55 protein-coding genes, 1 tRNA gene and 1 pseudogene (1 of these 57 running past the window's edge) are annotated in these 54,884 nt (G+C 73.2%); 27 read left to right on the top strand and 30 right to left on the bottom strand.

What is annotated here, in order from left to right; translation table 11 throughout:
- Window positions 1–302: 302 nt before the first annotated feature.
- Window positions 303–1,115 (bottom strand): endonuclease I family protein, encoded by an 813-nt coding sequence (locus ACWD3O_RS30295; protein ID WP_451418111.1) that lies wholly within the window; start codon window positions 1,113–1,115, stop codon window positions 303–305.
- Between the two features lie 718 nt (window positions 1,116–1,833).
- On the opposite strand from ACWD3O_RS30295, the gene ACWD3O_RS30300 reads away from it, so the two are divergent.
- Window positions 1,834–4,266, top strand: a complete 2,433-nt coding sequence (locus ACWD3O_RS30300; RefSeq protein WP_451418112.1) for an esterase-like activity of phytase family protein — start codon at window positions 1,834–1,836, stop codon at window positions 4,264–4,266.
- Between the two features lie 167 nt (window positions 4,267–4,433).
- Here ACWD3O_RS30300 and ACWD3O_RS30305 read toward each other — a convergent pair whose 3' ends face one another.
- Complete coding sequence (locus ACWD3O_RS30305; RefSeq protein ID WP_451411187.1) at window positions 4,434–5,630, bottom strand: Cmx/CmrA family chloramphenicol efflux MFS transporter; 1,197 nt, start codon at window positions 5,628–5,630, stop codon at window positions 4,434–4,436.
- Window positions 5,631–6,055: 425 nt separating this feature from the next.
- Here ACWD3O_RS30305 and ACWD3O_RS30310 point away from each other — a divergent pair, with 425 nt between their 5' ends.
- Window positions 6,056–6,967, top strand: a complete 912-nt coding sequence (locus tag ACWD3O_RS30310; protein WP_451411188.1) for a hypothetical protein — start codon at window positions 6,056–6,058, stop codon at window positions 6,965–6,967.
- Between the two features lie 28 nt (window positions 6,968–6,995).
- Here ACWD3O_RS30310 and ACWD3O_RS30315 read toward each other — a convergent pair whose 3' ends face one another.
- Window positions 6,996–7,460 carry a peptidoglycan-binding domain-containing protein gene (locus ACWD3O_RS30315; protein WP_451411189.1) on the bottom strand — a complete coding sequence of 155 codons (465 nt, stop codon included), beginning with the start codon at window positions 7,458–7,460 and terminating at the stop codon, window positions 6,996–6,998.
- A 278-nt stretch (window positions 7,461–7,738) separates the two neighbouring features.
- On the opposite strand from ACWD3O_RS30315, the gene ACWD3O_RS30320 reads away from it, so the two are divergent.
- The 4 genes from ACWD3O_RS30320 to ACWD3O_RS30335 all read left to right on the top strand — a co-directional run bounded on the left by ACWD3O_RS30320 (window position 7,739) and on the right by ACWD3O_RS30335 (window position 10,449).
- Window positions 7,739–8,485 carry a VOC family protein gene (locus ACWD3O_RS30320; RefSeq protein ID WP_451418113.1) on the top strand — a complete coding sequence of 249 codons (747 nt, stop codon included), beginning with the start codon at window positions 7,739–7,741 and terminating at the stop codon, window positions 8,483–8,485.
- 173 nt (window positions 8,486–8,658) lie between these two features.
- Entirely contained in the window at window positions 8,659–9,039 is a 381-nt protein-coding gene (locus tag ACWD3O_RS30325; protein ID WP_451411191.1) for a VOC family protein, read from the top strand.
- A 39-nt stretch (window positions 9,040–9,078) separates the two neighbouring features.
- Entirely contained in the window at window positions 9,079–9,867 is a 789-nt protein-coding gene (locus ACWD3O_RS30330) for a TSUP family transporter (protein WP_451411192.1), read from the top strand.
- Window positions 9,868–10,083: 216 nt separating this feature from the next.
- On the top strand, window positions 10,084–10,449 hold the full coding sequence (locus ACWD3O_RS30335) for a VOC family protein (protein ID WP_451411193.1): 366 nt from the start codon (window positions 10,084–10,086) through the stop codon (window positions 10,447–10,449).
- Window positions 10,450–10,588: 139 nt separating this feature from the next.
- Here the strand turns inward: ACWD3O_RS30335 and ACWD3O_RS30340 are convergent, their stop codons facing one another.
- The 3 genes and pseudogenes from ACWD3O_RS30340 to ACWD3O_RS30350 all read right to left on the bottom strand — a co-directional run.
- Window positions 10,589–11,275 (bottom strand): hypothetical protein, encoded by a 687-nt coding sequence (locus tag ACWD3O_RS30340; protein WP_451418114.1) that lies wholly within the window; start codon window positions 11,273–11,275, stop codon window positions 10,589–10,591.
- Window positions 11,276–11,368: 93 nt separating this feature from the next.
- A complete protein-coding gene (locus ACWD3O_RS30345; protein WP_451418115.1) occupies window positions 11,369–11,974 on the bottom strand; it encodes a hypothetical protein in 606 nt (201 codons plus the stop codon).
- Window positions 11,975–12,170: 196 nt separating this feature from the next.
- A pseudogene (locus ACWD3O_RS30350) lies at window positions 12,171–12,650 on the bottom strand (SigE family RNA polymerase sigma factor); the annotation flags it as partial.
- 193 nt (window positions 12,651–12,843) lie between these two features.
- On the opposite strand from ACWD3O_RS30350, the gene ACWD3O_RS30355 reads away from it, so the two are divergent.
- Window positions 12,844–13,623 (top strand): calcium-binding protein, encoded by a 780-nt coding sequence (locus ACWD3O_RS30355; protein WP_451411196.1) that lies wholly within the window; start codon window positions 12,844–12,846, stop codon window positions 13,621–13,623.
- A gap of 196 nt (window positions 13,624–13,819) precedes the next feature.
- Here ACWD3O_RS30355 and ACWD3O_RS30360 read toward each other — a convergent pair whose 3' ends face one another.
- Window positions 13,820–15,115: a trans-sulfuration enzyme family protein gene (locus ACWD3O_RS30360; protein WP_451418116.1), complete on the bottom strand. Its 1,296-nt coding sequence runs from the start codon at window positions 15,113–15,115 to the stop codon at window positions 13,820–13,822.
- 117 nt (window positions 15,116–15,232) lie between these two features.
- On the opposite strand from ACWD3O_RS30360, the gene ACWD3O_RS30365 reads away from it, so the two are divergent.
- The gene (locus tag ACWD3O_RS30365; protein ID WP_451411198.1) at window positions 15,233–15,727 is read left to right on the top strand and encodes an Lrp/AsnC family transcriptional regulator; all 495 of its coding nucleotides are present in this window, start codon (window positions 15,233–15,235) and stop codon (window positions 15,725–15,727) included.
- Window positions 15,728–15,785: 58 nt separating this feature from the next.
- On the opposite strand, the gene secD is transcribed toward ACWD3O_RS30365, so the two are convergent.
- The 4 genes from secD to ACWD3O_RS30385 form a co-directional block, all read right to left on the bottom strand.
- Window positions 15,786–18,281, bottom strand: coding sequence for a protein translocase subunit SecD (gene secD, locus ACWD3O_RS30370; RefSeq protein ID WP_451418117.1), 2,496 nt, complete (start codon window positions 18,279–18,281; stop codon window positions 15,786–15,788).
- Window positions 18,282–18,362: 81 nt separating this feature from the next.
- Window positions 18,363–18,743, bottom strand: coding sequence for a hypothetical protein (locus ACWD3O_RS30375; protein WP_451418118.1), 381 nt, complete (start codon window positions 18,741–18,743; stop codon window positions 18,363–18,365).
- A gap of 542 nt (window positions 18,744–19,285) precedes the next feature.
- Entirely contained in the window at window positions 19,286–20,002 is a 717-nt protein-coding gene (locus tag ACWD3O_RS30380) for a response regulator (protein WP_451411201.1), read from the bottom strand.
- Window position 20,003: 1 nt separating this feature from the next.
- Window positions 20,004–21,059 (bottom strand): HAMP domain-containing sensor histidine kinase, encoded by a 1,056-nt coding sequence (locus tag ACWD3O_RS30385; RefSeq protein WP_451418146.1) that lies wholly within the window; start codon window positions 21,057–21,059, stop codon window positions 20,004–20,006.
- A gap of 464 nt (window positions 21,060–21,523) precedes the next feature.
- Between ACWD3O_RS30385 and ACWD3O_RS30390 the strand changes: the two genes are divergently transcribed.
- The 7 genes from ACWD3O_RS30390 to ACWD3O_RS30420 all read left to right on the top strand — a co-directional run bounded on the left by ACWD3O_RS30390 (window position 21,524) and on the right by ACWD3O_RS30420 (window position 26,263).
- Window positions 21,524–21,847 carry a TraR/DksA C4-type zinc finger protein gene (locus ACWD3O_RS30390; RefSeq protein ID WP_451411202.1) on the top strand — a complete coding sequence of 108 codons (324 nt, stop codon included), beginning with the start codon at window positions 21,524–21,526 and terminating at the stop codon, window positions 21,845–21,847.
- A gap of 87 nt (window positions 21,848–21,934) precedes the next feature.
- Entirely contained in the window at window positions 21,935–22,330 is a 396-nt protein-coding gene (locus ACWD3O_RS30395) for a TraR/DksA family transcriptional regulator (protein WP_451418119.1), read from the top strand.
- An 83-nt stretch (window positions 22,331–22,413) separates the two neighbouring features.
- Window positions 22,414–23,163, top strand: coding sequence for a rod shape-determining protein (locus ACWD3O_RS30400; RefSeq protein ID WP_451411273.1), 750 nt, complete (start codon window positions 22,414–22,416; stop codon window positions 23,161–23,163).
- A gap of 50 nt (window positions 23,164–23,213) precedes the next feature.
- Complete coding sequence (locus tag ACWD3O_RS30405) at window positions 23,214–23,690, top strand: GNAT family N-acetyltransferase (protein WP_451411204.1); 477 nt, start codon at window positions 23,214–23,216, stop codon at window positions 23,688–23,690.
- Window positions 23,691–23,983: 293 nt separating this feature from the next.
- Window positions 23,984–24,892, top strand: a complete 909-nt coding sequence (gene galU, locus ACWD3O_RS30410) for a UTP--glucose-1-phosphate uridylyltransferase GalU (protein WP_451418120.1) — start codon at window positions 23,984–23,986, stop codon at window positions 24,890–24,892.
- Between the two features lie 92 nt (window positions 24,893–24,984).
- Window positions 24,985–25,476 carry an SRPBCC family protein gene (locus tag ACWD3O_RS30415; RefSeq protein ID WP_451411206.1) on the top strand — a complete coding sequence of 164 codons (492 nt, stop codon included), beginning with the start codon at window positions 24,985–24,987 and terminating at the stop codon, window positions 25,474–25,476.
- 178 nt (window positions 25,477–25,654) lie between these two features.
- Window positions 25,655–26,263 carry a hypothetical protein gene (locus ACWD3O_RS30420; RefSeq protein WP_451418121.1) on the top strand — a complete coding sequence of 203 codons (609 nt, stop codon included), beginning with the start codon at window positions 25,655–25,657 and terminating at the stop codon, window positions 26,261–26,263.
- Here the strand turns inward: ACWD3O_RS30420 and ACWD3O_RS30425 are convergent.
- From ACWD3O_RS30425 to bcp, 3 genes are all read right to left on the bottom strand, one after another.
- A complete protein-coding gene (locus ACWD3O_RS30425; protein ID WP_451418122.1) occupies window positions 26,260–26,790 on the bottom strand; it encodes a DUF2267 domain-containing protein in 531 nt (176 codons plus the stop codon). The two genes, ACWD3O_RS30420 and ACWD3O_RS30425, sit on opposite strands and share 4 nt — an antisense overlap.
- A 286-nt stretch (window positions 26,791–27,076) precedes the next feature.
- The gene (locus ACWD3O_RS30430; protein WP_451411209.1) at window positions 27,077–27,517 is read right to left on the bottom strand and encodes an Hsp20/alpha crystallin family protein; all 441 of its coding nucleotides are present in this window, start codon (window positions 27,515–27,517) and stop codon (window positions 27,077–27,079) included.
- 204 nt (window positions 27,518–27,721) lie between these two features.
- Complete coding sequence (gene bcp / locus ACWD3O_RS30435) at window positions 27,722–28,189, bottom strand: thioredoxin-dependent thiol peroxidase (protein ID WP_451411210.1); 468 nt, start codon at window positions 28,187–28,189, stop codon at window positions 27,722–27,724.
- A gap of 161 nt (window positions 28,190–28,350) precedes the next feature.
- Here bcp and ACWD3O_RS30440 point away from each other — a divergent pair, with 161 nt between their 5' ends.
- Window positions 28,351–28,677, top strand: coding sequence for a DUF3618 domain-containing protein (locus ACWD3O_RS30440; protein WP_451411211.1), 327 nt, complete (start codon window positions 28,351–28,353; stop codon window positions 28,675–28,677).
- A gap of 125 nt (window positions 28,678–28,802) precedes the next feature.
- Complete coding sequence (locus tag ACWD3O_RS30445; RefSeq protein ID WP_356134424.1) at window positions 28,803–29,105, top strand: GroES family chaperonin; 303 nt, start codon at window positions 28,803–28,805, stop codon at window positions 29,103–29,105.
- An 85-nt stretch (window positions 29,106–29,190) separates the two neighbouring features.
- Here the strand turns inward: ACWD3O_RS30445 and ACWD3O_RS30450 are convergent, their stop codons facing one another.
- Window positions 29,191–31,704, bottom strand: a complete 2,514-nt coding sequence (locus tag ACWD3O_RS30450; RefSeq protein WP_451418123.1) for a transglycosylase domain-containing protein — start codon at window positions 31,702–31,704, stop codon at window positions 29,191–29,193.
- Window positions 31,705–31,832: 128 nt separating this feature from the next.
- Between ACWD3O_RS30450 and ACWD3O_RS30455 the strand changes: the two genes are divergently transcribed.
- Entirely contained in the window at window positions 31,833–32,564 is a 732-nt protein-coding gene (locus ACWD3O_RS30455; RefSeq protein ID WP_451418124.1) for a DUF1707 SHOCT-like domain-containing protein, read from the top strand.
- 90 nt (window positions 32,565–32,654) lie between these two features.
- On the opposite strand, the gene ACWD3O_RS30460 is transcribed toward ACWD3O_RS30455, so the two are convergent.
- On the bottom strand, window positions 32,655–34,163 hold the full coding sequence (locus ACWD3O_RS30460) for an MFS transporter (RefSeq protein WP_451418125.1): 1,509 nt from the start codon (window positions 34,161–34,163) through the stop codon (window positions 32,655–32,657).
- 64 nt (window positions 34,164–34,227) lie between these two features.
- Window positions 34,228–35,679, bottom strand: a complete 1,452-nt coding sequence (locus tag ACWD3O_RS30465) for a DUF445 domain-containing protein (protein ID WP_451418126.1) — start codon at window positions 35,677–35,679, stop codon at window positions 34,228–34,230.
- Window positions 35,680–35,873: 194 nt separating this feature from the next.
- On the opposite strand from ACWD3O_RS30465, the gene ACWD3O_RS30470 reads away from it, so the two are divergent.
- From ACWD3O_RS30470 to ACWD3O_RS30485, 4 genes are all read left to right on the top strand, one after another.
- Entirely contained in the window at window positions 35,874–37,190 is a 1,317-nt protein-coding gene (locus tag ACWD3O_RS30470) for an SGNH/GDSL hydrolase family protein (RefSeq protein WP_451418127.1), read from the top strand.
- Between the two features lie 101 nt (window positions 37,191–37,291).
- Entirely contained in the window at window positions 37,292–37,945 is a 654-nt protein-coding gene (locus ACWD3O_RS30475; RefSeq protein ID WP_451418147.1) for an HNH endonuclease signature motif containing protein, read from the top strand.
- Between the two features lie 211 nt (window positions 37,946–38,156).
- The gene (locus tag ACWD3O_RS30480) at window positions 38,157–38,597 is read left to right on the top strand and encodes an HNH endonuclease signature motif containing protein (RefSeq protein WP_451418128.1); all 441 of its coding nucleotides are present in this window, start codon (window positions 38,157–38,159) and stop codon (window positions 38,595–38,597) included.
- Window positions 38,598–38,632: 35 nt separating this feature from the next.
- A tRNA-Leu gene (locus tag ACWD3O_RS30485) sits at window positions 38,633–38,717 on the top strand.
- Between the two features lie 57 nt (window positions 38,718–38,774).
- Here ACWD3O_RS30485 and rdgB read toward each other — a convergent pair.
- Window positions 38,775–39,377, bottom strand: coding sequence for an RdgB/HAM1 family non-canonical purine NTP pyrophosphatase (gene rdgB, locus ACWD3O_RS30490; protein ID WP_451411217.1), 603 nt, complete (start codon window positions 39,375–39,377; stop codon window positions 38,775–38,777).
- Between the two features lie 288 nt (window positions 39,378–39,665).
- Here rdgB and rph point away from each other — a divergent pair, with 288 nt between their 5' ends.
- Window positions 39,666–40,397: a ribonuclease PH gene (gene rph, locus ACWD3O_RS30495; RefSeq protein ID WP_356134268.1), complete on the top strand. Its 732-nt coding sequence runs from the start codon at window positions 39,666–39,668 to the stop codon at window positions 40,395–40,397.
- Window positions 40,398–40,516: 119 nt separating this feature from the next.
- A complete protein-coding gene (locus tag ACWD3O_RS30500; protein ID WP_451411218.1) occupies window positions 40,517–40,915 on the top strand; it encodes a hypothetical protein in 399 nt (132 codons plus the stop codon).
- An 86-nt stretch (window positions 40,916–41,001) separates the two neighbouring features.
- Here the strand turns inward: ACWD3O_RS30500 and ACWD3O_RS30505 are convergent, their stop codons facing one another.
- The 9 genes from ACWD3O_RS30505 to clpS all read right to left on the bottom strand — a co-directional run bounded on the left by ACWD3O_RS30505 (window position 41,002) and on the right by clpS (window position 48,868).
- Complete coding sequence (locus tag ACWD3O_RS30505) at window positions 41,002–41,754, bottom strand: MBL fold metallo-hydrolase (protein WP_451411219.1); 753 nt, start codon at window positions 41,752–41,754, stop codon at window positions 41,002–41,004.
- A gap of 247 nt (window positions 41,755–42,001) precedes the next feature.
- The gene (locus ACWD3O_RS30510) at window positions 42,002–42,952 is read right to left on the bottom strand and encodes a PLP-dependent cysteine synthase family protein (protein WP_451411220.1); all 951 of its coding nucleotides are present in this window, start codon (window positions 42,950–42,952) and stop codon (window positions 42,002–42,004) included.
- A gap of 20 nt (window positions 42,953–42,972) precedes the next feature.
- A complete protein-coding gene (locus ACWD3O_RS30515; protein ID WP_356134261.1) occupies window positions 42,973–43,251 on the bottom strand; it encodes a MoaD/ThiS family protein in 279 nt (92 codons plus the stop codon).
- A gap of 126 nt (window positions 43,252–43,377) precedes the next feature.
- A complete protein-coding gene (locus ACWD3O_RS30520; RefSeq protein ID WP_356134259.1) occupies window positions 43,378–43,479 on the bottom strand; it encodes a putative leader peptide in 102 nt (33 codons plus the stop codon).
- 117 nt (window positions 43,480–43,596) lie between these two features.
- Complete coding sequence (locus ACWD3O_RS30525; RefSeq protein WP_451411221.1) at window positions 43,597–44,028, bottom strand: Mov34/MPN/PAD-1 family protein; 432 nt, start codon at window positions 44,026–44,028, stop codon at window positions 43,597–43,599.
- A gap of 106 nt (window positions 44,029–44,134) precedes the next feature.
- Window positions 44,135–45,586 carry an amino acid permease gene (locus ACWD3O_RS30530; protein ID WP_451418129.1) on the bottom strand — a complete coding sequence of 484 codons (1,452 nt, stop codon included), beginning with the start codon at window positions 45,584–45,586 and terminating at the stop codon, window positions 44,135–44,137.
- A gap of 429 nt (window positions 45,587–46,015) precedes the next feature.
- Window positions 46,016–47,560 carry an alanine/glycine:cation symporter family protein gene (locus ACWD3O_RS30535; protein ID WP_451418130.1) on the bottom strand — a complete coding sequence of 515 codons (1,545 nt, stop codon included), beginning with the start codon at window positions 47,558–47,560 and terminating at the stop codon, window positions 46,016–46,018.
- Between the two features lie 328 nt (window positions 47,561–47,888).
- Window positions 47,889–48,503, bottom strand: a complete 615-nt coding sequence (locus ACWD3O_RS30540; RefSeq protein WP_451418131.1) for a DUF2017 domain-containing protein — start codon at window positions 48,501–48,503, stop codon at window positions 47,889–47,891.
- A gap of 41 nt (window positions 48,504–48,544) precedes the next feature.
- Complete coding sequence (gene clpS, locus ACWD3O_RS30545) at window positions 48,545–48,868, bottom strand: ATP-dependent Clp protease adapter ClpS (protein WP_451411225.1); 324 nt, start codon at window positions 48,866–48,868, stop codon at window positions 48,545–48,547.
- Between the two features lie 107 nt (window positions 48,869–48,975).
- On the opposite strand from clpS, the gene ACWD3O_RS30550 reads away from it, so the two are divergent.
- Both ACWD3O_RS30550 and ACWD3O_RS30555 read left to right on the top strand, forming a co-directional pair.
- Window positions 48,976–50,307: a nicotinate phosphoribosyltransferase gene (locus ACWD3O_RS30550; RefSeq protein WP_451411226.1), complete on the top strand. Its 1,332-nt coding sequence runs from the start codon at window positions 48,976–48,978 to the stop codon at window positions 50,305–50,307.
- Between the two features lie 120 nt (window positions 50,308–50,427).
- Complete coding sequence (locus tag ACWD3O_RS30555) at window positions 50,428–51,027, top strand: isochorismatase family protein (protein ID WP_451418132.1); 600 nt, start codon at window positions 50,428–50,430, stop codon at window positions 51,025–51,027.
- A gap of 120 nt (window positions 51,028–51,147) precedes the next feature.
- Here the strand turns inward: ACWD3O_RS30555 and ACWD3O_RS30560 are convergent, their stop codons facing one another.
- Both ACWD3O_RS30560 and ACWD3O_RS30565 read right to left on the bottom strand, forming a co-directional pair.
- Entirely contained in the window at window positions 51,148–51,471 is a 324-nt protein-coding gene (locus ACWD3O_RS30560; RefSeq protein WP_451411228.1) for a hypothetical protein, read from the bottom strand.
- A 137-nt stretch (window positions 51,472–51,608) separates the two neighbouring features.
- Window positions 51,609–53,933, bottom strand: a complete 2,325-nt coding sequence (locus ACWD3O_RS30565; protein WP_451411229.1) for an immune inhibitor A domain-containing protein — start codon at window positions 53,931–53,933, stop codon at window positions 51,609–51,611.
- A gap of 382 nt (window positions 53,934–54,315) precedes the next feature.
- Between ACWD3O_RS30565 and ACWD3O_RS30570 the strand changes: the two genes are divergently transcribed.
- Entirely contained in the window at window positions 54,316–54,576 is a 261-nt protein-coding gene (locus ACWD3O_RS30570) for a hypothetical protein (protein WP_451418133.1), read from the top strand.
- Window positions 54,577–54,591: 15 nt separating this feature from the next.
- Here ACWD3O_RS30570 and ACWD3O_RS30575 read toward each other — a convergent pair whose 3' ends face one another.
- Window positions 54,592–54,884, bottom strand: partial view of an RDD family protein gene (locus ACWD3O_RS30575; RefSeq protein WP_451418134.1) — the 3' portion only. 532 nt of this gene lie beyond the right edge of the window; the window shows 293 of its 825 coding nt (coding positions 533–825); the start codon falls outside the window, past its right edge; the stop codon is at window positions 54,592–54,594.

Consider the following 54,884-nt stretch of genomic DNA (forward strand, 5'->3'; position numbering starts at 1 on the left):
CCACCCCCCAGGTCATCCGTTCGACAGGGGGCAACAGTCATGCCGGGCCCGGAGGCCAGCGGCCCTCTTGCAGGACCGCGAAGAAGATAACGGGGAAAAAAAACGGACGACCAGAGGCACGCGAGGACCACCTGGGTCTCAGGCAGCACACGTGGCCCCGGAAGACTGAGCTGTTCGTCGACCGACGTGCCCGCCGGCTGCGTGCCCCACGGTCGCCGTGACCCTCCCCTCCGCCCCCGCCGGGACCGGAACCGGGCCCCCGCGGAGAGCTGAGGGTCTTCGCGGAGGGCGCCGGCGTCGGTCTACCAGATCGCCTCGACCCACTCGGGGTGGTCGATGAACGGGTTGCGGTTGTGCTGGTAGGAGTCGTAGATGACCTGGTTGCGGCGCTCCTCGAAGGCGTCCGGCGGGTCCTCCTCGTTCCACGCCTTCAGTACGGCGAGCTTGCCCATGTAGGGAGCGCTGCCGTTGTTCACGCTGCTGTTGACCTCCAGGTCCGCCCAGCCGTCGCCGCCCTCGTAGCGGACCGCCATGTAGAAGATCATGCGGGCGACGTCGCCCTTGACGGCGTCACGCGGCTCGAAGGAGTCGGAGTCGGTGAGGCTGCCGCCGCCGGCCGAGACGGTGCTGCCGCCGTTGTCGAAGTCCTTGTTGCCCCGGATGCTGTTGACCTGCACGTCCTCGGGGCGCAGGTGGTGCAGGTCGGTGCCCGGGCCGGTGGCCGTGCCGAAGTCGCCGTGGGACTTGGCCCAGACGTGTTCCCGGTTCCAGTCGCCGACGTCACCGCCGTTGAGCGACTTGCTGCGGGAGGCACCCGAGTACAGCAGGATGACGTTGGAGCTGTTCGCCGGGTCCTGGTCGGTGACCATCAGCGCGTTCCACACGGCCGAGTAGGAGATCTTCGTCTGACTGCTGGTGATCGTGTGCAGCGACGACTTGAGGCTCGTTCCCGACTTGCCGATCGCGTTCTTGTAGTACGTCGAGTCGTAGTCCGTCGTGGTGGCGGTGGCGGTGGTCGTGGCCGTGGCCGGCGTGGCGGCCACGGCGGGGCCCATGAGCAGGGACACGACGGCGAGGGCCAGCGCTCTGCGGTGGCGGCTGCGTATCGCGAGCATGCGGGGTGTCCGATCTACGCGTGTTGAGCGGGACTCCCAGCAGATTGACATGGGCATGCGGTCGCGCGGGTGTCGGGCAGGTGCCGATTGTGTGACGGAGTGCGAACGGGCCGTGGGGGACCGGGTTGTGGCCGGTCACTGGACCTGCGTGACCGCCGTGACCGCCGTGACCGGTGACGGTGACGGCCTGGTCCGACCGGGTCTCAGGTCTGTCCGGCCAGCCGGCCGGGTAGCCCAGGTAGGGAGGGCTGATGAGCGCTTACTACATCGTGGGCACGGCGGGGATCGCGATCGTCACGGCCGGCATCGGGTACCTCGTGGTGACGGTCCACCGGGAGTTCCGGAAGGAGGGCACGTCGGTTCGGTACGGCGTCGGGCGGCCGGTGAGTGGCTGCGCCTGCGGCCATGACAGGGCGCACCACACGGCGGCGGTCTCCGACCGACGCCGAGCCGCCCCGCCCCACCCGGGGCACGGGCACCCGGGGGCACGGGCAGGCCCCTCCCCCGTGTTCGCCTCCCCGTCACCCACGCGCCCCCTCCCCGCAGCCCGCGGGTGTCAAGATCCGCCCGCGCCCCACGGTCGCGTGACCCGCCCCGTCTCCCCCGCCGAGGCCGGGGCCGGGACCGGAACCGGGCCCAGCGCACCCCCGCGTATGCGCGCGCCGTCGCCGACGGCCCCGTCCGCCGTACCGCCGTTCCGTCCCTGGAGGGACCCGCCATGCCCCGCCCGACCACCCCAGCCTCTGCCGCCGCCCCTGCCCGTCCCCGCAGCGCCGCCTCCCGGCGTCCGGCGGCCTCCCGCCGCCTGACCCAGGCCGCCGTCTCCGTCCTCTCCGCCACCGTGATGGCCGGCGGCCTCGCCGGTATCGGCACCGCCGCCGTCGGCGCAGGTCCGGACCAGGGCCACGGGCACGGCCGGGGCGACGCCGACCGCCACGCCAAGGCCCACGGTGGCGGACTCGCCTTCCACCGGACCGCGACCTACCCCGTCTTCCAGAACCGCCCGGCCGGCGAGGACCCCGCCGCCCCGACCGTCGCCGAGATCTCCGCCGTCAGCGACGACGGCCGCACCCTGGTCCACACCGACGCCCTCGCCCGCCGCATCGGCTTCCTCGACATCAGCAAGCCGGACGCACCGCGCGGCCTCGGCACCCTCTCCCTCTCCGAGCTCGGTGACGCCGAGGACGAGCCGACCTCCGTGACGGTCGTCGGGGACCACGTCCTGGTGGTCGTCAACACCAGCGCCGACCACACCCGGCCCTCCGGCCGACTGGACGTCGTCTCGCTCAAGACCCGCACCCGCGTGGCCAGTTACGACCTCGGCGGGCAGCCCGACTCCATCGCCGTCAGCAAGGACCGGCGTTACGCGGCCATCGCGATCGAGAACGAGCGTGACGAGGAGGCCACCCCGTCCGGCGGCGAGGAGGGCGACCTGCCGCAGGCCCCCGGCGGCTTCGTCCGGATCGTCGACCTCAAGGGCGGCGACCCCGCCCGCTGGGCCCTGCGCACCGTCCCGCTCACCGCCCCCGACGGCAGCGCCCTGCCGCTGCTCGCCAAGGCCGGGATCGCGGCGCCGCAGGACCCGGAGCCCGAGTACGTCACGGTGAACCGGCGCGGGCAGCTCGCCGTCACCCTCCAGGAGAACAACGGCGTCGTCCTGATCGACCTGCCCACCGGCCGCCTCACCCGCGCGTTCACCACGGGCACGGCCACCGTGGACCGCGTGGACACGGTCAAGGACGGGCGGATCTCCCTCACCGGCACGCTCGAGGACGTCCCCCGCGAGCCCGACGCCGTCGCCTGGATCGACGACCGCTACTTCGCCACCGCCAACGAGGGCGACTGGAAGGGCGGCACCCGCGGGTGGTCCGTCTTCGACTCCACCACGGGCGAGGTGGTGTGGGACGCCGGCCACGACTTCGAGTGGCTCGCCGTCCGCCACGGCCTGTTCGACGAGAGCCGCGCCGGCAAGAAGGGCACCGAGCCGGAGGGGGTGGCCGTCGCCGAGTACGACGGCGTCCGGTACGGCTTCGTCGGCTCCGAGCGGAGCAACTTCGTCGCCGTGTACGACCTGACCGACCCCCGCGCGCCGCGCTTCACGCAGCTCCTGCCCACCACCAACGGGCCCGAGGGCATCCTGCCCATCCCCTCCCGCGGTCTGCTCGCCGTCTCCAGCGAGGAGGACTCCGCGGAGGACGGCGTCCGGGCCACCGTCACCCTGTTCCGTCTCGGCAAGGGCGCCCCGGCCACGCCGTCGGTGGTCTCCGGCGACGACGCCACCGGCGCGCCCATCGCCTGGGGCGCCCTCGGCGCGCTCTCCGCCGACCCGGCCGCCCCGCACCGCCTGTGGACGGTGACCGACGCCGCCTACGCCCCCACCCGCCTCCTCACCCTCGACACCCGCCGCGCTCCGGCGGTCGTCACCACCGAGCTCACCGTCAAGGACGTCGGCGGGAATCCCGTGGCCTACGACGCCGAGGGCGTGTACGCCCGTCCCGGCGGCGGGTTCTGGCTGGCGGTGGAGGGTAGGAAGGGCCCGGAGAACAAGCTGGTCCTCCTCGACGAGCGGGGGGTCACCCGCCGGACCGTGCCGCTGCCGGCCGAGGTCGCCGCCGGGCTCGGCGGGCAGGGCTTCGAGGGTGTGACGGCGCAGAAGGACGCCGCCGGGCGGGAGATCGTGTGGGCCGCCCTGCAGCGCGAGGTGGCCGGGGATCCGGCGGGGGTCGTCCGGATCGGCCGTTACGACGTGGCCGCGGACAGCTGGAGCTGGTACGGCTACCGCCTGGGGACCACCACCGTCGCGGGCGACTGGATCGGCCTCTCCGAGATCACCGTCGTCGGCGACCGCCTCGCCGTCGTGGAGCGCGACAAGCTGAACGGGCCGGCCGCCCGGGTCAAGCAGGTCCACACCGTCCCGCTGCCCTCCGGCCCGGCGCCCGCCGGCACGCTCCCGGTCCTCGGGAAGAGGCTCGCCCTCGACGTCCTCCCCGCCCTCCGCGCCGGCAAGGGCTGGACCCAGGAGAAGCTGGAGGGCCTCACGGTCGCCGGCGACGGCACGCTCCACGCCGTCACCGACAACGACGCCCTCGACGCGGCGACCGGCGAAACTGTCCTCCTCGACCTCGGCAAGGCGAAGCGGTACATCCGTTGACCTAGGGATTCCCTCGCCAGGACCGAGGCGCTGGGCCGGGACTACCTCGCCCGCGCGGCGGGTGACCGGTGACCTGCGCGGTCACCGGTCACCGGCCACGGGTCACGGGTCACGGGTCACCTGTCGCGTGTCCCGGCGGGCGCCCCGCCCTCGTGGCCGCGTCCGCGTCACCGCGTCACCGCGCCGTCTCGGCCGTCCCCCGGTCGGGCGGCCGTGACGACGGTGAGGAACGGGAACGCGACGAGCAGCGCGACCGCGACGAGCAGTCCGCTCGCCCAGAGCGGCCCGAGGACACCCGCCTCGGTGCCGAGCGCCGCCGCGGCGACGACGGGGCCGACGGCGGCCCCCACGTTGAGCGCCGCGGTGGCGTACGAACCGGCCATCGTGGGGGCTCCCGAGGCTTCGTGCAGCACCCGCGCGATCAGCGTGCTGCCCAGCGCGAACGACAGCGCGCCGAGGGTGAACACGAGGACGAGCAGGGCGGCGGGCCGGTCGGCCAGCAGCGCCAGGGAGGGCCAGCCGAGGAGCAGCAACGGCCCGGCGAACGCGACCACTTGACCGGGTCGCCGGTCGGAGAGCCGCCCGGCGACGGTGACGCCGACGAAGGAACCGGCCCCGAAGAGCACCAGGGCCACGGAGACCCACAGCTCGCCCAGCCCGGCGGTGTCCGTCACCACGGGGGCGAGGAAGGTGAGGCTGCCGAAGGTCGCCGCGTTCACCAGCGCGCCGAGCAGCATCACGAGGAGCAGCCGGGGCCTGGTGAGCTGGGCGAGTTCCGCGCGCAACGCCGACCGGCCGGTCGCCGCCTCGTGCTCCTCACGTCCGGATGGGACGCCCTTGAGGATGCCGAGGGCCGCCGGCAGGCAGAGGGCGGCGACGGCCCAGAAGGTGGCCTGCCAGCCGAGTGCCGTGCCGAGCACCGCCCCGCCGGGGACACCGGCGATCGTGGCCACCGTCGTGCCGGACAGCAGCACGGCCAGCGCACGCCCCTTCCTGTCGGGCGGGACCAGCGCGGTCGCAGCCGTCAGCGCGACGGCGAGGAACCCGGCATTGGCGATCGCGGCGACGACCCGGGTGGCGAACAGGACGGCGAAGCTGGTGGTGAGGGCGCCGACGGCGTGCGCCGCCGCGAACACGAGGACGAACGCGAGGAGGCTGGGACGCGTGGGCCAGGCGCGGGCCGACGCGGCCACCAGGGGCGCGCCGACGATCATGCCGATCGCGTAGGCCGAGGTGAGCACGCCTGCCGTCCCGACGGTGACGCCGAAGGCCGAGGCGATGTCCGGCAGGAGGCCGGCCAGCATGAACTCCGAGGTGCCCATGGCGAAGACCGCCATGGCCAGCAGGTACAGCGAGAGAGGCATCGAGTGGCTCCGAGGGGAGGTGAGGAGAGGCACGAGAGGGTGGTCTTCTCGTCACCGCGGCCGGCCCCCGGCGCACGCCCGCCCCGGGCTCACGCCACGCGAAGCGGCGTGACGGCGGGGCTGTGGGCGTCATGAGCTATGGCAATGCGCTGTGCGCTGTGCGCTGCGCGCTCTGAACTCAGTGGTGCCGGGGGCTGACGGCGTGACCGAAAGCCCCCACCTTGTCCGACTCAGGACTCGACATGGTCGGCACGCTACCCCACCGCCCCCTGCCGGGGCATCCGCGTTGCCGGCTCCGTCCTGCACCTCGCGCGTTCGCGCGGCCGGGATGGCCGGTACCGGTCCACGCAAGTCCGCACCACTCGTTCAGGTGAGCCACCGGCATATGCCTCTGTCGTAACGGCAGGTGGGCCTAAGTTCCCGGCATGGTCAGTTCTCCCCACGAGGCGATGCACCGGATCTTCCAGGAGGATCCGGGCCTCTTCGCCCGCGCACTGCGGCCACACGGCCTGGACATCGCCGAGCCCGTCTCCTGCACACCCGTGCCGAACGACGCGACGACCGTCGAGCCACTGGAACGGCGCATCGACACCGTCCTGCAGTTGAAGGAACCGGACGGCAGCGAGTACCTGCTGGTCGTGGAGGCGCAGAGCAAGGAGGACCCGGCGAAGCACTCCAGCTGGCCCTACTACCTGGGGTTCCTGCTCGCCAAGTACGGCCTCCCGCCGGTCCTGCTGGTCGTCTGCAACGACACCGCCACGGCGGCGTGGGCCCGGGAACCGGTTCGCATCGGTTTGCCCAAGCGCCCCACCCTCATCCTCGAGCCGCTGGTTCTCGGACCGCACAACACCGCGGTCGTCACCACCCCCGAACAGGCGGCCGAGGACATCCCCGCAGCCGCGCTCTCGGCGATTCTCCACCGTACGGACAAGGCCTGTCCGGCCATACTGGAAGCCCTCTGCAAGGCCCTGCGCGACCTTGAGGAGATCGACGAAGAGCAGGCCCGCTGCTACATCGAACTGGTCGCACAAGGCCTCGGCAAGTGCGACGCCGGCGACATCTGGAGGTACCTCGTGGCCCACGACCTCTCGTTCTTCACCTCACCCCTGTCCGAGGAGATCCGTGACGAGGGCCGAGCCGAAGGCAAGGCGGAAGGCAAGGCGGAAGGCAAGGCGGAGGTGATCATCCGCCTGCTCGAGCGTCGGGGGCTCCAGATCTCCGCCGACGACCGCGACCGCATCACCGGGTGCACGGACCTGGACGTCCTCGACACCTGGTTCGACCGCGCCATCACCGCCGCCACCACCCACGAGGTCTTCGAGGAGAGCGGCGACTGACGCGCCCCGGTGCGCCGACAGGTGCGGCTCAGTAGCCGTACTTGTCGGCGCACCACTTGCCGTACCGGGCGAAGGCCGCCTTCGTTCCCGCGCCGGCGATGCCGTCGATGGCGCCCTTGTAGCCCCAGGTCCGCATCGCGCGCTGCAGTGCCTTGATGGTCTGGTTGCCGGGGATGCCGTCGATGGCGCCCCGGTAGCCGTTGGCCCGCAGTTCGCGCTGGAGGGCCTTCCAGCTCTGCGGGCCGAGGCGGCCGTCGACGGCGATCCGGTGGCCGAACTCCCGGAGCCGGTGCTGGATCCCCTTCGCCTGCCGGGTGTTGAGGCCGAGGTTGTCGACCGCCGCGGCGAGGGAGCCGGCGGTGACCGACGGGGGTGAGGCCGGGGCGGCGGTGGCGGGGGCGGTCGCGCCCATCAGGGTGCCGACGGCGATACCGGCGGCGGCGAGGCCTGTGGCGAGGGTGCGCTTCATGCGGGTCACGGCGGCGGGCTTCATGGTCTCCACCTCTCGGAGGTCGGCTGGTCGACTGGCCGGCTGGTCGCGGCTCGCCGTGGCTGGTCGGCCGGCTGAAGCATGCCTCGCGCCACACCGTTCCATGCCGGATTGCACCAACATGGTCAGGATTGGACGGTTTCGGGCGAGAGAGGGGTGCGGGCGAGCATCGCCGGGCCGATTCGCTCGCGCGTGACGTCCGGCCCCTCCCTCCCACCGGTGCGGGCGTGGTCGCCGACTGGGCACGCCACAAGGGGCGTGCGGGCCATAGGATCGCCGCCATGTCACTGGAACTCGTGCAGGTGAACATGAAGGCGCACGACCCCGAGAGGCTCGGGCGGTTCTGGGCGGAGGCGCTCGGGTGGGGGGTGTCCAGCGAGGCGCCGGGGGTGATCAACCTGGAGCCGCTCGGCTTCGACTGGCCGGACCCGACCGCCGTGTGCATCGACATCGTCGTCAGCCAGGAGCCCAAGACGGTCAAGAACCGGGTGCACCTGGACCTGGCGACCACCTCCGCCGCGCACCAGGAGGAGTTGGTGGCACGCCTGAAGGAGCTCGGGGCGACGCCCGCGGACGTGGGCCAGGGCGACGACGTGCCGTGGACGGTGCTGGCGGACCCGGAGGGCAACGAGTTCTGCGTGCTGGAGCCGCGTGAGGTCTACCGGGACACCGGGCCGATCGCCGCGGTGGTCGTCGACTGCGCCGACCCTGGGGCGCTGGCACGGTTCTGGGGAGAGGCGCTCGAGTGGACGGTGCACGAGGTGGCCGACGACCATGCGTCGCTGCGGTCGGCCAAGGGCGTCGGCCCGTACCTGGAGTTCGTCCGGGCGCCGGAGGCGAAGACCGTGTGGAACCGGGTGCACCTCGACCTGCTGCCGAGGCCCACGGGTGCGCGGACGGCGCAGTTGGAGCGGTTGGCGGGGCTGGGTGCGACCGAGGTCGACCTGGGGGACGCCGGCGTGTCGTGGGTGGTCCGGGCCGACCCGGAGGGCAACGAGTTCTGCGTGCTCGGGCGGGCGACGGACTGACCGCGAGAGGGAAGGCGTGCGGCGTGGCCCCGCCCGTCGGCCCGTCGGCCCGTTGGAGGGAGGGTGGCGGCTTGATCGTCAACTCCGGTACGGTCTGCGGGTTTTGATTGGCGCGAGGCCGGCCGTACCGGCCGTCGTGATCCGGCGGCCCCGGACGGAGAGCGGGTTGTTCCATGGCATGTCGTATCGGTGAGATGGTGCTCGGCTGCCGGGACCCGGAGCTGCTGGCGCGGTTCTGGTGCGAGGTCCTGGACTTCGTGGTGCTCGGGCGGGAGGACGACGGGTCGATCGAGATCGGGCCCCGGGAGGGGTTCGGCGGGCCGCGGCCCACGCTCTTCCTGAGCGCCCGGGAGGAGCCGGAGCCGGGGAAGTCCCGTCTGCACATCGACGTCAACCCCACGGACCGGGACCAGGACGCGGAGTTGGAGCGGCTGCTGGCGCTCGGGGCCCGTCCGGCCGAGATCGGTCAGACCGGGGAGGAGTCGTGGCACGTCCTGATGGACCCGGAGGGCAACGAGTTCTGCCTGCTCAGGAGCCGCATCGACCCGCTCTGACGCGCGCCGCGGCCGAGCGGCACGGGGAAGGGCGTAGCTGTGGAGGCGTGGACGACGGGGCTGGGCGGGTTCGGGGCCGGGTTGCTGATCTCGGTGGTCACCGCGCCGGTGGGGGTGTCGGGGGCGGTGTTCCTGCTGCCGGTGCAGGTGAGCGTGCTGGGGGTGCCGAGCCCCGCGGTGACGCCGACGAACCTGCTGTTCAACGTCGTCGCCGGCCCCGGCGCCCTGCTGCGGCACTGGCGGGCCGGGCGGCTGGGCGGGCCGTTGACGCGGCTGCTGGTGGCGGGGACCGTGCCCGGGGTGGTCGTCGGGGCGGTGGTGCGGGTCTTCGCCGTTCCGGGGCCGCGGGTCTTCCGGCTCCTGATCGCCGCGCTGCTGCTGCCGTTGGGGCTGTGGCTCTCGCTGCGGACGCTGCGCCCGGGCACCGTGGACGCCCACGGTCGCGCGCCCTCGCCCCGCGCCACGACCTCGCTGGCGCTGGCCGTCGGGGTGGCGGGGGGCGTGTACGGGATCGGAGGCGGGTCGCTGCTGGGTCCGGTCCTGGTCGGCCGGGGCGTGCCGGTGGCGGTCGTGGCGCCCGCCGCGCTGGCGTCCACGTTCGTGACGTCCGTCGTCGGCGCGGGCACATACGCGCTGCTGTCCCTGGCCACCACGGGGGCGGTCGCTCCCGACTGGGTGCTGGGCCTTTCCTGCGGGGCCGGTGGCCTGGTCGGCGGGTACCTCGGCGCGCGGCTCCAGCCGCACCTGCCGGAGACCGCGCTCCGGCTGCTGCTGGGAGGTCTCGCCGCGGGGATCGGTGCGCTGTACGCGGTGCAGGTGCTGGCGTGACGTGGAGACGCGGTGACGCGGCCGGCCGGCGGGTCGGCGTGAGCCCGCGAGCCGCCACGTGCGGTCCTGCTGATCCGCCTGCGGGAGGCGCGTCGGCGGCCTAGGGTCGGAGGCGCCGAGGGTGCCGAAGGTGCCGAGGGTGCCCGGAGGGGAACCCGCCGGCAGACCTGGGCGGCGGGTGACCGTCGACCGTCGTCTTCGAGGAAGGACACCTCCATGGCCCCCATCGGAAAGCTCGCAGCGGTCACGCTCGACGCGCCGGACCCCAAGGCGCTCGCCGCGTTCTACGGCGCCCTGACCGGCTGGGATTCCCTCTACGAGAGCGAGGACTTCCTGCTCATCGGTGCCGCCGACGGGTCCGGCCGCATCGGTTTCCAGCGGGTGGAGAGCCTGAAGCGGCCGTCCTGGCCGGGGGACGACAAGCAGATCCACCTGGACTTCAGCGTCAGCGACACCGACGAGGCCGTGGAGCGGCTGACCGCGCTGGGGGCGACCAGGCCGGACCACCAGCCGGGTGAGGGGAAGTGGGTCGTCCTGATCGACCCGGCCGGTCACCCGTTCTGCGTGACCACGATGGCCTGAGGGACGTCGGAACGTTGACCAGGTGCCCGAGTCGCGGCGGGACCGGTGGTCCGACGAGCTGGAGAACCTGGGGATCGACGCCGGGACCGCGGGCGGTGCGGCGGCACGGCTCACCCGCCGCGGCCCGGCGCCGCTCCGGTCAGGGGGTGTACAGCGACTGCAGCTTCACCACCCGGCCGTCGCCGTCGAAGCTCAGGTCGTAGCCGATGCGCTCGCGCTCCTGCGGCTGGAGCCGCCCGAGCCGGGTGACGAACTCGGCTCGGGTGGACGGCACGGCCTCGCCGCGCGGGGCGCCGGAAGGGTCGTCGCCGCGGACCTGGACGGTGAGCAGGACCCGCGCGTCCTCGGCCAGGGTCACGGTGATCCAGGGACCGTCGCCCGGGGTCATCACCCACGCCTCGAAGCGGGTGTCGGCCTTCTTCTCGGCGGTCCGCACCGCCGCGTAGGTCCGCCCGTCGGCGGTCCAGGCGTCCTTGATCTGCACGAACTGCTTGGTGCCGGCCCAGGCGGCACCGCCGACGAACTCCTGGCCCGTGCCGGAGCCCTCGCTCCCGCCCTCCGGGCCGGGGGCCTCGCCGTCGGCCACCGGGGAGGGCGTGGCCGCGTCGGCGGGCGTCCCCTCGCCGCCCGAGGGGCTCGCCGGGGCGGCGGGGGCGGACGCGGTCCTCGTGGGCGTCGCGGACTCCGCGGACCCGGACCCGGAGGCCGAGCCGGTGCCGGAGCCGGTGCCGGAGCCGCTGCCGCTGCAGCCGGTCAGGGCGAGCGCGCCGACGGTGAGGACGGCGGAGAGCAGGTACGCGGTGGTGCGGCGACGTGAGACGGACATGAGCAAGTACCCCCGTGGATCGCAGACTTGGTTGCGTGTCAGCGTCTCTACGCACCGGCCCCCGCCCCGGGTTGCGTCGGTCCCGAACTTTTTTCAGTTCAGCCAGAACGCCTCGCGCAGCGACTGGACGCGGCCCTCGCCGTCGTAGTCGATGACGAACGCCCGCCGCGGCTCGGTCCGCAGGCGCTCCAGCAGGTCGGTCGGCCGTACGTCACCGGGGGCGCCGCCGGAGGCGTCCTCCACCTCGACCGGGGTCTGCGGCGACAGGGTCAGCCGGTGCACCACCCCGGTGGGCTCGGGCGGCGTCCCCCGACCGGCGCGCAGCTGCTCCACGGTGACGCGGACCCGGTCGCCGACCAGCACCGGGTCGTGGAGGTAGGCGAGTTCACCGGCGTACTCCTGCCCCGGCACCGGTGTGGGCGGCACGAACTGCGAGGCGTCCGGCACCGGGGGCCGGGTGGCGACGGGCGCCGGGGCGGAATCCTCGACGAACGGGAGCAGCCGGGGGCCGCCGAGGGTGATCACCGTGGCCGCGGCGGCGGCCAGCACCAGACCGCCCGAGACGGCCGCCGCCCGCCTGCGCCGTCGGCGCCGGTCACCGCGCGCCCGGATGCGCTCCGCGGCCTGCGGCGCGGCGGACCGGCTCCCCTCGGCGGCGAGCTCGGCGAGCCGGCTCTCCCAGTCGGTCGCCTCAGCCACGTCCCACCTCCGACAGTCCTTCCGCCCGCGGCTCCGACCCCGACCCCGGATCCGGCCCCGACCCCGGCTCCGTCTCCGGCCCTGGCTCCGTCTCCGGCTTCGGCTTCGGCCCCAGCTCCGGCGCGGCATCGGTGCCGCCGTGGCCATCACCATGGCCGCCACCGCCACCACCACCGCCACCACCACCGCCACCGCCGTCGCTGTCGCCGTCGGTCAACAGCGCGGCGAGCGCCGCCCGGCCGCGGCTCAGCTGCGCCTTGACCGTGCCGACGGGGGACCGGGTCTCGGCGGCGACCTCCTTCACCGACAGGTCGCACAGATGGTGCAGCACCACGACCCTCCGCTGCGCCGCGGGAATGCGCCGCAGCGCCTCCACCAGCTCGACGTGACGGGTGTCCGGCGGCGGCACCACGGTGGCCGGGCCCTGGCGCCGGGCGGAGGAGAGCGCCGTGCGCACCCGCCGCCACCGGCTGACCGCGAGCCGCCAGGCCACCGTCCGCACCCACGCCTCCGGGGCGCCCTCCTCGTCCAGCGCGGCGCGGCGCTCCCAGGCGCGGACGAAGGCCTCCTGGACCACGTCCTGTGCCTCCGCGAAGTCGCCGGTCATCGCGTAGAGCTGGCCGATGAGCCGGCCGGCGCTCGCGGCGTAGAAGGCGTCGAACGCCTGCTCGTCCATCCTCACCCTGCGGTTCGTGGCGGCCGGGTGGTGCTCTGTCGCGGGAACACTGTCACCCGCCTCGCGTCCGGCGCAAGAAGAACGTCCCGTGGAGATCCATGACGCCGCTGTGACGAATCCGTGGCGAAAAGCCGCTGGCCAACGCTTTACGCTCTGCCTACACAGCTTTCGAGATCCCGTGGGGGGAAACACCTTGCGCACCATCACGCGCCCCGCCGTGCTCGGCGTCGGCATCGCCCTGGCCGCCACCACGCTCGGCGCCACCACCGCGCAGGCGGACAGCGCGGGCGACATCAGGATCGACAAGGTCGTCGTCAACGGCGGCAAGCCGGTCGTGGTCGGGACCACCAAGGTGGTGACCGCGAAGGTCTCCATCACCGCGACGGACGACTCCGGCATCGCGGAGACGACGTACATCAGCGCCTTCGGCCCGAACCCGAACTACGCGCAGATCTGGTACGAGGACGGCGACATCACCTGCACCAAGGTCAGCGCCACCACGTCCACCTGCACGGGCAACCTGACGTTCGACCCGGTCGGGTCGATGGCGCTGTTCGACAACGCCGCGGCGGGCACCTGGGAGCTCTCCACCCTGGTCTCGGCCCACGACTACGACTACATCGCCAAGGACCCGGCGGCCACCTTCAAGGTGCAGCGGTACTCCAAGCTCACGGTCAACGCCTCGCCGGAGCCGGTGAAGAAGGGCCGGACCGTCAAGGTCACCGGCAAGCTGACCCGCGCCAACTGGGAGACCGGCCAGTACCACGGCTACACCAAGCAGCCGGTGAAGCTCCAGTACCGCAAGAAGGGCAGCACCACCTGGACGACGCTGAAGACGGTCACCTCCAGCTCCACGGGCGCCCTGTCGACGTCCGTCACCGCCTCCGCCGACGGCTACTTCCGCTACAGCTTCGCGGGCACGTCGACGACCCCGGCGGTCAGCTCGAGCAGCGACTACGTGGACGTGCAGTAGGACGTCCACGGAGGACGTCCACGGAGGACCTTCAGCAGACCCGGCGGAGCCCCCGCGATCGGACGACGACGATCGCGGGGGCTCCCCCGTTTCCGCGGCGCGGGCGTGCTCCCCGGCGCCGGGGTGCGCCGGCGGCGGCCAGGCATTCCCCTCCAGTGATGCCTCGCCGCCGCCGACGCGGTCGGGGCCGCTCAGCTCACCGGGCCGCGGCGCCCGCGTGGGCGGAGAGCGGCAGGACCGCCGGGGCCGACGGGGTCACGGCCGTCCCGCCTCCCGCGGTGCCCGCGGCGCTGGCTCCGCCCGCGGTGAGCGCGGACTCCAGGTCGGCGATCAGGTCGTCGACGTGCTCCAGGCCGATCGACAGGCGCACCATGTTGGCCGACGGGCGGGCGTGCGGGGCGACGGGGCGGTGGGTGAGCGCGGCCGGGTGCTGGACCAGGGAGTCCACGCCGCCGAGCGAGACGGCGTGGGTGAAGAGCGAGAGCGAGGACGTCAGGTGCCGGGCCGCCTCGTAACCGCCGCGCAGGGCGACGGCGATCATCGCGCCGGGGCCGCGCATCTGGTGGCGCAGGGAGCCGGTGCGGCCGTCGGCCAGGACGGCGGAGTCCAGGTCGGGGTAGAAGACGCGCTCCACGGCGGGGTGCCGGGCGAGCCGTCCGGCCAGTTCGCGGGCGGTCTCCTGCTGGGCGCGGACCCGGGTGGGCAGCGTGGCGAGGCCGCGGTGCAGGAGGTAGGCGGCCAGCGGGTGCAGCAGCGCGCCGGTGATGGCGCGCACCCGGCGCAGCGCCTCGGCGGTGGTCTCGTCGCAGGCGATGACGCCGCCGATGACGTCGCCGTGTCCGCCCAGGTACTTGGTGGCGCTGTGCAGCACCAGGGACGCGCCCAGGGTGACCGGGTTCTGCAGCACCGGCGTGGCGAAGGTGTTGTCCACCATGACCGGGACCGGGCCCGCCTGGCGGACGACACCGGCGATGTCGACCAGGTCGAGGGTGGGGTTGGCGGGGGTCTCCAGGATCACCAGGGCGGTGTCCGGGCGGGCCGCGATCGCGCCGGCCACCTCGTGGGCGCGGCAGAAGGTGGTCTCCACGCCGAGGAGCCCGGAGGCCAGCAGGTGGTCGGTGCCGCCGTACAGGGGGCGGACGGCGACGACGTGACGGTTGCCGCCCGCACCGGTCAGGGCGAGGATCGCGGCGGTGGTGGCGGCCATGCCGGAGGCGAAGGCGACCGCCGCCTCGGCCTGCTCCAGGTCGGCGAGGGCCCCCTCGAAGCGGGCGACGGTGGGGTTCCACAGCCGCTGGTAGACGGCGCCGCCGTCCGGCAGCGGGCGGCCGCCGGTGGCCATCGACTCGTAGGAGTCGCCGCCGCGCTCGATGTCCGGGAGGGGGTTGGTGGAGGACAGGTCGATCGGGGGCGCGTGCACGCCCAGGTCGGCCAGGTCCGCGCGTCCGGCGTGGACGGCCAGCGTCTCGATGCGCTCAGGAGAGATGCCCATGGTGGGAGCGTTGCACCGGGAGCAGGAACACCGCATGATCGCTGCAGAATCGGCAAGGAACGCGGCGACATCCGAGGTCGTCGACGGAATCGGCCGCCCGTCGCCCTGGGGATTTCGTTGAAAAAACGAGAGCAGCGGCCGCTCCTGGACGAGCTGGACCGCCGGATCGTCGGCCTGCTGGCCGACGACCCGCAGCTGACCAACAAGGCCCTGGCCCGCCGCCTGGGCCTCGCCGAGTCGACCTGCGCCTACCGACTGCGGGCGCTGCGGGAGCGCGGGGTCGTCGCGGGGACGACGCTCCGGCTCGACTACTCGGCGCTCGGGCACCCGCTGCAGGCGCTGATCAAGGTGCGGCTGGAGCGGCACAACGCGGAGCACGTCAACCGGCTCTACGCCAGCCTGGTGCGGACGCCCGGCGTGATCCAGGTGTTCCACGTGGCCGGGGCCGACGACTTCTACCTGCACGTCGCGGTGGCGGACGCGGAGGCGCTGCGCGACTTCGTGCTCCAGCACATCACCGTGCACCGGGTGGTGCGGCAGACGGAGACGCACCTGATCTTCGAGCGGCGGGACGGCGTGGGGGTGCTGCCCGCGCCCGAGGCGACCGCCTGAGCGGTCGGGCGGCCCGGCCGGAGGGCGCCGCGGGGGGCCTCCGGCCGGGCCGGCCGCCTCACCGTCCCGCGGGCTGCGCCGCCGTCCGCCCCGGCGCCTGCCGGACCGGACGGTCCGCGGGGGCCGTGGGAGCGGTGCCGCTGCCGAGCTCCAGCGCGAGGGGCGCGGCGACGAACACGGACGAGTAGGTGCCGACCACGACGCCGATCAGCGTGGCGAGGGCGAAGTCCGTGAGGGTGTCGCCGCCGAGGACGGCGAGGGCGGCGAGGATGAGCACGGCGCCGAGCCCCGTGTTGACGGTGCGGGGCAGGGTCTGCAGGACGGCCGTGTTCACCAGGTCCGGCAGCGGACGTGCCCGGGTGCCGGACTTCCCGCCGCGGCCCCCGCCCCGGCCGCGGAGCAGTTCGCGCACCCGGTCGAAGACGACCACGGAGTCGTTGACCGAGTAGCCGATGACGGTGAGCAGCGCGGCCAGGAAGACGCCGTCCACGGTCTTGCCGAGCCAGGCGAAGACGCCGACCAGCACGACCACGTCGTGGGCGAGGGCGCCGACCGCCGCGACGCCGAACCGGCCGCGGAAGCGGACCGCCAGGTAGAGGAGCTGGGCGCCGAGGGCGACGCCCAGGGCGAGCAGCGCGTTGCGGCGCAGTTCCTCGCCGAGGCTCGGCCCGATCAGCTCGTCGCGGACCTTGGTGGCCCCGCTCCCGGCCTCGCTTCCCGCCTCGCTCCCGGCCTCGCCTCCGCCTCCGCTCCCCGGCCCGCTCCCGTCTCCGCTCCCGGCCCCGCTCCCGGCCTCGTCCGTGGCGAGGGCGGCGAGGGTGCGGGTGACCGTGTCCGCCTCGGTGTCGGTCAGCCGCTCGGTGCGCACCGACAGGCCGTTGTCGCCGGAGGACTGCACGACGGCCCGGGGGAAGCCGGCGTCGGCGAGGGCGGCGCGGGCGCGTTCGGGGTCGACGGGCGCGGTGGTGGCGTACTGCAGGAGGCGGCCTCCGGTGAAGTCGATGCCGAGGTCGACCCCGCGCACGGCGATGCCGGAGCCGGCCAGGACCAGCGCGGCGGCGCCGGCGGCGAGCCAGCGGCGCGGGCGGCGCAGCAGGTGGGGGTTGCGGCGGTCCAGGGCGCGGCGGACCCGGCCCACGTCGGCGATGCCGGTGACGCGCGGCCGGCGGCGCACCGAACGGCGGGAGACGGCGAAGTCGGCGAGGACCCGGGTGACCACCAGGGCGCTGACCATGGAGGCGAGCACGCCGATGCCGAGGGTGACGCCGAAGCCGCGCACCGGGCCGGACGCGAGCAGGAACAGCAGCACGGCGGCGATCAGCGTGGTCACGTTCGAGTCGGCGATCGCGCCGAACGCCTTGCGGAAACCGGCGGCCAGGGCCGGGCGGACGCCGGGCCTGGCCCGGGCGGCGTGTTCCTCGCGTGCCCGTTCGAAGACGAGGACGTTGGCGTCGACGGCCATGCCGATGGCGAGCACGAAACCGGCCAGGCCCGGCAGGGTGAGGGTGGCGCCGAGGGCGGCCAGCGCGGCGTAGGAGATCAGGCCGTAGCAGAGCAGCGCGACGACGGCGAGGACGCCCAGGAGCCGGTAGGCCCGGGCGAGGAACAGGGCGGTGAGCGCGGTGCCGATGACGGCGGCCCAGGCGCTCGCCTCGACGGCGCGGGCGCCCAGGGTGGGGCCGACGGTGTGCTGCTCGACGGTCTCCACCGGCACGGGCAGCGCGCCGCCGCTGATCAGCAGGGACAGTTCGCGGGCGTCGGCGTCGGTGAACTGGCCGGTGATGCGGGTGGCGCCGCCGGTGATGCCGTCGCCGCAGGCGACGGAGGGTTCGACCTGCGGGGAGGAGACCACCCGGTCGTCGAGGACGATGGCGACCCGGCGGGCGGGGTCCCCGGGCGCGGCGCAGGCGGCCTCGCCGGTGAGCCGGGCCCAGCGGTCGCTTCCGGCCTTGTCGAAGTCGACGGTGACGTGCCAGCCGGCGCCGGTCTGCGCGTCGTGGCGGGCGTCGGCGCGTTCCACGTCGCCGCCGGTCAGGGCGGCGGGGCCGAGGCGGAGGCGTTCGCCGGACTCGTCGGGCAGGACCCGCCCGGCGGCGGTGTCCTCAGCGGCGCCGGGGTCCTCGCCGGTGGCCGTGTCCCCGTCGGCGGCCGTGTCCTCGCCGGCGGCCGTGTCCTCGCCGGCGGCGGGGTCCTCGGTCCCGAGCACCGGGTGGAAGGTGAGCTGGGCGGTGCGGCCCAGGACCTCGGCGGCCTCCTTGGGGTCCTGGACGCCGGGCAGTTCGACGATGATCCGCCGGTCCCCGGAGCGCTGCAGGGTCGGTTCCGCGACGCCGAGCGCGTCGACGCGTCCGCGCAGCACCTCCAGGGTGCGGTCGGTGGCCTCGCGGTCGGCCTCGACGGCGGGGGTGGAGCGGGTTTCCAGCACGATCTGGGTGCCGCCGCGCAGGTCGAGTCCGAGTCGGACCGGCACGGTGAGGGTGATGAGGACGGACAGGGCGACCACGGCGAGGGCGATCAGCGCCCTCCACCGGGTGGAACGGGACGTTCTGGACACAAGGGCCTCCGGCTGGGCACGCCACGGGGACGGCCGGCTCGGCCGCCGTCGGTGACGCGGGGATGGATGGGGCGGGGTCGGTCAGACGCCGGAGGGGGGTGACCGACCGCGGTGCGGAAGGAGGTCGCCGGGGACGGGCGGGCGCGCGGCGAGGCGGCCGCCGGCGCGGGCCGGGGCGGGCGGGGCGACGGCGGGCGCGGCGGGGCGGACCGCCGGGTGGCCCGGGTGGTCGCCCGGCGGATGGTGCCGGGTGGCCGCGGGGGCGAGGCAGACACCGCCCGCGCACCGGTCGTCGGCGTGCGGGGCCGTCCCCTGTCCTGCGGCCACCACGTGGACACCCGTCGGCGCCGCGGCGGGGGATCCGGTGGGCGGTCCGCCGGGGGCGAAGGCGCCTAGCACGGCCAGGAGGAGGGCCACGACCCAGGGGAGGCCGGTCGGGTGGCGGTGCGGCGCCCAGTGCATCGGTGGTCCTCCCCCTTTCCGTCGGTCGTCCGCCGGCTCCCGCCGGTCCTCGCTTCCTGCCGGCCGGTCCCGGCCCCTTCCTGGTGACCCACGGGCCCTGACGGCCCGGCCCCGTCGCGGAGCCCGCGCTCCAGCCGCCTCCCGGCCCCGCCTGGCCCTCACCGCGGTGCGGCCCCACCCGCGCCTGACGCGAGCTGCCCCGCACCTCGGTGCGACCGGAGCCGCGCCCCGGTGCGAGCCGGTGCGAACCGACCCGCGCCCGTACCGAGCCGGTGCCAACCGGCCCTCACCGCGGTGCGGCCCCACCCGGGCGTGACGCGAGCTGCCCCGCACCTCGGTGCGACCGGAGCCGCGCCGCGACACGAGCCGGTGCCGGCCGACCCGCGCCCCGTGCGGGCCCGCACCGGCCGCTGCCGGCCGACGGGCCCGACGGGCCCCGACGCCGGAAGGACGGTCGGGGCGCGGCCAGGGTTCCCGGCGCGCGGCCGGAGGGATGAACCCGGCGCCCCGGGCCCGGGAGCGACACCGGGGGCGGCGGGCGGTCAGGGCTCGACGAGGCCCGCCCGGATGGCGTACCGGGTGAGTTCGAGACGGTCCCGCAGCCCGAGCTTGCTCAGCAGGTTGGCGCGGTGGCGCTGCACCGTCTTCACGCTGATGAACAGCATCTCGGCGATCTCCTTCGAGGAGTGCCCCTCGGCCACCAGCTTCAGGACCTCCTCCTCCCTCGGGGTGAGGATCTGCCCCGGCACCTCCTCGCCCTGCCGGACCCGGTCGAGGTAGTGGCGGATCAGGGCGGTGACCGCGCCGGGGTAGAGGAACGGCTCGTCACGGATCGCGGCCCGGCACGCGGCGACCAGGTCCCGGTCGGCGACGGACTTCAGCACGTAGCCGGAGGCCCCGGCCTTCAGCGCCTGGAAGAAGTACTGCTCGTTGTCGTGCATGGTCAGCATGAGGATCCGCAGCCCCGGCCGGACGGCGGCCAGTTCGCGGGCCGCCTGGAGCCCGGTCATCCGGGGCATGGCGATGTCCAGCACCGCCAGGTCCACCTCGTGGGCGCGGGCCTGCTCCACGGCCTCGGCGCCGTCGCCCGCCTCGGCGACCACCCGCAGGTCCGGTTCCTGGTCGAGGATCAGCCGCACCCCGCGCCGCACCAGGGCGTGGTCGTCGGCGAGCAGGATGCGGGCGGGCCGGCTCCCCGGCGTCGCGGGGGTCTCGGCGGGCTCGGGGGTGAGCGGGGTGACGGGGTTGTCGTGCTGCATCTCAGAAGTCCTGGACGTCGGCGCGTACGGCGGAGGCGGCCGGTACGGGCGGTACGGGCGGTACGGGCTGCGGAAGGGCGAACGGCCCCGACCCAGGCGGGGCGGGAGCCGCCGGGGGGACGGGCACGGTGAGCCGCACGGTCGTCCCGCCGCCGTTCGGCCCGGGGACGACCTCGAGGGAGGCGCCCACCAGCAGCGCCCGTTCCCGCATGCCGCGGATCCCGGCCCCCTCGCACAGCCGCCGGATGCCGCGCCCGTCGTCGGTGACGGCGAGCTCGACGGCGTCCGGGTCCCGGCGCAGGCGCACGGTGACCGTCTCGGCGTCGGCGTGGCGGGCCGCGTTGGTCAGGCTCTCCTGGGCGACGCGGTAGAGGACCAGTTCGGTGGTCGGATCCAGCGGCTGCAGGTCGCCGGCGAAGTCGCGGCGCACGGTCAGACCGGTGTGGGTGGCGAAGTCACCGGCCAGCGCGGTGAGGGCGCTGACCAGGCCGAGGTCCTCCAGGACGCCGGGGCGCAGCCGCCGCAGCAGGCGCCGGACCTCGTCCAGGCTGCCGCGGGTGGCCTCCTGGATCTGCCGCAGTTCGTCCCGCAGCGGCGGGTCGGCCGTGTCGGCGGCCCGTTTGAGCGCCAGCAGCACGGCCGTCATGCTCTGCCCCACCTCGTCGTGCAGTTCCTGCGCGACGCGGCGGCGCTCCGACTCCTGGGCGCTCAGCACCCGGGCGCTGCTCGCCACGCGTTCCTGCTCCAGGCGTTCCAGCATGGCGTTGAAGGTGCGGATGACGTCGGCGACCTCGCCGGTACCGCTCTCCGGCAGCCGCTGCCCGGGGCGGAGCAGGTCCACGGTGGCCATCCGGCGGGTGAGCCGGACCAGCGGGGCCAGCCCCCAGCGGATGAGGGCGGCGTTGGCGACCAGCATCACCCCGAGGCCGCCGACCAGGATCACCGCCTCGGTCAGCAGCACCGGCACGGACACCGTCACCGGCGCCCACAGCAGCAGCGCCGTGGCCACGCCCAGCACCACGGCGTTGAGCAGGAAGATCCGCCAGAACAGGGACACCGGGGTCACGCCTCCTTCAGCGATGCGTCGCCCACCACTTACGCCCCCCACTCTCGGGCATCGCGGTCCCCCGGCGCGCCGCGGCTCCCCCGGCACGGCCCGGCCGTGCGGGCCGGCCCTCCAGCCTGCCGGGTGGCCGGGCCAGCGTCGATGGGTCGCGGAACCCATTCCGGGCGGGTCGCGGCACCCATGCGGGGGTGGGCGGGACGGGCGGAAATGGGGCGCGCGGCCGATGGCGGCGGGCGGCGCGGGCGGCGAGGGTGGACCCGTCCGCGGCCCGCCCCGGCCGCCGGACCAGGCACCCGGCCCCGTCGCCGGGGGCCCGACGCCCCCTGCCGTCACGACCGACCGGCGGCGGTGGCCGGCGTCACGCACGGGGCGCACGCACCGCGGACGCACCGCGCACGCACCGCCTTCCGGCCCGCCCGCACCCGGCCGGCCCGGAACCGATGGAAAGGACTCCCATGGCCCTCGACGCCGCTCCTCCCGAACCCCGCCCGCAGCGCCACACGTCCAAGGAGGCCCGCCAGCGCCTGGAGCACGAGCGCGACAGCCGGCTCGCCCAGCTGCGCTCCCTCACCGGCGGGCAGGCGGCGGACGACCACCTGATGTCCCCGCAGAAGGAGGCGATCACCAGGGTGCTGCGGGAGATCGACGCGGCGTTCGCCCGGGTCCAGGACGGCACGTACGGCACGTGCGGGCGCTGCGGGGAGGCGATCCCGGAGGAGCGGCTGGAGATCCTGCCGTACACCCACCACTGCGTCGGCTGCCGCCGCAAGGACGCCTGAGGACGCCCCGTGCGCGCGTCCCGACCCGTCCCGTACTCCCGGCCCCCGGCCCTCGCCCCCGGCCCCTCGCCCCTCGGAGGTGACGTGGTGAACTCCCCGACCGCCGGTGACCGCGCCGCGCGGCACCTGACCGCGGAGGACCTCGCCGTCCTCCGCGCCGCCCTGCGGGAGCAGCTCCGGCTGCTGCGCGACCCCGCCGGGCCCGCCGGGCCGGCGTCCGGCGCACCGGCCCGCATGGTCCTCGCGGACGTCGAGGCGGCGCTGCGGCGCCTGGACGAGGGCCGGTACGGCCTCTGCCACCGGTGCCGCCTGCCGGTCGACCGGAAGCAGCTGCTGCTCGTCCCGCAGGCCCGCTACTGCGCGCCCTGCCGGCGGCTGCGGGCCCTGAACCGGGCGTCCGCCGGGGCGGTGACGTCCGCCGCTCCCGGTTCCCCGCCGCCGTCGCGGCGTGCGGCGGGGCCTCGGCGGGCGGCGGGCCGGTGACCGTCCGGCGGCCCGGCGACGCGGACGCCGCCCCGGTCCGCGGCACGTCCGGGCCACCGCGGCCGGTCCCGAGCGGTGTCGCGCTGGACCTGGGCAGCGCCCGCACCCGCGCGTGGACGCCCGGCCGGGGCCCGGTCCTCGACGTGCCCACCGTCGCCGTGGACGGCCCCGGCCACCCGGTGCGGCGGGGCTCCGTCGTCGACGAGGCGGCGTGCGCGGGGCTGCTGCGGCGGCTGCTCGCCCACCGGCTGCGCGGGCCCGCCCGCCCGCTGGTCGTGCTCACCACGCCGGTGCTGGACCCGGTGGTCTCCCGGACGGCCGCCCGGTCCGCCGTGGGGGTGCTCGGGCCGCGGGCGGTGCTGACCGTGCCGGGGGCCCGGGCGATCGCGGTGGCCGCCGGGGCCGCCCTGTCCCGGCCGCTGCTGGTGGTGGACGTCGGCGCGCAGCTCACCGAGGTGGTGCTGCTGGACGAGGGCGCGGTCGCCGACGCCCGCCGGGTCGCGCTGGGCACCGCCGACCTCGGGAGCGGCGCCACGGAGGACGACGTCGTCGACGCGGTGACCACGATGGTGTCCGCGACGCTCCGGCAGGACCGGGCGTCGCTGGTCCCGGTGGCGCTCTCCCGCGGCGTGCTGCTGGCGGGCGGCGGGGCGCTGCGGCACGGGATCGTCCGCCGTCTGGAGGCCCGGCTGCCCGCCCCGCTCGTCGTGGTGCCCGCCCCGCACACCGCCGCCGTCCGGGGGGCCGCCCGGCTGCTCGGCGCGGCCGGCCTGCACCCGAGTGCGCGCGGCCCCGGCCCGAGTGCGCACGGCCCCGGTCCGACCGGGTGGTGAGCCGCGGACCCGCCGCTCCCCGGACCCGGCGGGCCTGCGACCATGGGCGGATGCCGACCTCTGCCGCGCTGCTGATCGCCGCCGACTCGCCGCTGCGCGAGGACGTCACCGCGCTCCTGGACGAGCATCTGCGGGACATGTACGCCACCAGCCCGCCGGAGTCGGTGCACGCCCTCGACCCCGGCGCCCTGACGGGCGACGGCATCGTCTTCGTGACCGCGCGCGCCGCGGACGGAACCCTGCTGGGCTGCGGGGCGCTCAAGGACGTCGCCCCCGGCCACGGCGAGCTGAAGTCGATGCGCACCGCGGCCGCCGCCCGGGGCCGCGGGATCGCCTCGGCGGTGCTGGAGCACCTGACCGGGCTGGCCGCCGGGCGCGGACACCGCCGGCTGAGCCTGGAGACCGGCGCCGAGGACTACTTCGCCGCGGCCCGGCGGCTGTACGCCCGGCACGGGTTCACCGCCTGCCCGCCCTTCGGCGACTACCGGGACGACCCGAACAGCGTGTTCCTCACCAAGGCCCTCTGAACCAGGCGCCGCGGCCCAGGCGCTCCGGGCCAGGCCCTATGAACCAGGCGCCGCGGACCACGCGCTCCGGACCAAGGGCGCTTCGAGCGGGACTCCACCCCGCGAGATGGTGTTCCTCCCGTACCCGTCGGAGGATGGCCCTGTATCCCGTCCCCGCCGACCGGCGACCTCCCGCCGGGACGGCGGACGCCGCGGCCTGCCGGACCGTACCGTCCGGCACGCCGTACACCCCATCCGCCGCGGGCGCCCCGAACCGGGGGGCCGGCCCCACCCATCGAGGACCCACTGCACCCATGACACCCACCATCACCAAGGCGGTCGTCCCGGCGGCCGGACTCGGCACGCGGTTCCTTCCGGCCACCAAGGCGACGCCCAAGGAGATGCTCCCGGTCGTCGACAAGCCGGCCATCCAGTACGTCGTCGAGGAGGCCGTCGCCGCGGGTCTCGACGACGTCCTGATGATCACCGGCCGCAACAAGCGGCCGCTGGAGGACCACTTCGACCGCAACTACGAGCTGGAGTCGGCCCTGCAGCGCAAGGGCGACGCCGACCGGCTCGCCCGCGTGCAGGAGTCCACCGACCTCGCCACCATCCACTACGTCCGCCAGGGCGACCCCCGGGGCCTGGGCCACGCCGTCCTCTGCGCCGCCCCGCACGTCGGCGCGGAACCCTTCGCCGTGCTCCTCGGCGACGACCTCATCGACCCGCGCGACCCGCTGCTCTCCCGCATGATCGACGTGCGGGCGGAGCACGGCGGCAGCGTGGTGGCCCTCATGGAGGTCGACCCCGCCCAGATCCACCTCTACGGCTGCGCCGCCGTCGAGGCCACCGCGGAGGACGACGTCGTCAAGGTCACCGGCCTGGTCGAGAAGCCGGCGGCGGGGAACGCGCCCTCCGCCTACGCCGTCATCGGCCGGTACGTCCTCGACCCGGGCATCTTCGACGTGCTGCGCCGCACCGAGCCCGGCCGCGGCGGCGAGATCCAGCTCACCGACGCCCTGCAGACGCAGGCCCAGGACGAGCAGGTGTGCGGCCCGGTGTACGGCGTCGTCTTCAAGGGCCGCCGCTACGACACCGGCGACCGGGGCGACTACCTGCGGGCCATCGTCCGGATGGCAAGCGAGCGCGAAGACCTCGGGCCGGAGTTCCGCACCTGGCTCCGCGCGTTCGTGCGCGACGAGATGGGCTCCGACGCCGGCTGACGCCGGACCCGTGATCGAGTGGCGGGGGCGCGGGCGCGGCGTTTTGCTGGGAGGAGCAGGACATCCGCGCCCGCGCCGAAGGACTGGACACCATGACCGTCACCAGCGTCAACGAGGACTTCGACCAGCTGGAACTGACCCTGGTCGCCGATTTCGACGCTCCCGTCGAGCGGGTCTGGCAACTGTGGGCCGACCCGCGCAAGCTGGAACGCTGGTGGGGACCGCCGTCCTACCCCGCCACCGTCGACGCCTTCGACCTCACCCCCGGCGGAACCGTCAGCTACCGCATGACCGGCCCCGAGGGGGATCAGCCGCACGGCTGGTGGCGGATCGAATCGGTCGCCCCGCCGACCCACCTGGAGTTCACCGACGGGTTCGCCGACGACCGGGGCGAGCCGCTCGACGACTCCCCCACGATCGGCATCCAGGTCACCCTCACCCGCAGCGGCACCGCCGGAACCGGCACCCACATGGAGCTCTCCTCCACGTTCCGCAACCAGGAGGAGATGCACCAGATGTCGGACATGGGCATGGCCGAGGGCATGCGGGAGGCGGCCCAGCAGATGGACCACCTCCTCGCCTGAGACGGGGCGGAGGTGACGAAGGGGACGGGGCGGGGCGGGGAGCCACCCCGCCGCCGTCCCGCGATCCCCGCGTACGCCCGGCGCCCGCCGGAAGGCATGATGGACTCCACAGGCGAAGCAGTGGTGTCGGCCGCCGGGAAGCGGCCCGCGGCATAGGGCATCGGGCATCGGGGGAGGCATGGACGGACCGGAGCGGCACGCGCCGCGCAAGGCCATCCGGCTGACCCCTGCCCTCTTCAAGAGCGCTGGGACCGCTCCGGTGACGCTCACCGAGCGGACGCCGAGCGCGCCCACCGGGCAACGGGGCGTGCTGCGCATGACGCTGCGCCCCGCCGAGGGGCTGTCCGGCGCGGGCGTCGGCGTCGGCTGCCTGGTGCGCACCCGCGACGGGCGCACCGCCGCGGTGCGCTCCGCCCGCACCGCGGGCGACCCCGCGCAGGCCGGCGCCCTCGACGCGTGGCCGTACGTGGCCGTCGCCGACGACGGCGCGCTGGACGTCGCGCTGGAGCGGGGGGACCGCTTCGAGCGGCTGCTCTTCTACGTCGACGTCGCCCAGGGCGCCGCCGACTTCCGCGATCCCCCCGCCGAGGCCGCCTTCACCGCCGGTCCCGGCCGGAGCTGGCGCGTCCCGCTGGACTCCGCCGCCTCTCCCGCCGGCGCCTGCGCGGTGGCCCTGCTGCTTCCGGGCCCCCAGGGGCTGGAGCTGCGCCGCGAGGTCCGGTGGTACCGGCCCCGGTGGCGCACCTCCTACCGACGCGTACTGGCCCGCGACTACCAGTTCTGCTAGGCCGCGCGGTGCAGTTCGGCCTGGCCGAACAACAGGGCGTAACCGGAGGGGAGTTGGGCGAGGAGCCGCTGGGTCAGGTCGTCCCCGATCAGCCCGGGCAGCACGCCGAGGACCGAGGTGGTGTCCCAACGCGCCGTGGCATGGGTGGCGTTGGGCAGTCGACGGGCCAACTCGTTGACGAACTCGGCCGCCGCGAGGGGTTGGTTGGCGGGCACCTGCGCGGCGACGACACGCGCCGCCTCCTCGGGCAGCGCCCGCGCCAGGTCGACACGCTCGTCGCCGACCACGTGCTCGCCGAGCGCCGCGAGCACCGCGCGGGTCACCCGCTCGGCCTGCTCCTCGGTCGGGTAGAGCCCGGCCTCACGGACCGTGGCGACCAGGTCGGCCCAGGAGGGCCCGGACACCGCGTCGGCCGTCACCCCCTCACGGGGCTCGGGCACGGCGGGGGTGGTGGGTACGGAGGGGGTGGTGACGGCGGTGACGGCGGTGGCGGTGGTGGCGTCACTCGGGATCATGGGAATGGTCAAGGGGACTGCTCCTCTTCAGTTCCCGTCAGGTTGACTGCCGGGCCGGGCGGCGGCCTGTCCCGGCCCGGTAGTGCCGCCCGTATGCCCGCCTTCGCGACATGTACGCCTCCGTGTACGGCACGTGCAGGCCCTGCGGAGACGCCAGGCGGCAGGCACCGGGCGGCAGTTGCCGGACGGGGGGCGCCGGACGACGGGCCTCGAACGGCGGCACGGGGACGGCGGACGGCTGACGGCGGACGGCTGACGGCGGACGGCAGGCGTCGGGCGTCGGGCGTCGGGCGGAAGGTCAGCGACTGAGCGCCTTGCGGCCGCCGTCGCCGCCGCCTCCTGCGATCCGGATCTTCCGCGGCTTGGCGTGGTCGGCCACGGGGATCCGCAGGGTGAGGACCCCGGCCTCGCAGGACGCGTCGATCCGCTCGGTGTCCAGCGTGTCGCCCAGGAACAACTGCCGGCTGAACGCGCCGGCCGGGCGCTCGGCGAGGACCGCCTCGGCGCCTTCCGGCATCGGGGCGCGGCGCTCGGCGCGGATGGTGAGGACGTTGCGCTCGACGTCCAGGTCGATGGTCTCCGGGTCGACGCCGGGCAGGTCCACGTGGACGAGCAGGTCGTCGCCGACGCGGTAGGCGTCCATCGGCAGCGCGGCGGGGCGGGACAGCACGTTCGGGTTCCCGAGGACCTGCTGGGTCAGGCGGTCGATCTCGCGGAACGGGTCGGTACGCATGAGCATCACGAGTCACTCCCTTCGTGGGACAGGGTTCGGGTGCGATGCCCTTACGCGTTCTTATATAGCTCCGGTCCGGAAAATTGACAACCCTCGACTCAACTCTGACGCGGCCCGAGGCCCGCCCGCACCCCCACCCACGCCCCCGGACACGACGAAGCCCGCGGTCGGCGGCCGGTGCCGCCGCCCGCGGGCAGGAGAAGCGCGCGGTCAGACCCCGAGATCGCGGATGATCTTGGCGACGTGCCCGGTGGCCTTGACGTTGTACAGCGCCCGCTCGACCTTGCCCTCGGCGTCGACCACCACGGTGGAGCGGATGACCCCGACCACCGTCTTGCCGTACAGCTTCTTCTCCCCGAACGCCCCGTACGCCTCCAGCACCTTCTTGTCCGGGTCGGCGAGGAGCGTCACCTTCAGCGACTCCTTGTCCCGGAACTTCGCCAGCTTCTCCGGCTTGTCGGGCGAGATGCCGACCACGTCGTAGCCCGCGCCCGCCAGCAGCTCCAGGTTGTCGGTGAAGTCGCACGCCTGCTTGGTGCAGCCGGGGGTCAGCGCCGCCGGGTAGAAGTAGACGATGACCTTGCGGCCCGCGTAGTCGGCCAGCGAGACCTCCTTCCCGTCGGCGTCGGGGAGGGTGAAGGCGGGGGCGGAGTCGCCGGGCTGGAGTCGCTCGGACATCGGGTCGTGCTCCTTGGGTAGCTGGTAAGCGGTGGTGGGCGCGTACGAGCGTAACCGGGGGCTTGACGGTGCGCGTCCGCCCCGAGCTGACAGACTGGTGCCCAGCACCACGGAACGGCTCGTACGGACATCCGACGGCGACAGAGCACGGAGGCGGCACGGTGGCGGACACCTCGGACACCAGGACACCGGCGCAGATCAAGGCGGACATCGAGCGCCGGCGCGCACTGCTGGCCGAGACCCTGGAGGAGATCGGGGTGCGGATGCACCCCCGGACCGTGGTCGACGACGCGAAGGCCAAGGCCCGCGGCCAGGTCGACCAGACCCTCGGGCGGGCCTACGTGGGCGTCAACCGCGCCCTGACCGGCGTGCGGGGACGTTTCGTCGACGAGGAGGGCTCGCCGAGGGTGAACCGGATCGTTCCGGTCGCGCTGGTGGCCGTCGGCGTCGTCGGCCTGCTGGTGCTGAACAGCCGGCGCCGCCGCTGACCCGGCGGCCGGCGGCCGCGACTCCCCACCCGATCGGGCGACCGGGGCGGACGGCCAGGTAGGTTCACCTCGTGAGCGTCAAGAGAACTGTGAGCGACACCCAGCACGACAAGCTCCCCATCCGGATGCTGCACGACCGCGTGCTGGTGCGTCAGGAGAACGCGGAAGGCGAACGCCGCTCCGGCGGCGGCATCCTCATCCCCGCCACGGCGGCCGTCGGCCGGCGCCTGGCATGGGCGGAGGTCGTCGCGGTGGGGCAGAACGTCCGCACCGTCGAGCCGGGTGACCGCGTCCTCTTCGACCCGGAGGACCGGGCCGAGGTCGAGGTCCGCGGCATGACGTACGTGCTGATGCGCGAACGCGACCTCCACGCGGTGGCCGCGGACCGCTTCGAGGGCACGGAGGACACCACGGGCCTGTACCTCTGACCCGGGGAACCTCCGACCGAGCACCGAGAGGGGCCGGTGACCGCACCCGCGGTCACCGGCCCCTCTCGCGTGCCTCACACGCCCGTCACGCCCCCTGCCGGGGCCACGGGTGCTGCTCGTACGGCGGGGCGAGACCGGGCACCACCGGGTGGTGCGGACGGTGTTCGCCCGGTGGCAGGCCCTGCCCCGGGTGCGCCCCGGGGAACGTGTCGCCGGGGGCGTCGTCCGAGCCGGGCCCGGGGTGCGCGCCTGGCGACGGGGTGACCGCCCCGCCGCCCGCGCCGGAGGCCGGTTCGCCGCCCGCACCCCCGGCCGGACCACCCTCGGAGGACCTGCCGTCCTCCGAGGACCCGGAGGAGTCCGAGGAGTCCGACGAGTCGGAGGAGTCCGTGCCGTCCTCGTCCCCCGCGTCCCCCGCGTCCCCGGCGTCCCCGGCGTCCCAGGGGCCCTCCGACGGCGACGCGGACGCCGACGCCCCGTCGCTCGGCACCGCGTACGGCAGCTTCAGGTTGCCGCTGCCCGAACGGACCTCGAGGTCGAAGGCGCTCGCCTTCTTCCCCTTCGACGCGTCCTTGACGAAGGCCGCCCACACCTCGGCGGGCGCGCCGCCGCCGTTGATCCGGCCCAGCCCCATCGCCCCGTACAGCGGCTTGTGCGCGGCCGTCTCCGGGTCCTGGCCCATCACCGAGACCACGGCGACCAGGTCGGGCGTGTACCCCGCGAACCAGGCCGCGGTGTCCTCCTCCGCCGTGCCGGTCTTGCCGGCGGCCGGCCGTCCCGCCCCCAGCGCGGCGGTGGCGGTGCCGCCGGAGACCACGCCCCGCAGCACCGAGGTGGTGGTGTCGGCCGCCACCCGGCTGACGGCCTGCGTGGACTCGCGCTCCGGCAGGGAGACCGTCTCCGACCCGTTGCGGGTGATCTTCTCGATCAGCGTGTACGGCCGGTGCCTGCCGTGGTCCGCGAGCGTCGCGTAGGCCTGCGCCATGTCCAGCACGCTCGCGGTGGCGGTGCCCAGCGCGATCGACGGGGAGGCCACCATGTCGGGCGTGCCCTCCGGGAGTCCGAGCTTCACCGCCGTCCGCTGCACCCGGTCGGGGCCCACGTCGACCGCCATCTGGGCGTACACCGCGTTGACGGACTTGTCGGTGGCCTCGCTGACCGAGATCTCGCCGTAGCTCTTGTCGTCCTCGTTCTCGGGCGTGTACCGCGCCCCCGGCCAGCCCTGCACGGCCCGCTTGCTGGTGCCGTCGTACATGGTCTGCGGGGTGATGGGCCGCCCGTCGTGGGTGCGGGCGCCCTGATCCAGGGCGGTGGCCAGCACGAACGGCTTGAAGGTGGAGCCGACCTGGAAGTCCCGGCGGGTGGCGTTGTTGGTGTACTGCTTCACGTAGTCGGTGCCGCCGTACATGGCGACCACCTTGCCCGTGCGCGGATCGATCGCCGCGGCACCCGCCCGGACGTTCTTGTCCGCGTCCCGGGCGTCGGGCTCCAGGTTGTCCATCACCTCCTCCTCGACCGCGCCCACCAGCGCGTCCTGGGCCGGCTTGCGGAGCGTGGTCCAGATCCGGTAGCCGCCGCCGTCGAGGTCGGCCTCCTCGAGGATGCCGTGGTCCGCCAGGTACGCCTTCACGGCGTTGACGACGTATCCCCGCTGCCCGGAGAGCGCGGTGTTCACCCGGTTGGGCCGGGGCGCCGGAAACGTGAGCGCGGCCCGCTCCTTCGGCGTCAGCCAGCCCTCCTTCACCATGCCGTCCAGCACGTAGTTCCAGCGGACCAGGGCCTTCTTCCGGTTCTCCGGGTAGGCGTCCACGTCGTAGGCGTTCGGGGAGTTGAGCAGCGCGGCCAGGTAGGCGCCCTGGGCGGCGTCCAGCTCGGAGGCGTCGATGCCGTAGTACGCCTGGGCGGCGGCCTGGATGCCGTAGGTGTTCCGGCCGAAGTAGCTGGTGTTCAGGTAGCCCTGGAGGATCTCGTCCTTGCTCTTCTCCCGGTCCAGCTTGATCGCGATGAAGAACTCCTTGGCCTTGCGGGTGAGCGTCTGCTCCTGGCCCAGGTAGTAGTTCTTGACGTACTGCTGGGTGATCGTCGAACCCGACTGGCGTCCCTTGCCGGTGACGGTGTTCCAGGCGCCGCGGACCATCGCCTGCGGGTCGACCCCGGAACCGTCGTAGAAGTCGCGGTCCTCGGCCGCCAGCACGGCGTGCCGCGCGTCCTCGGACACCTGGGACAGCTCGACGCTCTCCCGGTTGACGTCGCCGTCGCGGGCGAGGCGGGAGCCGTCCGCGTAGAGGAAGACGTTGCTCTGCATGGTGGCCAGGGCGTTGGCCCGGGGGATCTTCACCAGGAAGTAGCCGGCCGTCAGCGCGCCCGCGCAGACCAGGATCACGGCGACCAGGCCCAGCAGGGTGAACCGCCAGGTGGGGAGGGCGCGGCGCCAGCCCGTGCGCGGCTCGGCGGGGGCGGTCGCGGGGTGCTCACCACGGCTCCCGCCGCGGTGTTCACCGGGGTGCTCGCCGGGGTGCCGGCCGCCCTCGGGGCCCGGGGCGGAGGCGGCCGGACGCCGCCATCCCTGGAACGGCTCTTTCCTGCGGTGGTTCTTCATCGCGCGCTCCGGCTCCCGTTCTCCGCGTTCCGCCGATACCCCATGTGCCCACTATGTACCGGTATGACTGGATCGCGCCCGCAGGGTTGGTCTGTGTCGGGGCGGCGGGAACTCGTATGCTGCGCGCCATGGCCGACGCGTCGAACGAGCGGGACCAGCGGAACGAGGCAGCGTGGGGGGAACCACGGCGGGAACCACGGGAGGTGCCGCTGCCCGAACTCCGGGCGGGGGACGCGGACCGCGAACGGGTCGCCGACCGCCTGCGGGACGCCCTCGCGGAGGGGCGGCTCGACATGGACGAGTTCCAGGAACGGCTGGACGTCGTGTACCGGGCCAAGACGTACGGCGAACTGGAGCCGGTCACCCGTGACCTGCCCGCGCCGGGGGTCGACCCGGGCGCGACGCCGGTCTCCATGACGAAGCGGAACGCCTCCGGCGCGGAGGTCGACTGGTCCGCGCGGATCGTGCGCGGCGGAGCTTCCTCCGACTGGGGGGTCGCGCTGCTCTCCGGCTTCCAGCGGGTCGGGAACTGGGTCGCGCCACGGCGGTTCAACGCGGTGGCGGTCATGGGCGGCGGGCTGATCGACCTCCGCGACGCGTACTTCGGGGGGCCGGAGATCGTCGTCAACTGCGTCGCGGTGATGGGCGGCATCGAGGTCCTCGTCCCGCCCGGCGTCGAGGTCGTGATGCGGGGCACGGGCCTGATGGGCGGCTTCGACCACGAGAACCGCGGCGACGCGACGCCGCCCGCGCCGGACGCCCCGCGCGTGGTCGTCACCGGCCTCGCCTTCTGGGGCGGCGTAGGCGTCCGCACGAAGCGCCCCAAGCCCCCCAAGAAACGCCGCCGCCCCTCCTCCTGACCCGCACGTACCGGAACGCCCCCGCGGGGGCCGGGCGCCCGGTGCGGCGCCTGGCCCCCGCGGGGGCGCGGAGGGAGGGGAAGGGAGGGGTCAGCGGGCCGTGGCGTCGGCCGTCGGGGGGCGCGGGGGCGTCACGGAGGACAGCGGCGTCGCGATGTCCTCCAGACTCCGCCGCTCCGCCTTGACCGCGAGGAACACCGCGACCAGCCCCGCCGCGCACATCAGCGCCGCGCCGATCCGGAACGCCAGCACCGTCTCCGAGATGACCCCCGACTCGGTCAGGTCGGCGAAGATCAGCGGGCCCGCGATACCGCCGGCCGCCGTACCGACCGCGTAGAAGAACGCGATCGCCATCGCCCGCGTCTCCATCGGGAAGATCTCCGACACCGTCAGGTACGCGCTGCTCGCACCGGCCGACGCGAAGAACAGCACCACGCACCAGCACGCCGTCAGCGTCGTCGCCGTCAGCACCTCCTGCCCGAACAGCCACGCCGTCACGAACAGCAGGATGCCGGAGAGCAGGTACGTCGACGAGATCATGATCCGCCGCCCGACCGTGTCGAACAGCTTGCCCAGCAGCAGCGGGCCGAGGAAGTTGCCGGCCGCGATCACCGCGAAGTAGTACCCGGTGCTGCCGACCGGAACGTCGAAGAACTTGGTGAGGATCGCGCCGAAGCCGAAGGTGATCGCGTTGTAGAGGAACGCCTGCCCGATGAAGAGGGCCAGCCCCAGCACCGTGCGCCGCGGGTACTTGGTGAAGACCGTCTTGGCGATCAGTCCGAAGCCGATGGACTTCCGCTGGTGGATGGTGATCTGTCCGGCCGGGGGCGGAAGTTTCTCCCCCCGTTCCTTCTCGATCTCCCGCTCCACCTCGGAGACGAGTTTCTCCGCCTTGTCCCCCTGCCCGTGGATGAACTGCCACCGTGGGCTCTCCGGAACGTTCCGCCGCACCAGCAGGATGACCAGGCCCAGCACCACGCCGAGCGCGAAGGTGAGCCGCCAGCCGACGTTCGCGGCGAAGATGTCGGTGTCCAGCATCACGATGGACAGCAGCGCGCCGCCGATGGCGCCGAGCCAGTAGCTGCCGTTGATGATGAGATCGACCCGGCCCCGGTACTCCGAGGGGATGAGTTCGTCGATGGCGGAGTTGATGGCCGCGTACTCGCCGCCGATGCCGAACCCGGTGAGGAAGCGGAAGAGGAAGAACCACCAGACGTCGAACGACAGCGCGGTCAGCGCGGTCGCGCCCAGGTAGACCGCCAGGGTGGTGATGAAGAGCTTCTTGCGCCCGAACTTGTCGGTGAGCCACCCGAAGAACAGGGCGCCCGCACACGCGCCCGCCACGTACAGCGCCGCCGCCATACCGGTGACCTGGGCCGAGCTGATGGGCAGTCCACTGCCCTCCTCGGCCAGCCGGCCGGCGATGTTGCCGACCGTGGTGACCTCGAGGCCGTCCAGGATCCACACCGTGCCCAGGCCGATGACGATCATCCAGTGCCAGCGGGACCAGGGCAGTCTGTCCAGCCGGGCCGGCACCGACGTGGTGACGGTGCCTGTCTCCTCCGGGACCGAGGGCTCGGGTTTCGCGGAAACGGCCATCGCTTGGTCTCCCTCTCCAGTGAGCGAGCGGCGGTCCCCCTCCCTGTTGCCCCGCCCCCTACGGCTATGCCCCCAGCATGCGGGAAACGGTGTGGATCAGCAGCCCGGCGAGCGAGCCCACCACCGTGCCGTTGATCCGGATGAACTGGAGATCGCGGCCGATGTGCGCCTCGATCTTGCGGGTCGTGTGCTCGGCGTCCCAGCCCGCCACCGTGTCCGTGATCAGCGCCGTGATCTCGCCCCGGTAGGTGGTGACCACGTACGTCACCGCCCCCTCGACCCAGCGATCGACCTTCTCCTGGAGCCGCCGGTCGGCCTTCAGCCGGGCACCCAGCGACAGCAGCGCCGCCCGCACCCGCAGCCTCAGCCGGCTCTGCTCGTCCTCCGACGCCTCCACCATCATCCGGCGCACCGCCGACCAGGCCGAGGCGATCAGGTCCTGCACCTCGTCCCGGTTCAGCACCTCCGACTTCAGCCGCTCCACCCGCGCCCGCGTCTCGGTGTCCGACTGCAGGTCAAGGGCGAAATCGCCGAGGAAACGGTCGAGCGCGTCCCGCGCCGGATGCGTCGGCATGTCCCGCATCTCGGTGACGAACCGCAGCAGCTCCTTGTAGACCCGCTCCCCCACCTTCCGGTCCACGAACCGGGGGGTCCAGCCCGGCGCGCCGCCCTGCACGGCGTTCATCACGGCGTCGCCGTGCAGCACCAGCCAGTCGTGCGCCCGCACCACCACCAGGTCCACGGTCCGCCGGTGCCCGTGCTCCGCGACGACCCGCTGCAGCGTCCGGCCGAGCACCGGCGCGATCTCCGACGCCTCCGCCCTCCGGGTGATGGCCTCCCCCACCACGTCCTGCACGTCGCGGTCCTTCAGCACCGTCAGCGCGCCCCGCAGCGCTGTCGCCAGTTCGGCGGTCACCCGATCGGCGTGCTCCGGTTCCGCCAGCCAGGTTCCCAGCCGGTTCCCGATGCCCACGGCCCGCAGCCGGGTCCGCACCACGTCCGCCGACAGGAAGTTCTCCCCGACGAACTCCCCCAGCGACGTCCCCAGCTGGTCCTTCTTGGTCGGGATGATCGCGGTGTGCGGGATCGGCAGCCCCAGCGGGTGCCGGAACAGCGCCGTCACCGCGAACCAGTCGGCCAGCGCGCCCACCATGCCCGCCTCCGCGGCCGCCGCCACGTACCCCGCCCAGGCGCCCGCGCCCCGGTGCTCCGCCCAGGTGGCCAGCGCGTAGACCACCGCCACCGCCACCAGCAGGCCGGTGGCCAGTGCCTTCATCCGACGGACCCCCCGCTGACGCTCCTCGTCGGCGAGGGTGAAACCATCTGTTCGACGTGCGGCCGAACGGGGGACGCCGCGATTGCCGCCCCCGGGCGGGCGGGCATGCTCGCCTCGCCCCGCACCGTCACCCCCGACACCGCCGACGCCGCCGGTGTCACCCCTGTCACCGGTGTCACCCGTGGTGCCGGTATCAGCGGTGCCGGCGGGGTACCCGCCGTTGTCGTCCTGTCGTCCCATTCGTCGCCCGTCCACCTGTGTCACATGCCCCGTCAGGAAAGAAACGTCCCTTCTGACCGACTCCGGGAACGGAAGAAACGTTCCCGGCGTCTGTTCACGAGGACGCCCGGGAAGCCGCCGGGGATGTCCAGCACTTCTTGCCGTTCCGAACTTCTTGCCGTTCCGATTTCACGTCCCGAGGAGCCGAGCCCCGCATGACCAGGCGTCACGCTTGCGCCCTGCTGGCGGCCTTCACCGCCCTGATAATCGCCGTCAGCGCCGGCATATACGTCGCGGCACGCCAGGCGAGTGCCCGCGCCGAGGCCCGGGACACCGACCTGTCCGCCGGCCGCGCGCCCCACAACCCGGCCGCCCCGGCCTCCACCGGCACCTGGGTCGGCAGCTGGGCCGCCGCGCCCTCCGGCGCCGAGCCGGGCACCGAACTGACGGGGATCGCCGGACGGTCCGTCCGCAACGTCGTGCACACCAGCGCCGGCGGTACCGCCGCACGGGTGACCCTCTCCAACCACTACGGCCGCCAGCCGCTCCTCGTCACCTCCGCCTCGGTCGCCGTCGCCGCCCGGGACGACAGCGCCGAGGCCGCGGCCGGCACCCTGCGCCCGCTGACCTTCTCCGGCGGCCGCACCGTGACCGTCCCGCCCGGCGGGCAGGTGGTCAGCGACGCGGTGGCCCTGCGGGTGCCCGCCGACAGCGACCTGCTGATCACCACCTACTCCCCCACCCCCTCCGGCCCGGTCACCTACCACCGGCAGGCCCGGCAGACCTCCTACCTCGCCACCGGCGACCACGTCCTCGACCCGCAGGGCGCCGCCTACACCGACCGCTCGACGTACTGGCGCTACGTCACCGCCCTCGACGTCCTCAGCAAGGACGCGCGCGGCACCGTCGTGGTCATCGGCGACTCCCTCACCGACGGCGTCACCTCCACCCCCGACAGCGACCGGCGCTGGACCGACGTCCTCGCCGACCGCCTGAACCACCGCTACGGCGTCGCCAACGCCGGCATCAGCGGCAACCAGCTCCTCACCGACGGCTACGGCCGGCCCGCCGACAGCCCCAGCGGCCTCGGCCGCTTCCAGCGGGACGCGCTGTCACGGCCCAACACCAAGGTGATCGTCGTGGCGCTCGGCATCAACGACATCCTCCGCGACCCCGACGGCACTCCCGACCCGGCCGCCCTCACCGAGGGCATGCGCGCGCTGGTGGCCCGCGCGCACGCGCGGAACATCCCCGTGGTCGGCGCGACCCTCATGCCGTTCCAGGGCCACATCGGCTACGACGGCATCCGGGAGACCGCCCGTCAGGCCGTCAACGCGGAGATCCGCGGCGGCGGCGTCTTCGACGCGGTCCTCGACTTCGACAAGGCCCTGCGCGACCCCTACGCCCCCCAGCGCCTCGCCGAACAGTTCGACTCCGGCGACCACCTCCACCTCAACGACGCCGGCTACCGCCGCATGGCCCAGCACTTCGACCTCTCCACCCTCGACCCGGACCACACGGCACGACTCTGACGGCACCGCGGCCTTCGCCCGTCGGGCGTAACCGTCCGACAACCGGTTCGTTGATCCGTGCGAACGCCGCGCACACGCGCGGCCGGACCGGAGGCGAGCCCATGCCGGTGGCCCGGATCAGCGACGAGGCCCTGCGGGAGGCCGCCCGCGCGTCGCGGACACTGACGGAGGCGTTGGAGCGGCTGGGGGTGGAGCCGCGCGGCGGAAGCCGGAACTACCTGCGCGCCCGCATGCGCCAACGGGGGATCGACACCTCGCACTTCGACCGGGAGGTGAAGTGGTCGAGGGATGTCCTGCAGGAAGCCGTGTCCGCGTCGCGCACCATGGCCGAGGTTCTGCTGCGGCTCGGGCTCGACCGGGTGGGCGGCAACCACACATACATCAGCCGCCGCCTGCGCCTGTACGGCATCGACACCTCCCACCTCGACCGCTCCTCGCACCGCCCGGCGCGAGTACCGGGGCAGCGGCACCCCGACTGGCCGTTGGTGCTGCAGGAGCCGCAGGTGGCGCGCAGGATCGACAGCGGCAAACTGCGCAAGGCGATGAAGGCCGCCGGCACACCGGAGCATTGCGCCGCCTGCGGGAATCCCGGCGCCTGGGAGGGAGAGCCGCTCAAGCTGGAGGTGGACCACGTCAACGGCGACTGGCGCGACAACCGGCTGCGGAACCTCCGCTTCCTCTGCCCCAACTGCCACGCGACCACGGACACCTACCGGGGTCGTGCACGAGGCAGGGGGAGGACGTCCGCAGGATGACGACAGCGACCCTGTACACGCGAGCCAGGCTGGCCGAGGCCGCCAAACGCTGCGCCGGCATGGACGAGGTCATCGCTCTCCTCGCCCCGCGGCCCACTCGAATCTCGGGCGTTACCTCAAGAGACGCTTCGCCCACTTCGGCATCGACATCTCGCACTTCACGGATCGTCGGCACGTCGTGCGGACCGCCCCGGCGGGGTTGGCGACTGCGGTGGACGGGTCGGCCTCCCGTGCGGAACTGCTGCGCCGTCTCGGCCTGCCCGACACCACCACCACGCGCCGACGGCTGCGCACCTGGCTCGAGGAGGCGGGGCTGTCCACCGCCCATTTCCTGGGGGAGGCTCACCGGAGAGGCCGGCCGGGGACGACGAATCCGAAGCTGAGCGCCGAGGAGATCCTCGTCCTCCACGACCGCGGCTACCGGACGAAGACCTATCTGCTGCGTCGCGCGCTTGCGGAGATCGGTGTCCCTGAGAGATGCGCCCGGTGCGGCACGGGGCCCGAGTGGCGGGGCAAGCCCATGACCCTGGAAGTCGACCACGTCAACGGGGACCGGCTCGACGACCGCCGGGAGAACCTGCGGCTCCTGTGCCCGAACTGTCACGCCTTGACCGCCACATGGTGCCGGGGGCCTGTGCGACAACGGTCCTAGTCAAGCCTCTGCCAACAGGTACCATGAGCTGCCACGCGGCCGTGGCGAAATTGGCAATACGCGCGGCGTTTAGGTCGCCGTGGGCGAAAGCCCGTGTGGGTTCGAGTCCCACCGGCCGCACAGGGTGAACGGCCCGCGCACCGGAACGCTTCGGTGCGCGGGCCGTTCCGCGTTTCCTCAGCCCAGCAGTTCCCGTACCACCGGCGCGAGCTCCCGGAAGGCCTTGCCGCGGTGGCTGATGGCGTTCTTCTCGTCGGCGGTCAGCTCCGCGCAGGTGCGGGTCTCGCCAAGGGGCTGGAGGACCGGGTCGTAGCCGAAGCCGCCCGAGCCCGCCGGGGCGAAGCGCAGGGTGCCCTCGAGACGGCCCTCGACGACGCGTTCGGTGCCGTCGGGGAGCGCGAGGGCGGCGGCGCAGGCGAAGTGGGCGGCCCGGTGCTCCTCGGCGATGTCGGAGAGCTGCGCGAGGAGCAGGTCCAGGTTGGCGCGGTCGTCGCCGTGCCGGCCGGCCCAGCGCGCGGAGAAGATGCCGGGGGCGCCGTTCAGGACGTCGACGCACAGGCCCGAGTCGTCGGCGACGGCGGGCAGACCGGTCGCCCGCGCCAGCGCGTGCGCCTTGAGCAGCGCGTTCTCGGCGAAGGTGACGCCGGTCTCCTTGACGTCGGGGACCTCGGGGAACTCCTCGGCGCCGACGAGTTCGTGCGCGAGCCCCGCCTCGGCGAGGATGGCGCGGAGTTCGGTGATCTTCCCGGCGTTGCGGGTGGCGAGAACGATGCGGGTCATGGGGTCCAGTATCGTCGCCGGCCGTCCGGGCCAGGGTCGTGGGGCGGCTAGGGCCTGTCCGGCGGATCTTGCCGTTCTAGCTGCCGGGTTCCTTTGTCACTGCCCTGAGCGGGGGCTGGTGCGTGCGGCTGCAAGGCGGAGGAGGGAGGCGACGCGGAGCGTCGTCGAGTGACGACAACGCCGAAGGGGGCACCGCCCTGCTCGAGCGAAGCCGAGAGCTTGGGGGAGTGCGTGCCAGCCCCCGCGACCCACGTGCAAGGTCCGCCGGACAGGCCCTAGGCTCGGGGCATGTCTCGTATCGACGGCCGTACCCCCGACCAGCTCCGCCCGGTGACCATCGAGCGGGGGTGGAGCAAGCACGCGGAGGGCTCCGTCCTCGTCTCCTTCGGCGACACCAAGGTGTTCTGCACCGCCTCGGTGAACGAGGGCGTGCCGCGCTGGCGCAAGGGCAGCGGCGAGGGCTGGGTCACCGCGGAGTACTCGATGCTGCCGCGCGCCACGAACACCCGTGGCGACCGGGAGGCGGTCAAGGGCCGCATCGGCGGCCGGACGCACGAGATCAGCCGGCTGATCGGCCGTTCGCTGCGCGCGGTGATCGACTACAAGGCGCTGGGCGAGAACACGATCGTGCTGGACTGCGACGTGCTGCAGGCCGACGGCGGCACCCGGACCGCGGCGATCACCGGCGCGTACGTGGCGCTGGCGGACGCGGTGTCCTGGGCGCAGGGGAAGAAGCTGGTGAAGGCCGGGCGGCAGCCGCTGACCGGCACGGTGTCGGCGGTGTCGGTGGGCATCGTGGCCGGGGTCCCGCTGCTGGACCTCTGCTACGAGGAGGACGTGCGCGCCGAGACGGACATGAACGTGGTGTGCACCGGCGACGGCCGTTTCGTCGAGGTGCAGGGCACCGCGGAGGCCGAGCCGTTCGCCCGGGAGGAGCTGAACGCGCTGCTGGACCTGGCGGTGGCGGGTTGCGGCGACTTGGCGGCGGCCCAGCGGGCGGCGCTGGAGGCCACCCTCTGAATCACCCTCCCGGGTGACCCGGGACGGAACTTCGGCGTGCCGTCGTGCGTCCTGACTGGTGGGGACGTACGGCGGCCGTCGTGCGTCGCGGCCCCCACGAAACAGGAGGACCGGTTTCCATGTCTGTTCCGGCGGCTCGTGCCGCGAAGAGGGTTCCCGTGGCGGTGGCCGCGGTGGCGGTGGCGGCTCTGCTGACCACCGGCTGCGACGCGGTGTCCACCGCGCTGGACTGCGCGCGGACGGCCACGGCCATAGCCGACAGCGTCGCCGAGCTCCAGCAGGCGGTGGACGCGGCGGCCAACGACCCGACGCAGCTCGAGGAGTCGCTGGCGTCGATCGACCGGAACCTGGACGAGCTCGGCGACTCCACGGGTGACGCCGACGTCGGCAAGGCGGTCGACGACCTGCGGGCCGGGGTGGACCAGGTGCAGAAGTCGGTCGAGGCCGGGGACGCGACGCCCGACGTCTCACCGATCACCGACGCCTCCGCCGAGCTGACCAAGGTCTGCACGCCCTGACGCGCTGACGCCCTGACCGGCACAGGCACGGGCACGGCGGCGCGGCTGTGACCGCGTGACCGCGTGACCGCTCGCGGCGGCGGGGCTCAGATCTCGTAGACCGCGCCGGCCTTGGCCAGCTCGACCGGCCCGGGGTAGGCGGCCGCGGCGGCGGCAAGGTTGGCCTGCGGGTCGGTCCAGGGCGCGATGTGCGTGAGGACCAGCCGGCGGGCCCCGGCGCGGGCTGCGGCCTCGCCGGCCTGGCTGCCGCTGAGGTGGAGGTCGGGGATCTCGTCCCGGCCGTCGATGAACGCGGCCTCGCAGAGGAAGAGGTCGGTGTCCCGGGCCAGTTCCTCCAGCGCGGGGAACGGCCCGGTGTCGCCGGAGTAGGTGAGCGACCTGCCGTCGTGCTCCACGCGGATGCCGTACGCCTCGACGGGGTGCGCCATCAGCTCGGTGTGCACGGTGAAGGGGCCGATCTCGAAGGTGCCGGGCTTGACCGTGTGGAAGTCGAACACCTCGCTCATCGAGCTGGCCGAGGGCGTGTCGGCGTGCGCGGTGGTCAGGTGGTGCTCGGTGCCCTCGGGGCCGAAGACCGGGAGGGGTTCGCAGCGGCCTCCGTCGGGCCGGTAGTACCGGACCACGAAGTAGGCGCACATGTCGATGCAGTGGTCGGCGTGGAGGTGGCTGAGGAAGATCGCGTCCAGGTCGTACAGGCCGATGTGACGCTGCAGCTCGCCGAGGGCGCCGTTGCCCATGTCGAGGAGCAGCCGGAAGCCGTCGGCCTCGACGAGGTAGCTCGAGCAGGCCGATTCCTTGGAGGGGAACGACCCCGAGCAGCCGACGACGGTGAGCTTCATGGAGCGGGAACCTCCGTTGGCGGGCGGTGGGACGACGGGGCTCGTGCGGTCCGTCGAGACTAAGCCGCCGGGAGGCCCAAGGCTCCTCGCCGAGGCGCCGTTGTGGGGGAACTCACCTGCCTTGTCACCGGTTCGGCTGGTCGTGGGGCGCAAGGGGCGCATGGGGAGCGCACGACAGCGGCCGGCGCCCCCGCGAGGGGTGCGCCGGCCGCCGTGGACGGTGCGTGTGCGGTGGTGGCCCGCCGGGTCAGGCCCAGAGCTGGCCCTGCAGCGTCGCGACCGCCTCCTCGGTGGTGGCGGCGGTGTAGACGCCGGTGGACAGGTACTTCCAGCCGCCGTCCGCGACCACGAAGACGATGTCCGCGTCCTCGCCGGCCTTGACCGCCTTCCTGCCGACGCCGATGGCGGCGTGCAGGGCGGCGCCGGTGGAAATGCCCGCGAAGATGCCCTCGAACTGGAGCAGCTCCCGGGTGCGCACCACGGCGTCCTCGGAGCCCACCGAGAAGCGGGTGGTCAGCACGGAGGCGTCGTACAGCTCGGGGACGAAGCCCTCGTCGAGGTTGCGCAGGCCGTAGACCAGGTCGTCGTAGCGCGGCTCGGCGGCGACGATCCGGACGTCGGGCTTCTGCTCGCGCAGGTACCGGCCGACGCCCATCAGGGTGCCGGTGGTGCCGAGGCCCGCGACGAAGTGGGTGATGGAGGGGAGGTCGGTGAGGATCTCCGGGCCGGTGGTGGCGTAGTGGGCGCCCGCGTTGTCGGCGTTGCCGTACTGGTAGAGCATCACCCAGTCCGGGTGCTGCCCGGCGAGTTCCTTGGCCATCCGCACGGCGGTGTTGGAGCCGCCCGCGGCGGGGCTGGGGATGATCTCGGCGCCCCACATGCCCAGCAGGTCACGGCGCTCCTGCGAGGTGTTCTCCGGCATGACGCACACCATGCGGTAGCCCTTGAGCTTGGCCGCCATGGCGAGCGAGATGCCGGTGTTGCCGGAGGTGGGCTCCAGGATGGTGCAGCCGGGGGTGAGACGGCCGTCCTTCTCGGCCTGCTCGATCATGTGGAGCGCGGGGCGGTCCTTGATCGAGCCGGTCGGGTTGCGGTCCTCCAGCTTCGCCCAGATCCGGACGTTCTCGGACGGGGACAGCCGCGGCAGGCGCACCAGGGGGGTGTTGCCGACCGCGGCGATCGGGGAGTCGTAGCGCATGTCGCCTTCGACCCGGCCGCTCAGACCATTCCGCCGGCCACGGCCGGGAGGATGGTGACGTTGTCGCCGTCGGAGAGCTTGGTGTCGATGCCGTCCAGGAAGCGGACGTCCTCGTCGTTGAGGTAGACGTTCACGAAGCGGCGGAGCTGGTCGCCGTCCACGATGCGCGCCTGGATGCCCGGGTGGCGGGACTCGAGGTCCGTGATGAGGGCGCCGAGGGTGTCACCGGCGCCCTCGACGGCCTTCTGCCCGTCGGTGTACTGGCGGAGGATGGTGGGGATGCGGACCTCGATGGCCATGTCAGGGCTCCTGTCGGTGGTGGTGCGGCGGGGTGGCGGTGCGGTGGGCTCCGGCCGGTGGCGCGGGGCGGAGCGGCGGCCCGGGCAGGCCGGGCCGCCCGGCCGCCCGTGGACGGCCACGCGCGGTCAGCGCGGACAGAGGGCGCTGTTCAGGCGGCACAGGTCGACGTGCAGCCGCGCCACGAGCAGAGTGCCCGGCGTCTTCTCGCTCACGTCGTGGGAAACCATGCGGTCATCGTATCGATTCCCGGGGTCCGTACGGACAGGGCGTCTCGGCCTGTGGATGGCCCGCCCGGCATGCGGACACGGCCCGCATGCCGGGACACTTCCGCACGGTTCCGCAGGTCAGGCGGCCGGGTAGGCGTCGACGACCTGGACGGGCTCCTCGGTGACCTCGCCCTCGACGATGCGGAACGACCGGAACTGGAAGTCCCCGAGGCCGTCGGCGTCGGCCGTGGAGACCAGGACGTAGTGGGCGCCGGGTTCGTTGGCGTAGGAGATGTCGGTGCGCGACGGGTAGGCCTCGGTGGCCGTGTGGGAGTGGTAGATCACGACCGGTTCCTCGTCGCGGTCGTCCATCTCCCGGTAGAGCTTCAGCAGGTCCTGGCTGTCGAACTCGTAGAAGGTGGGCGAGCGGGCCGCGTTCAGCATGGGGATGAAGCGCTCGGGCCGGCCGGAACCCACCGGCCCGGCGACGACGCCGCACGCCTCGTCGGGGTGGTCCCGGCGGGCGTGCTCGACGATCTGGTCCACGAGGGCCTGGGTGATGGTCAGCATGGCGGCAGGATATGTCGTACCGGTACGCCGACGGCCCCGCCCTCTCGCTTGGCGAGACGGCGGGGCCGGGATGCGGGACGGACGGGTCGGTCCGGACGGGGTCGGGTCAGCCGACCTTGTCCGGCGTGACGTCGCGGCGCTGAGTGACCTCGGGCGAGCGGGTCTTCAGGACCAGCCAGCCGATGCCGAGCGCGACGGCCCAGCCGGCCATCACGTAGAGGCAGATCCGGGCGTTGGAGTCCAGCGCGATCATCACGGTCACCATCAGCAGGAAGGCGATGGCGATCCAGCTGCAGACCGAGCCGCCCGGGGCCGGGAAGGACGAGGCGGGGACACGGCCGGCGACGACGGCGCGGCGGTAGAGCACGTGGCTGATGCAGATCATCAGCCAGGTCCAGATGCCGGCCGCGGTGGCGACGGAGGTGACGTAGCCGAAGGCCTTCTCCGGGACGACGTAGTTCAGGACCACGCCGATGCCCATCAGCAGCACCGAGACGCCGATGCCGACGGCCGGCGTCTTGGTGGAGGACAGCCTGGTGAAGACCTTGGGGGCCTCGCCGTTGTCCGCCAGGGTGCGCAGCATGCGGCCGGTGGAGTACATGCCGGAGTTGCAGGAGGACAGGGCGGCGGTGAGCACCACGAAGTTGACGATGGCCGCGCCGGCCGGGATGCCGATCTTGGCGAAGGCGGCGACGAACGGGCTCACGTCGGGCGCGAACTCGGTCCACTTGACCACGCACAGGATGACGGTCAGGGCGCCGACGTAGAAGAGGGCGATGCGCCAGGGCAGGGTGTTGATCGCCTTGGGCAGGGTCTTCTCGGGGTTCTCCGACTCGCCGGCGGTGACGCCGACCAGCTCGACCGCCAGGTAGGCGAACATGACGCCCTGGAGGGTCATCAGCGACGAGCCGATGCCGTTGGGGAAGAAGCCGTCGAAGGCCCAGAGGTTGGACACGTGGGCGGTGTCACCGGCGGCGCTGAAGCCGAAGGTCAGCACGCCGAGGCCGATCACGATCATGCCGATGATGGCGGTGACCTTGACCATGGAGAACCAGAACTCGATCTCGCCGAAGAGCTTGACGGAGATCAGGTTGGCGCCGAAGAGGACGACCAGGAAGACCAGTGCGGAGACCCACTGCGGGATCTCCGGGAACCAGTAGTGGATGTAGATGGCGGCGGCCGTGAGCTCGGCCATGCCGGTGACCACCCACATCAGCCAGTAGGTCCAGCCGGTGAAGTAACCGGCGAACGGGCCGACGAACTCGCGGGAGTACTCCGCGAAGGAGCCCGAGACGGGGCGGTAGAGCAGGAGCTCGCCGAGCGCCCGCATGATGAAGAAGATGATCACGCCGGCGAGGGCGTACATCAGGATCAGGGAGGGGCCGGCCTTGGCGATGTTCGCCCCGGCTCCCAGGAACAGGCCGACGCCGATGGCGCCGCCGATGGCGATCATCTGGACCTGACGGCTGCCGAGCCCTCGCTCGTACCCCTCCTCGGGGGCGTCGCCGCGCACGGCCTCACTGCCGTCGTGGTTGCTCGCGACCTGCGATGAGGTCATGGTGGTGCGCCTTTCTCCAAAGCACCGGCCCGCCGCGCGTCGTCGTCGACGCGATGCCGGGGCCGGGTGGTACCGCGCCCCGTGGGGGCGGATGGGGGGAGGTGTTCTGCCTACCGGCGGTCGGCCGGTGTGGCGGCGCCCCCCGGCGGGCTGGGGTGGCGCCCGCCGGGGGAAGAAGTCGTACCCAAGGTAAAGAGGCCGGGCCGAACAAGCTGTGGCGAACCGCACAGAAATCGACGCGACATGCCCGATTTGCTCCACATTCGACTGTTGTGGCGCCGCGTCCGGTCATCAGATTTGACCGTCCGTTTAACGAACAAGAGCACGTTGACGTGCGCCGACGACGCTTCCGGGAACGCCTCGGCCCCGGCTCCCGCCGACCGCGGTGCGGGTCGGCGGGAGCCGGGGCCGAAGGGGGTGACGCGGAGGTCAGACCGTCTTGGTGAGTTCCGGGCCGTCGGCGGCCACGTGCGGGTCCGGCTCGCCGGCGTCGCGGCGGCGGGCGTACTCCAGGAACCGGGTCAGCTCCTTCTTCACCGTCGGCACCATCAGGTAGAGACCGATGATGTTGAAGACGGCCAGCATGAACAGCACCGCGTCGGCCAGGTCGAACAGGGCCTGCAGGGTCAGCAGCGAGCCCGCGGCCGCGAGGACCGCGTAGATGACCCGGAAGACCGTGCGGCTGGCCCTGGAGTGGCCGAAGAGGTGCACCCACGCCTTCTCGCCGTAGTAGCCGTAGGTCAGCGCGGTGGAGAGCGCGAACAGGACGACGGCCACGGTCAGCACGTAGGGGAACCACGGCATGACGGTCGCGAACGCGTCCGAGGTGATCACCACGCCGCCCTCGCCCTCGCCGGCCTGCGCCGCGGCCCAGGAGGCCGGGTTGGCGACCACGATGGTCAGGGCGGTCATGGCACAGATGATCACGGTGTCGACGAACGGCTCCAGCAGGGCGACCAGGCCCTCGCTGGCGGGGTGCTTGGTCTTGACCGCGGAGTGGGCGATCGGGGCGGTGCCCAGACCGGCCTCGTTGGAGAACGCGGCCCGCTTGAAGCCGGCGATCAGCGCGCCGATCACACCACCGACGACGCCCTCGGCGCTGAACGCGGAGGAGAAGATCTCGACGATCGCGCCCGGCACCGCGCCGGCGTTGACGGCCAGGACCGCGAGGCAGCCGAGGATATAGATGATCGCCATGGCGGGGACCAGCTTGGTGGTGACGTTGGCCAGGGACTTCACGCCGCCCAGCAGCACCAGCGCGATCAGCGCGGCGATGACCACGCCGAAGATCAGGGCGCCGCCCGGGGAGGCCATGAAGCCGTCCTCGCCGCCGGTGACGTTGGCGATCTGGCTGTGCGCCTGGTTGACCTGGAGCAGGTTGCCGCCGAAGAAGCCGAAGAAGAGGACCATGATCGCGGCCAGCACGCCGAGGACCTTGCCCAGCTTGGCCCCGAGGGAGCCCGCGCCGAACCGGTCGGCGAGGCCGCGCGGCAGGTACTGCATCGGACCGCCGGAGACGGTGCCGTCCTCGTGGATCACCCGGTACTTCACACCGAGGGTGACCTCGACGAACTTGGTGGCCATACCGAGCAGGCCGCAGACCATCATCCAGAAGGCGGCGCCCGCGCCGCCGATGGTGACGGCGACCGCGACACCGGCGATGTTGCCGAGACCCACGGTGGCCGAGACGGCGGCGGTCAGGGCCCCGAAGTGGCTGACCTCGCCCTCGGCGTCCGCGTCGTCGTACTTGCCGCGCACCACGCGCAGCGCCAGCTTGAACTTCCTGATCTGGATCAGGCCGAACCAGCCGGTGAAGACCAGCCCCGCGACGACCAGCCAGGCGACGATCAGCGGAAGCTCCGCCCCGGCCACCGGCACGGAGTAGAAGACGACTTCGCCCAGCCAGGTGGCCAGCGGGGAGACGACGCTGTTGACGCCGTCCTCGATGGTGGACGTGAAGGACTCGAATGACATCTGGGTACCTCGGTTGGCGCGGAGCCGCCGCGGACCCGGGGTCGGGAACCGGCGGACGTGCTGGGGAGCGTGCGTGAGCGTCGATTGCCCGTTCGCGATGATGCAAAGGTGGTGCGCTCCTGGCGGGTACGGCCAGGTCTCCGGGCCGGCGAGGGGTGATGCCATGGCCAGGAGTTGGCAGTTTGTAACACAGAAGCCGACCGGAATGTGTGACTCAGGTCACGCGGCGGTACCGCAAAACGCCCCCACCGGGTGAAAGGTGGGGGCGTGTGATGTGATCGTTATGCGGACAGACCCGTCCGGAGACCGGACGCGGCGCGGGCGCCGGTCAGCCGGTGAGGGTCTCGACGAGGCTCTCCTGGAGCCCTCCGATCCAGAGGTAGGCCATCACCAGCGGCTTGCGCTCGTCGGTGTCGGGGAGGCGGTAGAGGATCTCGCCGTCCTCCTCGTCGGTGATGTCCAGCCGGGCGGCGATGGCCAGGCGGATGTCATTGAGCGCCTTCAGCCACCGGACGGCCCGCTCGGGGGTGAGCTTGAGGACCCCCCCGCCCGCGCCGCCGCCGGCCTCGACGGTCAGCTCGTCGAGGCCACGGATCACCGCCAGGGCGTCCTCGCGCTTGCCGGCCCGCAGGTCGTTCTCGGTGTAGCGGCGGAACTCCGAGGAGTGGGCGCGCGCCTCCTCGGCCTGCTCGGCGGTGTCGGGGAACACCGACGGGTCGGTGTAGGCGTCCGGGAAGAGCCTCCGCAGCACCGGGTCGGAGGGCGGCTCGCTGGGGCCGTCGGCGAAGAGCTCGGCGAGCGGGTCGGCGGAGGCGTCCTCGGCGGGGCCGGGGCCGATCAGCTCCAGGAGCTGGGCGGCCAGCGACCGGATGATCGAGATCTCGACGTCGTCGAGCGCGACGGCCGCGCCGCCGCCGGGAAGCGGTTCGAAGGTTCCGGGCATGGGTGGCAGATCTTTTCGGCTCGGCGGGCGGTCGGTCCGGACTACTTCCGGTCCTGCTGGAGGGTGGCCCACAGACCGTAGCCGTGCATGGCCTGCACGTCGCGCTCCATCTCCTCGCGGGAGCCGCTGGAGACCACCGCCCGGCCTTTGTGGTGGACGTCCATCATCAGCTTGGTGGCCTTGTCCTTCGAGTACCCGAAGTACGTCTGGAAGACGTAGGTCACGTAGCTCATGAGGTTGACCGGGTCGTTGTGCACGATCGTGACCCAGGGGACGTCCGGCTCCGGCACGGCGTAGGCATCCTCGGCCGGCTCGGTGCGTTCGGTTTCCATGGGCGCGGGAGCGGGTGACGTCACAACAACCATGCTGCCACCACCGGTGGGTACCCGCACGGACCGGGTCCCGGGGTCGGCGTGGGGCCCGGCCCGGACAGTAATCGTCAAATTGACGAAATGGGGGTAGCATCGGGGTCATGAACACAGCGGAGCTTGGGCTGCCGGTGGACGTGCCGTCGACGGCACTTTTCACCGACCACTACGAGTTGACCATGCTGCAGGCCGCCCTCCAGGGCGGAACGGCCGGGCGGCGTTCGGTCTTCGAGGTCTTCACCCGGCGTCTGCCGGCGGGCCGCCGGTACGGCGTGGTCTGCGGCACCGGCCGCGTGCTGGACGCGGTGAGGAACTTCCGGTTCGACGAGAGCCAGCTCGCCTTCCTCCGGGAACGCGGCGTCGTCGACGGGCCGACGCTGGAGTGGCTGTCGCAGTATCGGTTCTCCGGCGACATCTGGGGCTACCCGGAGGGCGAGGTCTACTTCCCGGGCTCCCCGGTGCTGCGGGTGGAGGGCACCTTCGCCGAGTGCGTGATGCTGGAGACGGTGATCCTGTCCATCCTGAACCACGACTCCGCGATCGCGGCCGCGGCCTCCCGGATGGCCGCGGCGGCCGGTGACCGCCCGCTGATGGAGATGGGCGCCCGCCGCACCCACGAGCTGGCCGCGGTGGCCGCCTCGCGGGCCGCCTACGTCGGCGGCTTCTCCTCCACCTCGGACCTGGCCGCCGGTTTCCGCTACGGCATCCCCACCATCGGCACCAGCGCGCACGCCTTCACCCTGGTCCACGACACCGAGCGCGACGCCTTCACCGCCCAGGTCGACTCGCTGGGCCGCGGCACCACGCTCCTGGTGGACACCTACGACGTCGCCGAGGCAGTCGCCCTGGCCGTGGAGGTGGCCGGGCCGGAGCTGGGCGCGGTGCGCATCGACTCCGGCGACCTGCTCCTGGTCGCGCACCGGGTGCGCCAGCAGCTCGACGAGCTGGGCGCGGAGAAGACCCGGATCGTGGTGACCTCGGACCTCGACGAGTACGCCATCGCCTCGCTGGCCGCCGCGCCGGTGGACGCCTACGGCGTGGGCACCCAGCTGGTGACCGGTTCCGGGCACCCGACCGCCTCGATGGTCTACAAGCTGGTCGCCCGCGCCACCTCCGACGACCCCGGGGCCCCGATGGAGCCGGTGGCCAAGCGGTCGACCGGCGGCAAGCAGACCGTGGGCGGACGGAAGTGGGCCGCACGCCGGTTCGACGCGTACGGCGTCGCGGAGGCGGAGGTGATCGGTACGGGCGAGGTTCCGGCGGAGCTCGCCGGCCACCAGCTGCTGGTGGAGCTGGTCCGCGGGGGCGAGGTCGTGGGCCGTGAGCCGCTGGAGGCGGCGCGTGACCGCCACGCCGCGGCGCGGGGCTCGCTGCCGATGTCCGCCACCCAGCTCTCCCGCGGGGAGCCGGTCATCGCGACCGAGTACCTCGCCTGACGGGGTGCGGCGGGCACGGACGCGGGGTATGCAGCCGTCGTCGGTCAATGCCGTCGTCGGCGGGCGTTCATCGTCTTTTCACTGTTCCGAGGATGAGGATCGAAGGGTAGGTGCGGGGTCATGCGTCGAGCGTTGATCGTGGTGGACGTGCAGAACGACTTCTGCGAGGGGGGCAGCCTGGCGGTGCAGGGGGGCGCGGACGTCGCAGCGGCGATCACCGAGCTGATCGGGCAGGCCGCGCAGGCCGGGGCGTACCAGCACGTGGTGGCCACGCGTGACCACCACATCGCGCCGGGCGGTCACTTCGCGGACGACCCGGACTTCGTGGACTCCTGGCCGGCGCACTGCGTGGCCGGGACCGAGGGCGTCGGCTTCCACCCGAACTTCGCGCCCGCCGTCACCTCGGGGGCGGTGGACGCCGTCTTCGACAAGGGCGCGTACGCGGCCGCCTACAGCGGGTTCGAAGGGGCGGACGAGAACGGGGTGGGCCTCGCGGAGTGGCTGCGCTCGCGGGAGATCGAGGAGGTCGACGTGGTGGGCATCGCCACGGACCACTGCGTGCGGGCGACGGCGCTGGACGCGGTGAAGGCGGGGCTGCGGGCCAAGGTCCTGCTGCCGCTCACGGCGGGGGTCGCCCGGGAGACCACGGACCGGGCGCTGGCCGAGCTGCGTGACGCGGGCGTCGACCTCACGGGCGACCCGGTGGTCGCCGGGCGCTGAGCCCACCGCCCGCCTCCCGCTCCCGCTCCCCCGCGACCCGGCCGCGCCGCTCGGGTCCTCGCTGCTCGGGCCCGCCGCGCCCTCGGGCCCCGGCCGCGCCGCTGAGGCAGGCCGCGCCGCTCAGGCCCAGGCCGGCGGGCGGCCCAGGAGGGTGCGGATCGGGTGCCAGGGGTGGTAGGCGGCGTCCGGGGCGGCGGGGGCCTCGCGCCATATCAGGCCGTCGGGGTGGTGCAGCACCGCGGTGACCTCGTCCGGGGTGGGCGGCGCGGCGTTCCCGCGCAGGTAGACCGCCCGCAGCCCCAGGTTCCGCAGCCGGGTGAGCGCCCGCGCCCGGTTCCCGGCGTGCACCAGCACCCGGACCCGTACGCCCCTCACGTCGGGGCGCGGCAGCGTCAGGGCGACCACCACGCTGCCGCTCGGCAGCCGGACGAATCCTGAGGACATGACGATGCCTCCCGTCGACGGACGAAACTTTCGATGGGAGGCATCTCAACACGTCCGGCGGCGCCCCCGCCAGGGGAACGCCGCCGAACATACTCCTACCTGCGACTACGCAGCTGTGACCGAGGCAACTCGGTCGGCTACTTCGCCGCCGGGCCCACCTTGACCGTGATCGTGGAGCCGTCCTTGGACTGCTTCACGAGCTCGATCCGGGTGTTGGTGTCGGTGATCTTGACACCGGCCTGCGGGTTGGCCTCGTCGTAGTAGTCGTTCTTCGAGTCGTCGAAGACGGGCACGCCGCGCAGCGACGGAACCCGGACCGGGACGCCGGCCTTGTGCAGGGTCATGCCGGTGGTCGGCTTCAGGCTGAACGGAGAGTCGTAGGCCTGGATCCGGTTCCGCATGAGGGTGCCGTCCGTCCAGCGCAGCGGCTCGGGGTGGGCGTCGACCGGAAGGATCAGGCCCGTGCCCGCGTGCTGGCTGAGGTTGTTGTCGCCCTGGGAGGTGTCCCACTTCCAGATCAGCATGCCGGTCTGGTACGCGTAGTGCTCGACCCAGTCGGGACGGGTGTTCGAGAAGCCGAAGTTGTACGGGCCGACCTTGAGGGTCTTGTCGTACGAGACGTGCTGACGGTTCTCGACGATGTAGTACTGCGGGTACGAGTCGGTGAAGCTGCCACCCACCCGGGAGAACCCGTCGGCGGTCCAGCCGGCCGCCTCGGTCTCGGCGTCGTCGGCGAAGAGCGACGTCCCGTCCGCGGTGATCGCGATGCTGTCGACGGCCAGACCCGGGCGGGTCAGGCCACCGTCGGTGGCGTAGCGGAACCGGAGCTGGACGCTCTTGCCGGCGTACGCGTCGAGCGAGTACACGAACGACGACGTCGTGGTGACCACACCGTGCAGCGCCGGGGCGCCGCTGCCGTCACGCGGGACCGGCTGGCCCTCCATGGTGCCGTCGATCGGCTTGAAGTTGGCTCCGCCGTCCGTCGAGACCTCGACGTAGGCGTAGTCGTAGTCCTGCTCGATGTCGTACTGGCCCTCGAAGGTGAGGGACGCCGACGTCCGGCCGGTCAGGTCCACCGTGCGGGTGAGCGTGTTGCGCAGGTCGTCGCCCTTGCCGCTCCACCACTGCTTCTCGCCCTGGGCGGGCGGGAAGACCTCGGTGGTGACTTCCTTCTCGGGAAGCTCGACGATCAGCGCCTGGTCGTCCTTGGTGTTGTACGCCTGGACGCCCAGCTTGGTCTTCGAGACGGACTTCGAGTCGACCAGCTTGTAGTCCAGCCAGCCCAGCTGCAGCTTGTCCCAGGCGTTCATGTCGCCGGGGAGGTTGCCGATCTGGCCGTCACCGGTGCCGAGCCAGGAACCGGACGACATCAGCGTCCAGAACCCGGTGGAGTTCTCGCCGCCGTTGGTGTCGTAGTGGTCCGGCAGACCGAGGTCGTGCCCGTACTCGTGCGCGAAGACACCGAGGCCGCCGTTCTCCGGCTGGATGGTGTAGTCGCCGACCCAGATGCCGGTGTCACCGATCTGGGTGCCGCCGAGCTTGTTGGACTCCGGGCCGGTGCGGCCGGCGTCGGTGCCGAACGCGTACCAGCGGTGCGCCCAGATGGCGTCCTCGCCCTGCGCGCCGCCACCGGCGGACTCGTCCTCGCCGGCGTGCACGACCTGGAAGTGGTCGATGTAGCCGTCGGCCTCGTTGAAGTCGCCGTCACCGTCGTGGTCGTAGCGGTCCCACTGGTCGTACTCGGCCAGCCGGGCCTTGAGCTCGGCGGTGCTCGCGCCCTTCGCGGACTCGGACGCGAACCAGGCGTTCAGACCGTCCTGCACCGCGTTCCAGGCGCAGGGGTCGCACAGGTTCGAGCCGTAACGGGCCTCGTTGTACGGCACCTTGACCCAGTCGGTGACCTCGCCGTCGACCGAGTAACGACCGGACGACTGCTTCTCGTAGTACGTCTTGAGGGACTCGCCCTCGCCGAAGTACAGGTCCTCGAAGTGCTTCTGGTTGTAATCGGCCTTCCAGTCGGTCGAGTTGTCCTTCGACCGGTCCGGCTCGGCGATCTTGTTGTGCAGCGGACCCGGGGTGCCGCCGTACGTGGGGTGGATCTGGTCGCCGAACTCGACCAGGACGGTGAAGATCTTGTCGGTCTTCTCCCGGCCCAGCTCGACGTACTTGCTCTTGCCCTTCTTGCTGTCGAGCTTGACGACCTTGGAGTCGCCCTTCTTCTCGACAGTGGCCTCGCCGGCCAGGACCTTGTTGAGGGCCTCCTCCTTCTTGGCCTCCTGACTCTTGGTCAGCGGACCGTCGAAGTTGTGCTCCCTGTGCTCGCCCTTGTGGTGCGAGTCGGCCTTCACCGTGGTGGCGACGCCCTCGTCGGGCACGGCCACGGCGATCGCCGAGAGGCCCGCGGAGGCCGTTGCCAGGGCAACGGTCGTCGCGGCCACTCGAAGCGCCCATCTGGATGCCACTTGAATTCCTCCCCCGCGTCCCGCGACGCGCGTAGAGAGACGTCCTGAGTACGGAGTACTGAGACCTGCGATTTGGGCAGGCAGGAGTCGCGCGCGGTGATACGCGTGTGTCAAGTGAGAACATTTGACCGGAGGTTCGGGGGAAAAACCAGACCTTGACTTGTCGTGTTCACCTCGTGTAACCGGTCGCCCGTTCGGGCGTGTGTGCGCTGTGCGTGCAGGCGTGTGCCTGCGTGCGCCCCCCGGTGCACCGGCCCGTCGGGGTGTGCCGCGCTTGCCCGGCAGGTGGCTCGGGCATGTGCCTCGCAGAGGTTGTTCCCCGCGCAGGCAAGCCCCCAGCCACCCCCGTCCCGAGGACACGATTGCCATGGCCCGTCCGTCCATGACTCGCCCCGTGACCCCGTCCGCCGCCCGACTGGTCCGTGGGACCGGCGTGGCCGTGCTGGCCACGATCGCGCTGCTGGCGCTGACCGGAGCCGCCTCGCCGCCCGCGGTCGCGCTGGTCGCGGTGGCGTCGCTCGCGCTCGGAGTGCTCGCCGCCCTGGTACCCGGGCAGGGCGGACGCGGCCATCAGGGTCGCGTTCCGGCCACCGGAGGGAACACGGCGGACGCCGCGCGGCATCGTGAGCCCGCGCGGCGCTGAACTCCCCCCGCTCCGTCAGCCGTTGTCGGTGCTGACCACCACGGTCTTGGCCGCCTTGTCGTGCAGGCCCTGCTTGTAGGGCTTGTCGAAGAAGCTCCAGCCGCCGGCGACCGCGATCCACAGGCAGGCGCAGCAGAAGGCGAACGGCACCCAGAGCACCGCCGCGCGCAGCAGCGAGGTGACCATCGAGGGGGTGCTGCCGTCGTCGAGGTTGGCGACGCGCAGCTTGAAGAGCTTCTTGCCGAGGGTCTGGCCGGTGCGCGCGGTCATGATCGTGTCGTAGGCGACGTACAGGACCGCGATGACGA

It is taken from the genome of Streptomyces sp. NPDC002640, from assembly GCF_053592575.1.

Coding starts and splice junctions, on each gene's coding strand:
- ACWD3O_RS30535 (WP_451418130.1), bottom strand. CDS start 47,560: ATGTCATTCGAGTCCTTCACGTCCACCATCGAGGACGGCGTCAACAGC.
- ACWD3O_RS30515 (WP_356134261.1), bottom strand. CDS start 43,251: ATGGCCATCGAGGTCCGCATCCCCACCATCCTCCGCCAGTACACCGAC.
- ACWD3O_RS30430 (WP_451411209.1), bottom strand. CDS start 27,517: ATGCTCATGCGTACCGACCCGTTCCGCGAGATCGACCGCCTGACCCAG.
- ACWD3O_RS30560 (WP_451411228.1), bottom strand. CDS start 51,471: ATGTCCTCAGGATTCGTCCGGCTGCCGAGCGGCAGCGTGGTGGTCGCC.
- clpS (WP_451411225.1), bottom strand. CDS start 48,868: ATGGTTGTTGTGACGTCACCCGCTCCCGCGCCCATGGAAACCGAACGC.
- ACWD3O_RS30310 (WP_451411188.1), top strand. CDS start 6,056: ATGGTCAGTTCTCCCCACGAGGCGATGCACCGGATCTTCCAGGAGGAT.
- ACWD3O_RS30325 (WP_451411191.1), top strand. CDS start 8,659: ATGGCATGTCGTATCGGTGAGATGGTGCTCGGCTGCCGGGACCCGGAG.
- ACWD3O_RS30520 (WP_356134259.1), bottom strand. CDS start 43,479: ATGGTTTCCCACGACGTGAGCGAGAAGACGCCGGGCACTCTGCTCGTG.
- ACWD3O_RS30525 (WP_451411221.1), bottom strand. CDS start 44,028: ATGCTGACCATCACCCAGGCCCTCGTGGACCAGATCGTCGAGCACGCC.
- ACWD3O_RS30420 (WP_451418121.1), top strand. CDS start 25,655: ATGGACGGACCGGAGCGGCACGCGCCGCGCAAGGCCATCCGGCTGACC.
- ACWD3O_RS30405 (WP_451411204.1), top strand. CDS start 23,214: ATGCCGACCTCTGCCGCGCTGCTGATCGCCGCCGACTCGCCGCTGCGC.
- ACWD3O_RS30555 (WP_451418132.1), top strand. CDS start 50,428: ATGCGTCGAGCGTTGATCGTGGTGGACGTGCAGAACGACTTCTGCGAG.
- ACWD3O_RS30315 (WP_451411189.1), bottom strand. CDS start 7,460: ATGAAGCCCGCCGCCGTGACCCGCATGAAGCGCACCCTCGCCACAGGC.
- ACWD3O_RS30465 (WP_451418126.1), bottom strand. CDS start 35,679: ATGGGACGACAGGACGACAACGGCGGGTACCCCGCCGGCACCGCTGAT.
- ACWD3O_RS30470 (WP_451418127.1), top strand. CDS start 35,874: ATGACCAGGCGTCACGCTTGCGCCCTGCTGGCGGCCTTCACCGCCCTG.
- bcp (WP_451411210.1), bottom strand. CDS start 28,189: ATGTCCGAGCGACTCCAGCCCGGCGACTCCGCCCCCGCCTTCACCCTC.
- ACWD3O_RS30295 (WP_451418111.1), bottom strand. CDS start 1,115: ATGCTCGCGATACGCAGCCGCCACCGCAGAGCGCTGGCCCTCGCCGTC.
- ACWD3O_RS30455 (WP_451418124.1), top strand. CDS start 31,833: ATGGCCGACGCGTCGAACGAGCGGGACCAGCGGAACGAGGCAGCGTGG.
- rdgB (WP_451411217.1), bottom strand. CDS start 39,377: ATGACCCGCATCGTTCTCGCCACCCGCAACGCCGGGAAGATCACCGAA.
- ACWD3O_RS30305 (WP_451411187.1), bottom strand. CDS start 5,630: ATGCCTCTCTCGCTGTACCTGCTGGCCATGGCGGTCTTCGCCATGGGC.
- ACWD3O_RS30460 (WP_451418125.1), bottom strand. CDS start 34,163: ATGGCCGTTTCCGCGAAACCCGAGCCCTCGGTCCCGGAGGAGACAGGC.
- ACWD3O_RS30550 (WP_451411226.1), top strand. CDS start 48,976: ATGAACACAGCGGAGCTTGGGCTGCCGGTGGACGTGCCGTCGACGGCA.
- ACWD3O_RS30570 (WP_451418133.1), top strand. CDS start 54,316: ATGACTCGCCCCGTGACCCCGTCCGCCGCCCGACTGGTCCGTGGGACC.
- ACWD3O_RS30390 (WP_451411202.1), top strand. CDS start 21,524: ATGGCCCTCGACGCCGCTCCTCCCGAACCCCGCCCGCAGCGCCACACG.
- ACWD3O_RS30530 (WP_451418129.1), bottom strand. CDS start 45,586: ATGACCTCATCGCAGGTCGCGAGCAACCACGACGGCAGTGAGGCCGTG.
- ACWD3O_RS30450 (WP_451418123.1), bottom strand. CDS start 31,704: ATGAAGAACCACCGCAGGAAAGAGCCGTTCCAGGGATGGCGGCGTCCG.
- ACWD3O_RS30510 (WP_451411220.1), bottom strand. CDS start 42,952: ATGCGCTACGACTCCCCGATCGCCGCGGTCGGCAACACCCCCCTGGTG.
- ACWD3O_RS30320 (WP_451418113.1), top strand. CDS start 7,739: ATGTCACTGGAACTCGTGCAGGTGAACATGAAGGCGCACGACCCCGAG.
- ACWD3O_RS30540 (WP_451418131.1), bottom strand. CDS start 48,503: ATGCCCGGAACCTTCGAACCGCTTCCCGGCGGCGGCGCGGCCGTCGCG.
- ACWD3O_RS30360 (WP_451418116.1), bottom strand. CDS start 15,115: ATGGGCATCTCTCCTGAGCGCATCGAGACGCTGGCCGTCCACGCCGGA.
- ACWD3O_RS30380 (WP_451411201.1), bottom strand. CDS start 20,002: ATGCAGCACGACAACCCCGTCACCCCGCTCACCCCCGAGCCCGCCGAG.
- galU (WP_451418120.1), top strand. CDS start 23,984: ATGACACCCACCATCACCAAGGCGGTCGTCCCGGCGGCCGGACTCGGC.
- ACWD3O_RS30335 (WP_451411193.1), top strand. CDS start 10,084: ATGGCCCCCATCGGAAAGCTCGCAGCGGTCACGCTCGACGCGCCGGAC.
- ACWD3O_RS30300 (WP_451418112.1), top strand. CDS start 1,834: ATGCCCCGCCCGACCACCCCAGCCTCTGCCGCCGCCCCTGCCCGTCCC.
- ACWD3O_RS30505 (WP_451411219.1), bottom strand. CDS start 41,754: ATGAAGCTCACCGTCGTCGGCTGCTCGGGGTCGTTCCCCTCCAAGGAA.
- ACWD3O_RS30415 (WP_451411206.1), top strand. CDS start 24,985: ATGACCGTCACCAGCGTCAACGAGGACTTCGACCAGCTGGAACTGACC.
- ACWD3O_RS30375 (WP_451418118.1), bottom strand. CDS start 18,743: ATGCACTGGGCGCCGCACCGCCACCCGACCGGCCTCCCCTGGGTCGTG.
- ACWD3O_RS30500 (WP_451411218.1), top strand. CDS start 40,517: ATGTCTGTTCCGGCGGCTCGTGCCGCGAAGAGGGTTCCCGTGGCGGTG.
- rph (WP_356134268.1), top strand. CDS start 39,666: ATGTCTCGTATCGACGGCCGTACCCCCGACCAGCTCCGCCCGGTGACC.
- ACWD3O_RS30445 (WP_356134424.1), top strand. CDS start 28,803: ATGCTGCACGACCGCGTGCTGGTGCGTCAGGAGAACGCGGAAGGCGAA.
- ACWD3O_RS30475 (WP_451418147.1), top strand. CDS start 37,292: ATGCCGGTGGCCCGGATCAGCGACGAGGCCCTGCGGGAGGCCGCCCGC.
- ACWD3O_RS30340 (WP_451418114.1), bottom strand. CDS start 11,275: ATGTCCGTCTCACGTCGCCGCACCACCGCGTACCTGCTCTCCGCCGTC.